Source organism: Pedobacter sp. (genome assembly GCF_031119335.1).
In the GTDB taxonomy this organism is placed as follows: Bacteria; Bacteroidota; Bacteroidia; order Sphingobacteriales; family Sphingobacteriaceae; genus Pedobacter.
Genome location: NZ_JAVHXT010000009.1, coordinates 1 through 57,671, shown reverse-complemented (window position 1 = coordinate 57,671; position 57,671 = coordinate 1). Strand labels below are relative to the sequence as shown.

Below are 57,671 nucleotides of genomic sequence, written 5' to 3'. Positions count from 1 at the left end.
CCTACAGAGGCAAAATATTTCACCATTTTGGTACCACCACTTACACTAACGTTATGTTGTGTTTGAGGGTAAAAATCGCGGGTTACGTAATCGAACCAATTGATATTTGGATAGCCCAAGGGATCGGAACCATCTTTAAATTTCTGCAAAGCATTGTCGCTCCAAGTTGGTGCCAAACCATCGTTTCTGTTAGCTTCGTTAATTAAATAGGCATTAGAATAAGCATCTAACGTTTTTGGAATACCTGTATAAGTTTGCAAACTTACATTGCCACTATAGCTTACTTTAGGCTTGCCTTCTTTACCAGATTTGGTAGTTACAATGATTACTCCGTTTGCACCTCTAATACCAAAAATAGCAGTAGAGGAAGCATCTTTTAATATGTTGATGTTCTCAATTTCGTTAGGATCTATATCTCCAAAATCTGGACGTTCGATACCATCTACAATTACAATAGCACCAGAACCATTATAAGTTGCCAAACCTCTGATATTGATTACCGCACTGTTTGAACCAGGTTGCCCGCTTCGTTGCACAGCCCCCAAACCCGGAGTACGACCAATTAAACTATTGGTTACGTTTGATGTTGGAGATTGTAAAATTTCTTTGCTGCTAATTGTTGAAATAGCTCCAGTTAATGTAGATTTCTTTTGCGTACCATAACCTACAACCACCACTTCGTTAAGATTGGTATTATCTTCTTTTAAAGAAGCATTTTGCACATTGGTTCCTGCGGGTACCGTAATTTCCTGTTGTACAAAGCCAATATAGCTGTACACTAAAACTGCAGCACCCGCTGGTACAGAAATAGTGTACTTGCCATCGCCATCGCTTATAGCGGTAGTACTTGCTGTTTTGAGCTTAATGGATGCCCCCGGAATGGGCAACCCCTGATTGTCTCTAACGATACCCGAGATTACTCTGTTTTGAGCAAATAGCATAAAGCTATAAGTAAGTGCCAGAAAGAGCAATGTTGCTTTTTTAGACTGACTACCTATCCCAGTAAGTATACGTTGCGAATAAAAACTAAATCTTTTGTAAAGTAGTATCATTCAAATTGGGCTTAATATTGTGGTTAGTTAAAATATATAGATATAGTATTTCCATCGATATGCGGCGAGGCAATCGGGTTTGACTTTTTAGCAGCTAAGCAATAGACTTGTTTGAATTTGGAATTTAGCGCTGCACACGCTGTTTGGTTGGTTAGCGGTTTCATCATACAATATTTGGTTGTAGCAAAGATGTATAGACGAGCGCAAAACAAAGGGGTAAATTCTTCCGTAATTAGGGGTAAAATTGTTTTTTCTGGTAATTAAAGGCAATTTTTTTCAATGGGCGATGATTAAAATAAATTTATTGTTTACTCGCCAGGTATTCAGACGGACTAACATCGTACTGTTTTTTAAACTCCTTACTGAAATACTTTCTGTCGTTAAAACCAACGGCAAAGGCTACTTCGGCAACAGTCATTTGGTTGCTTTCTAATAAGTATGCTGCTTGCTTTAACCTTATCGATTTTATTAAATCTGCAACAGAAAGATTGGTAATAGCTTGCACTTTTTTATACAGTACCGTTTTGCTCATTCCAATTTCTTGGGTAAGTGCAGTAACATCAAAATCAGTATTGTCTAAATTTTGCTCAATAATTTGCATCAGCTTTGCTAAAAACTTATCATCTGGTGATTCTATTTTTACCGGCTCTGGATTGAGCAAAATATCTCTAACAAACTTCTGTCTGCCAGCTTCTTTTGTAGCTAATATATTTTTAACGTTTAACGCCAAAATTTGCGTACTAAATGGCTTGGTAATATAGGCATCGGCACCTTTTTCGTAGCCGTTTATTTGGTGAATGTAAGCCGCTCTAGCTGTTAGCAACACCACAGGAATGTGGTTAATCCGTTCATCGGTTTTAATTCTTCTACACAATTCTAAACCATCCATTTCTGGCATCATCACATCGCTAATTATTAAATCTGGCAGTTCTGATAAAGCCATTTCTAAGCCTTGCACACCGTTGGCCGCCTCTACTACCCGATATTGATTTTTGAACGAATCTTTAATGAAGTTTCGTAGTTCTAGGTTATCTTCAATTACTAAAATGGTGTATTTATGATCGACCGTTTCTTGCTCATTTTCGGTAATGATATCGTTTGCGGCAGACTGCAGGTAATAATGCACAGGATTATCGCTGTTCATGTATTCAGGGATAATTGAGTTGCTATCTAAATGAGCAGCACCCAAAGGCAAGGTTACGGTAAATGTAGTTTCTTTATTCTGTTCATCCTCAATATCACTTACTACATCTATAGTACCTTTGTGTAGTTCTACAATGTTTTTAGATAATGCCAAACCTATCCCATAGCCACTATTAGAAACTTCTTCGTTATAAACCTGAAAAAATTTGGTAAACAACTGCTCAATATTTTTCTGTGAAATTCCTCTGCCGGTGTCTATTACTTTAACCGAAACGCTGTTTTCTCCTGCTTCTATTTTAAACGTAATCTTGCCTTTTTCTGGCGTAAATTTAAAAGCATTAGATAACAAGTTGAACAGCACTTTTTCTAAATGGTCTTTATCAAAATAAACTTCTAACTCCTTCACGTTACTTTCAAACTGGTAAACAATTTGCTTGTCTTGCGCCAATGTTTGAAACGAGAGATAAATTTCTTCCGCAAATTGAACCAAATTACAAGCTGAAAAAGCCAGCTTCATGTGACCGCTTTCTGCCTTTCTAAAATCCATTAACTCTGTCACCAAACGCATTAACCTATTGGCATTATGTTGTACCTGTGTAAGTTGTTTACTTGCGGCAGCATTTAATCCAGAACCCATCAACATTTTTTCTATTGGACCAAGAATTAAGGTTAATGGTGTTCTAATTTCATGCGAAATGTTGGTGAAGAAATCAATCTTCATTTGATGCAGTTCTTCCTGCCTTTCTTTTTCCAAATGCTCTAAATACAATTCGCGTTTTAGCTTTAATCTGTTCTTTTGGAACTTGTATATGGTTAAGGCGATATAGTAAATAATGGCAGCGTAAATAACAAAAGCCCACCAAGTTTGCCACCAAGGTGGTAAAACCGTAATTGATAAGGTAATTGGTTCGGTATTCCACAAACCGTCATTGTTTGCAGCCATTACCATAAACGTGTAATTACCCGGACTTAAATTGGTATAATTTGCTTCGCGTTGGGTACCAGAATAATGCCAGTCATCGCCCCTAATACCTTCCATTTTGTAGGCATATTGGTTTTTTTCAGGGTTGATGAAATTTAGCGCCGCAAACTTGATAGTAATGTATCCTTCGTCATACTTCAGCTCAATATGATCAGAAAAAGTAACTGATTTTTTTAGTGGCGAATTAGCAGAATCTACCAAAGCAGGTCTGTTTCTGATTAGAAAATCGGTAAAAGCTACTTTAGGCTTCAGTTCATTTTTAATGAGCCTATCGGGAAAAAACGAGGTTAATCCGTTGATACCTCCAAATAATAATTCGCCGCTTTTAAGTTTTAAGCCAGCGTTAGTTTGAAATTGGTTACTTGCTAAACCGTCGTTTGCGTTGTAATGTGTAATGGCTACATTTTTAGCAGAAAATGGCAGGTTAAAGTTTTTGAAGTGTAGTTTATACAAGCCATCATCGGTACTTATCCAAATATCGCCTCTATCATCTTCAACTATCGCATGTATCACATCGTCCGTTAGGCTTTCCTCCTCATTAAGTGCGTAAAATTTATCTGTTATCGGATTATAATAATTTAAGCCACCACCATCTGTACCAATCCAAAGTCTATCTTTAGAATCTTTAAACATGGTGATGATACTGTTATTACTAAGCGTGTTTGGCTTATTACGTTTAATGAAACGTTTAAATGTGTCTTTCCTTCTATCGTAATAGTTAAGACCATTTTGCGTACCTATCCATAAGTTACTTTGTGCATCTTTAATTAAAGTAACCACAAAATTATCGCTGATACTGGTTTTATCTTGTGGCGAATGCACAAATGTTCTGTATGTACCATCTGGCTTTAAGTACCTCATTCCACCTCCGTTTGTGCCCACCCAAACACCGTCGGCTTCCGGAACTATAGAATTAATTAAATTTTCGCTGAATTTACCTTGGGTTACCGCAAATTTGAAGAAACGTATTTTCTTAGTTTCTTTATTGAAATGACAAAGCCCATCTAAGGTACCCACCCACAAATTGCCGTCTGCGTCTTCTGCTAAAGATTTTACACCATTACGTGTTTGTTTTTGGTCGTTTCGGATATCAAAATAACGATAATCACCGGTATTTCTATTCAAATAATTGATACCGCCACCATAAGTTCCAACCCAAAGTCCACCGGCTTTGTCCTCAGAAATGGCATTCGCTACCAAATGCGAAAGGCCCATTCTATCACCAATGCGTTCACCAATGTTACCAAAGTTTGCGTTAGATGGATAATAAACATTTAATCCACCAGCAAAAGTACCAATCCAAATACCCGAAGCATCATCTTGCATAAAGCTCCAAATGGTATTATCACTTAAACTATTTGGATTTACAGCGCTATGCGTATGATTGGTAAACTGTTCGGTTTGCGTGTCGAATATACTTAGACCATTACGTGTACCTACCCAAATTTGCTGTGCATCGTAGATATAAACATCTCTGATCCAATTTGATAAAATACTTTTTGAATTGTTATCTTGATTTTTAAAAACCTTTAGTCTGTCATTCTTAGGCTCATATCTAAATAATCCAGCAGTTTCGGAGCCAAACCATAAATTACCGGCTTTATCTTGTCTAATAACGATAATCTTTGCCGCGTTTAACTCCTCAGAATTGGCAATTGCATTGGGTAACTGAAGAACTTTCCTAGATTTTGGATTGAATAGCTTAACGCCATTTTTAGAACCGACCCACACTCTTTTGGCGTTATCCTCAAACATGGTAAAGGCAACGGCACTGTATAAGCTATTTAAAGAAGTGTCCTTTAAACCAATTTGCTCTTTAAGCACCCATTTTTGGGTATCTACCAATTTAACGCCGGCAAATGTAGCGGTCCAAACGTTTTGGTAACTATCTAATAATACCGACGAAATGTAATTTCTTCCACCTTTGATATCTCTAATATCAACCCTTTTAAATACCTCTGTAGCGGGATTATAAATATTTAACCCGTTAGACGTGCCAATCCACAGTTTACCCTTCTTATCTTCTACAATGGCATTTACCCGGTTGTTACTGATACTTTTAGGTTGTTGGTTCTGATGCTTAAATGTACGGAAAGTATAGCCATCGTAACGGGTTAATCCCTTCCAACTCCCCAACCAAATAAAGCCTTTACTATCTTTAACAATAGTAGAAATAGGGCTTTGTGCCAAACCTTCTTTAAACGATAAATGGTTAAACTTTAAGGGCGCTTGTTGCGCATCTACCGATTTGGCAAATACAAAAAGCAGCAGTCCTGTTAAAACGGGTATGTTAAATTTAAATGCCAAAGGGGGAATTGGTTAGTAGATGTAAATATATCCAATCCTTTGGTAAACACGTAATCTATTTGTTAATTACGTAAAACTGATAACAGATCTCATAACCCAATCGTTTTAGGACTTTGCGATGGTGGGGCAATCGAAGCGAAAATCTTCAATTTTGCAAAAAAAGTTCAATCGAAGAACAACCGTTGAACTTTGCAGTTTCGCCCCACTATTGCCCTTGTTGTGCGTTCGGCATAGTTTTTTAGTATGCCAATTTACGGTTGTTTAGTTCTACGTTAAAGTTCACTTTTGCTCCCAAAGCTTCAAAAACTTTCAAAATTGTTGTAAATCTTGCGTCAGTTGTACTGTTTTCAATTTTAGAAATTTGAGCTTTTTTCACGCCTACAAGTTCGCCCAATTCTTCTTGTGTCAAGTTTCGTTCTTGTCGAGCTTGTTTGATAGCTTGTCCCAATAAGTCAAGACGCAGTTCGTTTTCAAATTCGTCACGCTTTTTTGTTCCTTTTTTACCGATATATTTGTCGGTCAAATCTTCTAAACTATATGTTTTCATTACTTTTTATTTTTCTCGTTAAAATACTTTTCTCTCAATTTTTCCGCTCGTTCAATTTCACTTTTGGGAATTTTGTCAGTTTTCTTAATCAAACCGTGAGTTGAAATAACAATAGTATCATTTTTGTCTGTCTTGTCCCAAAAAGCAAAAAGTCGATAATACGCTTTGTTATATTTTGTTCTAAACTCCCAAATTTCGTCTTGAAGTTTTTTAAAAAGTTCTTTATCATTAGTACTTCGAGCTTTCCAAATATTGTAAACAATTTTGCCGGTTGCTTTTTCGTCAAGTTCGTCCAAAAAGCCTTTCGCTTCTTCTAAGAATTCAACTCGAAATCTGTACTCATCCATTCAATAATATTTTCAAGCAAAGATAAAAGTTTCCTATTAAGGAAACAAATATTTTAGACGAAATTTTTAATTTACAAACATTTTATATCAGATTTTGTTTTTATGTACAATCGTGAAATGCTGGCGCACAACTATCTGATTGTGCTGTCTATATTTAGGCTGTCTTTCATTGTACTATCGGCATCAGCTGTGCTAATATCTAAGCTGTCTGAAACTGCTGGGCTGTCTAAAACCACTGTATTGGCTTTGCTATCTGAATTTTCTGAACCACAGGCCGACCAAATTAATGCTGCAAATGCTAATAGGAATAAGGATTTTGTTTTCATTACATGGAATTTAATTACATGCTATAACAAATATTAAAAGCAGTTGTTCTGCGCTAGCTATTTTTTTGAATACTCGCCAAATAATTTGATACCTCCAAAAGATGTAAGGGTTGATCTCCCCAAGCAGGTAAATCTATCGCTTGTTTTAAATCCAATTCGTTGATATTACTTAAAAATTGCTCCAAATTTTCTTCAACACTTTTAATATCTTCCTTTGACAGAAAATCACCACCTTGCTTCTGTAAACCTGAAAATGTTGCGGTAAGTACATTAAATTGATAGTTGAAAAGTTGCAAACGCTTGATAAGTGACCAATTAAGTTGCTTTTTCAGCGGTTCTTTTTGTGCCGCTTGTATGGCTTCGCTCAACGCAGAAAGTTGCTGATGACTTAACTTTCTCGCCAGTCTGGTTTGGTGAACCGTATCTAAATCATCAGGTTTCAAACCTACTACTGCCTTAAAATAAAGCAAATTAGCTTTCACCACGTCTGCTATTAACGTACTCAAGCGTGGCGCATTCCAAATTGGGAACACAAAGGTTGCTCCCAAGCATAATGTTACGCCAACAATGGTAAATAAGGCTCTGTCTGATACCAATCGCCACAAATTGCCATCGTAAACATTTAAGCACAAAATTACAGCAACGGTAATGCAAACCGCACTTATGCTGTAGGCTACTCTGTTGAAAGCGAAGAAACCAAACAAACCAATAACGCTCACATACAATTGCAAAGAAACATCTGCATATTGGCTTAGGCTCCATCCTATTAGCAAACCAATAGCCGTACCGCCAATACGCTCGGCATTACGTTTCATGGTTTGCCCGTAACTCGGTCTACTTACAATCACCATTGTTAGCAACAACCAATAACTGTAATGTTCTTCGGTTAACCAAGCAATTAATATCATGGCAACCAAACACAAAGCTGATAAACGCAGAGCAAACCGAAATATAGGTGAGCTTAACGAAAAATGGCTTTTTACTGTTTTAGCTTGAACAGGCGTTAACGTCAGAAAATCACGATATCGTTCCGTATTTTCATTTAATTGGTTGTTAATTTGGGGTTGATGAATTGCTTTAATTAGCGCATAAATTTCATCTATGTTAGCTAAAATCTGTCTCAACAAGATTTTTTTACCCTCTTCTAGTGTTTCTGCCTTTTGTATCAGAGCAATATGTAAATCTTCAAATTGATTTATAGATAACTGATGGTTAGGTTTGGTTAATAACTTTGCCAACAACTGGATACTTTGTTGGATGAGCGGCAATGCTCCTGTATTTTCAAATTGTCTACGCAGATATGGATAATCGTAATGCACAGCGCTTACTTGCTCATATAGATCAATCAAATGGATAGACTTTTCTAGATAAGCAGCAACTTTAGGATTTAATTTTTTTACGGCTTTACGATCACTTAATAGCAGTTGCCTTATCAATTCGTGGCTACTTGCCAACTTTAGATGCAAACGCATATTACTTTGGTTAAAGCCAGACAACGAAACTTTTGAATTGTAACCTTGGGCTCTTAATCTTAGCAAAGCTGATGTTTCTCTCTCTGCTTGCGCAATAGCCCTATTTAATGAACGATACGGAAAAACGGAGATTTGCAATAAACTGATGAGGTAATACCAAACTCCGCCCCAAAAGATATAGTTGGCATAAAGTAGCGGGTCTTTTGGCTTTAAGCCGATGGTGAATGTGGCTAAGATAATTCCCATTAAACCAATTGCGGCCATACGTTGTCCTAAAACTGCCGACATGGTTAGCAGAAATGTAATGGTAACCACAACCACAATCATCATCAGAGATATAGATGTGCTCCAAGCTGTAAGAATAGCAACAATGCTAAAAATGAGTATGCTAATCCAAGCGGCTTTGAATTTATCTGCACGGTTACCAGGCAAATCTGTCATGCAAATCATTAATGCGCCAATACCTACGCCAATACCAGTTGTTGGCCAATCTATCTTGTAAAAAAAGATAATAGGTAAAATAACCGATAGCGTATTGCGCAAGGCATCCACTGTGTGTTCGCTTTTCAATAATTGATAAGCTCTTGATAGATAATTTTCTATTTGTTTCAGCATCTATTGCAACAAAGATAAGTTTAATAGTCCATTGGATAGTGAAGATAATCACCAATAAGTAGCATACCACATGGATTAGGAATATCTTTCACAAGACAAAACACTAAGAATTAAGGTATTTCTACGTAATAATCACAATACGGATTATTACGATACTTGACTACTTTATTAGATTTTAATTTTACATATAAAGTGACTACAATATTTTAAGACACCAAAAACATGAAAAAATTCTTGTACCTATTAATAAGCTGTCTAATTCTTACTGCTTGTAAAAAGAAAGATAATCCAGTACAAATCCAAACTACTTTTCCTTTTGTTAAGGTGGGCAATCAGTGGAACTATAAAGTAACCACACCTGGTGGTGAGACAGAGATAAGCCAAAGGATTACAGCTAAAAACAATGATAATTTTTTTAATATAAAGCTAAGTTTTGTAGGTACACAGCTCCCAGAAGTTGATGCTTTTTGGTATGCTGACCATGACAGTTTCGCCAAGGAAACAGAATGGCCAGAAAGCAAATTCAAATTTGTAATGCTCAAAAAAGATGCAGATGTTGGAGATGAATGGGATTATTTTGTACCAGCGCCTTTAGACCCTTCAGAAAGCGACATCTTTGGTATAATTAAATATAAAATATTAGAAAAGAACGCTAGTCTGAGTATTCTGGGAAAAACATATAATGATGTATATAAAATTAATCATACTGCCAGCTCACACGATGGTTACTACATGAACTATTATCTAAGCCTATCAACAGGGATTCTTAAAATTGAGGGAATGGCAATTCAGAGTATCGATGGGCAAATAAGTTATCACCCAACTGAAGATGTATTGATATATAAAAACTTTTAACTAAGCAAAGTTTAGCATATGGTGTTCCCTACTGTTATTTGACCCGTTTAGGCGGCCTACAATTAGCACTTGATTAATAAAAGCAAGTACTGTGATTGCAATAAAAACACCTACGAAATGAAAAATAAGGGTGATTTTTATTTCTTAAATCACCCTTTTGATAGTATTGAAATATTTAAAAATTAAACTTCCCTTGATATCTACGCAACGCCTCTACGTAGTAATAATCTGCATAGTTAATTGGTACATCTATCTCAGAATTATTCGGAAGATGCCCCGTACTATGCTCTAAAATAAAACCGTAATTGTTGCCTATTTTACTTGTGTAAGCAGCAGATAAAGAACGTAAGATTTTATCAGCCGCGGTTTTATAATTCTTGGCATTCTTGCTATACTTTGCTAACTCGTACAATGCAGATGAAGTAATTGCTGCTGCCGAGGCATCTCTAGGTGCGTTTGGTATTTTCGGATCGTTGTAATCCCAATAAGGGATACCATCAGATGGTGTACTTTTGTTGTTAAGGATATAATTGGCAATTGCATCTGCCTGAGCTAAATATTTTGGATTTTTGGTGTAACGGAACATCAAAGTATAACCATACAATCCCCAAGCTTGACCCCTAGCCCACGATGACCCATCTGCATAACCTTGTGCCGTGGTTTTCTTGATCACACCACCTTTATTTACATCATAATCCACTACGTGATAAGAGCTAAAATCTGGTCTATAATGATTTTTTATGGTATTATCTGCGTGTGTAATTGCAATTTTGTAGAAAGACGAATCGCCGGTAAACTTAGTAGCTTCGAAAAGCAATTCTAAGTTCATCATGTTATCTATAATTACTGGATAATCCCATTTAGTACCACTATGATCCCAAGAACGAATTACACCAGCAGTAGGATTAAAACGGGTAGAAAGTGATTTTGCAGCTTGGATAATTACTGATTTGTAGGCAGTATCTTTTGTTACCCGGTAACCGTTACCAAACGGACAATAAACCATAAAACCTAAATCGTGTGTTCCTTTGTTAAACTGCTCTTTTTTAACATCCTCGGTATATTTCTTCGCCAGATCGAGCCATTTCTTATCCTTAGTTTGCTCGTAGAAATACCAAAGCTCTGCCGGGAAAAATCCACTAGTCCAATCTCTTGAAACCACCATTTTAAACTGACCGTTTTCTACTGTACGCGGCGATACCAAATTTGGTTTTATCTTTCTGGCAGAATCTACATTCTTTATTAAGATATCTGTTTGTTGCGCAGCATGGTTGAATGCTTTGGAAACTTCTATTTTCTGTGCTTGAGCACCTACTGCTAAGAACAAAAGTGCTGCTGTGGTTTTTAGTTTCATACGTTTGTTATGTTAATATTTTTAGTTCTATCAATTTAATTTGTCTAATCGCATGAGAGATTGCTTCGAAAAGCTCGCAATGACGGCTCCTATTTACGTCATTGCGAGGAGGTACGACGAAGCAATCCCCAAAGTGATACTTCTATTTTCTTCTATCTTCCAATTGTTTAATGTATAACGACGGTATCATTATTCCTTTTTTGTTAAAGCCTTCCCAAATTCCATCTGGACGATCTTTAAATCGTCCTTTGTGTTTGGTGCCAAAAACACTTATTGCATAGTTATTTCCAGACACATACGGATTTTGAACGGTTATTCTCTCTGCAGTGCAGTTCCACAATACCTGGGTTACACCAGCCCATCCGTGACCTGTACCCCAGTTGCCTCTATCTTGTATATTAATATCTCCATCGGTAATTATATTATCATAAAGAGTGCCGGTAGCCCAGCGGTGGTGCGGGCCAATATCAGCCTTTGCATTAGTAGATTTGCAGTTATAGAATACATTTGGTCCAGTAACTTTAGCGCCAGTTACGTAATCGTGCCTACCTTCATCGGCCAAACAATCTCTTACCAAATTGAGTTGTCCATCGTTATTGAAAGAGTATCTTCTACCTCCTTCAATTTTAGATTTTGGTGCTAACGAGGTGCAATTTTTAACTGTTATTTGCTTGCTATAAGTACCCAGATTTACACAAGAATATCCAAAATATTTGCTGGTCACATTACTTACCCACGCATTTTCTACCCTATTCATCCATATGGCATCCCAACCATGATTTTCATCAGTATCACCTTGGTAAGCGGATTCTAATAGCATATTCTCAATACCAACCTCACTAATTCTCCCTTCAAAAGTGTATTTATAGATTTCGCCGCCACCATATTGTGTTTCCATTGCCATCACTACAGGATTATCAATAAAAACTTGATTACCTTTTATTGCAATAATTTTCCTTTCAAAATACAAATCAAAATCCTCAGCTTTCCATTGTGTAGTGTTCTCTCTAGCCTCTATCTGATCCATTTTAAGGTCTTGTATCCACTTTGTGGTGCCCGGGCGGAAAATCATAATATTATCGCCTACTTTAAAATTAGCCGGATTAGCTACCTTAAATGATTTTGCACCTACTGCCACGTAAGTATCCAATATCTTCGTTCTAGTTTGTGCTACCTCTTTCTGCTTTCCATTACCATTTACATTAATTAGCTTACGCTGCTCTGCCCCTGTAGCTATCAATTTGGTTTCCAACCCCTCGCCCCTCAATACAATCCCGCTTACGCTGATGTTAATAGTTCCAGGAATTTCGTAGATACCTTTTTTTAGTAGAACTGCACCTCTTACACCATTTTTGTTTAATGGTATTTTGGCCAGCTCGTTAATGGCTTCTTGTATTTGTTGCTGGTCGTTAACTCCTTTTGGTGATAGTTCTTTAACCACTTTCACATTTGGGATTTCCTTATCGCCTTGGTGATAACCCACGCGGCTAAAATCAGGAATGATATCGCCTTTGGCATCTGGCGGATAGATTAAATTACCCCCCTTGCCAAGCTGTACTAAATGGGACTGCCACTGCTGAGCTTGTGCACCAACGCCTACCAGATAAAACAGTATGCAGATAAGTAAAAAGCACTTTGTTTTCATTTTTATAACCAAATTATTGGATGTCTTATAGGTAAATTTCTAATTACTTCTTCGTTTGTTGGTTTTAAATCTAAGCTTTTCCAAGTGTTAAACCATTCCTTTTCGGCAAAGTAATTAGCGCCAAAAAATAAAAACGGTTGCGCTACTGGCCAGTTATCCCAAAACATCACATCTGGTTTTAACGGCCATTTAGATTTATCGGCAATATAGGGATACAAATAATCCAAACCTTTTCTAATCGATTTTCCATCTGATGTTTGGTATGCCCAGAGGTTGTCTTTTGGCGTAGATAGAATTTGGCAGAGCATTGCCATCGCATCCAAATTAAAGATAGCATAGCCATAAGGTTTAGTGCGAGCTAGCTCAAGCGGAAAACTGCCATCCAAAGCCATTTGGTTAGGCAAAAACACACTTTTATAGCGCATACGCAACGAATCTAACATCGGCTGATCATCTACCAACTTGGCAAAAGAAGCTACCTGCATTGCCCAAGTGGTACCATGATTGTTCTTCGCATTTTTTTCGGCAATACCGTTTTTGCTGGTATTTAACCAAAGGATATAATCAGCAAACCATTTTTTAATAGCCTTCAAATTAGCTTTATCAAAAGATTTCGATTTTTCCATCACGATGATGCCTTGCGCCACTTCCATTAAGTGGATTGAATCGATGATACCCCAACTTCTCCCTGCGTATAACCCTTTAACCGCTTGGGCATAGGCTAAATTTGGGTTCATCAAAGTTTCTACATCTACAAACCAAGCTTTTAAATGTACTATGGCTTGTTTAACGTATTTTTCATCGCCAGTAATTTTGTAAGCCGATGCCAAAGCACCAATAATTTCGCTAAACCTAATCATGGCATAGCGATGTTCCACAAAGTTATCTGGATTGGTTTCGCCATCTCTGGTCATGTAAGGACCGTCTGGGTTTGCCGGATTAGGCCACCAATAATCGCCTTCGGAAAAGAAATCGTGCTTACCACCAGTGCTACGTGGCGAATTACTTGCAGTTACCGTAATAGGCTTTTGCTGCATAGCCCACTCAGCTTCTTTTAAAACTTGTGCTTTTAATATTGTTGTTGCTTGTGCTTTAAACGTGTTTTGTGCAACGGCGATATTTGTAATTGCCACAAATAGTATTATTGTCCATAGCTGTTTTTTCATTATTGTTGATTTTGAAATACACATTGGCGTCCCCGCCAACATTTATAATTTACTTCTCAATGGTTAAAAATTCTGTTGGCAAACCAGCAGCACTTACCGAAACCACATTCTTTTTATCGTTTGTTTTCAAGCTAATTACTGCCCTACCATTATAAAGTTGAACTTTAGATGAAGCACTTGAAGTTCCTTGATTTTTAATCAGTTCACCATCGCCAAGTAAATTAAACTTAACCTCGGTTGCTGCATCTAGGCAAAGTACGTTATTGGTGTCGAGCGCTTTTACTTCTACAGTAGCTACACCGTTAGCTTCCTTAATTTTTTGAAGTACCAATTTGGCTGGTTTGCCCCACTTTTCAGTTTGGTATTCTTGGGTAATTTCGTCAGTTACTGTTGCTTTACCCTTTTTTGCAACTACCTTCAAATGGTAAGTTCCTTTTTGCATTGGCACCGACCAACGTAAGCCCGCAGCAGGAAAATCTTGGCTATTACGCTTCTTCACGCCGAAACTCTTTCCATTCACAAACAGCTCTGCCTCATCGCAATTAGAATATACTTTCACCATTTTTTCTTCGCCTTCAGCGCCCCAACGCACTGGCCAAGAGTGACCGTAGATGTGTGCCATTGGCTTCTCTGTCCAATAAGATTGGAAAATATAGAACGATTCCTTTTTAGTAAAATCACGTTCTACAACCCCTTTTTGGTTTACATAGGGCACTGGATTTTCTGGACGAATTGGTGTACTAAAATCTTTAAATGGCCAATATGCCGTACCTGTTAGCCAAGGCATAGTTTCTTGTTCTTTCAAATGCCAATCAATTAAGTTAGCGATGTAACTTTCGCTCCAATCGCCATCTTTACTTACCCTTGCACCACCTCCATACAAAGAGGCATCGCCAGCTCTTTCATCGGCACCGCCACCTTGTTTAACTTTCATTAAGGCATTGTCTGGATTTTCCGAATGCCTACGGGCATGGCTATCTCCGCCCCATTCTACGTGTAGAAATCGTTCAGACTTGTCAAATTCTGCTTTTGAAACACCTTTATATTCTGTGTAGATGCCTCGATACCAGCCTGCCCAAATTGATGGCGAATACACATCTACAATATCTCTACAGAAATCACAACGCCTAATCGCAGTACTTCTCGAAGGATCTAACTTGTGTGAAAGATCGTTCAATTCTTTCATGTAAGTTCTAATTTTTTCCTTATCAAACTCACTGAAATCGCCCGGCCAATCGTTCTCATTGCCTAAACCCCAAATAATAATAGAGGGATGGTTATAATGTTGCTCAATCATATTCGTCAACATTCGCTTTCCCTGTTCTTGATAAACTGGACCACCTAAACCGCCACGGCACCAAGGAATTTCTTCCCAAACCAAAATCCCTAAACTATCGCATAAATCTAAAATGATACGTGATTGCTGATAATGCCCCAAACGGATGAAATTCACACCCATTTCTTTCATCATCTTCATTTCGGTAACCATCATTTCTTCGGTCATAGCCGCAGCTACACCAGCGTGATCTTCGTGACGGTGCGTACCACGTAACAACACTCGTTTTCCATTCAGCGTAAACGGACCTTTTTTAACGAACTCGAAATGTCTGAAACCTATCTTCTGAGTGGTGTTGTAAGTTTGTCCGTTAGCGGTTAAGCTAATTTTTACTTCGTATTGCTGTGGTGTCTCTATTGACCAAAGCTTTGGAGATTTGATATTTGTCTCCGTCAACAATTCATCGCCACTAAAACTGGTAATATTTTTATTGCTAGTGAAAACCGTTTTTCCATTCGGATCTACCAAGCTAATTTTTACCGCAGCATCTTTTAAATTGTCTTGGTTTAAGAAGCGGGTTTTCACCGTTAAGTTTCCTTGTACACCTTTTGCATCAACAGTGGCATGAGCAAAGACCTTGTCAATAGCTAGTTGCGGATTGTAAACAAGGTTGAGGTAACGATAAATGCCCCCGTAAACATTAAAATCTGATAAGCTAGACGGCATCATTTCTAAATCTCGGGTGTTATCGCAGCGGATAATCACCGGAATTTTACCTTTGAACTGTGTTTTAAACAATGGCGATTTTTTGAATGCAGCCACAGCATCTGTTATATCAGCTGTCCACTCATCGTAACCGCCTACATGTTCAGCTACTTTAGTGGTGTGGATATAAACCGAAGTTTTTTGCCCAGCGCCTTCAAAATGCAGTAGAGTTCTACCATTCGCATAAGGATTTTCGATATCCAGATTTGTTCTGTACCAACCCGCACCTTGATAGTAATGCACATCAGGATCTACAGCATCAATATCGTTAAAGCAGTGCGGAAGATTCACTTTCTGCCAAAACGGAAGCTCCTCTGGATTACCTTTACCTACCGGACGAACGGCTTCCCAAATACCGCCTAAATCTTGTTTCACAAATTCCCAACCTGTATTTAAGCGTTGAGATTGTTGCGCTTTCACGGAATGGCTTAATATAAAAAGGCACAGAAAAACTAATTTCAGTTGTTTGGACATACGATTTACAATTTGGTTAACCAATTTAAAATATGAAGCTACAAAACCTATTCTGTTTTGCAAACCCACACTTGTTGTAGCATTTACACTATGTTTGTATCTGCCAAGCAGATTATCACTATTACTTATCTCCATCAATATTCACAGTTGTCGTCCTTAAAAAGAAACGTAAAAAGCTTAAAATCAAATTAATATTAAATAAAAACAGATCACCAAATCAATATATTAATTGATGCTTACATCTGATACTTTAGAAATTCTACTCGCCAAACACTACAACAAAATATTTTCAATAAAATACGAAAACGTTTGCGCTACGTACATTATCTAAAACTCTTAGTGATTTGATTTAACAGATATTCCTTTTTATCCGAACTATATTCCCAAAACATTACACCTCCCAATTTATTCTGAAGTACATATTGGCATTTGTGATCTACCGACCATTCATCATCGTAAGAAATAAATTCTTTGGTTTGCTGATTAAATAAGTACGGAGCTTTAGCATCTTCGTCTTTGTAAGCAGTAAAGCCCTTTTTATTCGCCAGACTATCTTTTAGGAAAGTATAGCCTTTGCCATAACTGTTTGCAGATGAAAGTATAGTGTCTCCAATACCCTTGTTGGCATTAGTATTTAATTTAAGATTACGTCCATAGAAAGCAATGCCCATTACTATTTTAGATGCTGGCACACCCGAAGCGATATAGGCTTTGATAGCTTTGTCGGCAGAATTATCTGATGGATAAGCTTTAGAATCAAATAAATTGGTGTGATGTTTTGCAGTTTTTGAAGAATAGTAATCGTAGGTCATGAGGTTTACGTAATCGAGATATTTTGCTGCCTCGCCCATTTCGGTGTTATTCAAAAAAGAAACAAATCCACCTGTGGCGGTTGTTAACAGTTTTTTCTTTCCGGTTTCTTTCTCAAAGATATCCAACTCTTTCCTAATTTCTTTAAACATTAAAGTATAGTTTTGCTTGTCTTCTGGGCGATAAACATTTCCTGCTTCACCCGGCATTCCTGGATATTCCCAATCGATATCTACCCCATCTAGTTGATGTTTACGAATGATATCTACCGAACTTTTAGCAAATCCTTTACGTAGCGAATCGGTTAATACGGCATCAGAGAAATTCTCACTCCAAGACCATCCGCCAATAGAAATTAAAATTTGTAACGATGGATTTTTGAGTTTCAATGAGTTTAACCTTACAAAGTTGGTTGAATCTCGCTTTGCATTGTCTAAATACGCTTGGTTATTCTTTACGTTCACAAATGCGTAGTTAATATGCGTCAACTTTTCTGCATTAATTTGCTCTGGATTGATTAAGCCACTGTAGCCAGTTACATAACCAATAACTACTGGCTTTTTAACGGGCTTATCTGTTCTTTTTGCAGCTATAAAAACCGTAGCTATAGTGAATAATGCCAATAACTGATTTATCTTGTTCATAATTTAAACCTTTAAACGAATACTGTATTTCTCCATTAATGCAACTATTCTTATCACAATAAAGGCAAATAGTAGAGAACGTAAAATTCCACCTGCACCATAATTTAAGAATGACGGATAGTTGAAATGAACCAATCTTAATATAGCATAGACCACATAAGGCATGAGATAACAGGTCAATGTGCTTGTTCCGGCTGGTTTTATCCATTTAAACCAGTCCTTTCTGCCTTTCACATCAACTAAATAAATCGTTAGCTGAAATGCTAAAATGGTAATTCCCATACAAATGAATACCCAAGCTGGTGTTGCGTAAATCTTTGAAATTCCACCAGCAAAGGATCTAATCAAAAAACCAAAAACAATACAAGACAGACCTGCTAAGCTTAACAACAGCCATAATTGTGTATCTTTTCGTTTCGCAGCCAAAATTTGGTAACTGGTAGCAATTACGGCTCCTCCCATCATTAAAGTAATAGATGAAGCATCTCCTATTCGCCATAGATTTACATGCAATAGGCCCATGTGCGTGGTGACGTTAATGATTGCATAAATCAGAAATGCAATGAGCAACCACAACATTTTACCTCGGGTGATGAGATAAGTGAATGCAGTGAACAAGTAAGCCCATCCAATTAAACCTAAAATACCCCACCAATGCGGCGCTAAACCTTTCGGATTTTCGGCATTACCTCCTTTGTACAGATAAGCCATTGCTAAAATCAATATTATTCCAAGTGCAGTTAAACTGTATTTTTTAGTGTTCGATAATTGCTTTGGATAATCTAGCCAGACCAAAAAGAAACCAGTGGTTAAAAGCAAGGTATAAACTGGCTTTGCCAATCCTGTTAATTCGCTGTTATAACTTTCTAGATTTACATGAAAAAAGCCCATTACAATTAATGCCAACGAGCGTAGCAAAATATACCATACAATAGCTAAAAACGAATTTCCTTTGTTAATTCTCGCTTGAATTGCAAATGGCAACGATAAGCCTACAATGAACAAAAACGCAGGAAAAATAACGTCCGAAAAACCCATTCCATCAACATCTGCAGCAGTATGCCCAATCCATTCTGGAATACGAGCAACACCCGCAACATCGTTTACGAAAATCATTAAGAACATGGTGATTGCCCTTAACACATCTATGGATTGTATTCTTGATGGTAAAGCCATTGTGTTTAATTCAATTTTTTAACCTGTAATGCGTTTAACACTGGCTTTCCAGCGATGCTCTTAAATGCTAATTTAATTCCTTTATCATCGCTTACGATGCATTCAAATTTTCTTTCTACACTTCTAGCAATGCCATATTTTGCAGCAATATTTAGTGCTTTAACTACTAATTTATTGTTGAGATAAACATCGAAAACACGCTGTGGTGGCACTTCTTTGCCTTCTGCAACTAGACTATCTAAATTATAAGGTAAAACCGATTGGATACCATTGCCCATCAGCTCTGCAAAATGTAAAGTAACTTCATATTTACCTTTTGGTACCGCCAGTTCATAAACATCTATACCAACCAACTGCGTTTGGTAAATTGGGTCGTTTTGCGTACCGATGATATTTTTATCTGAACCATACAATTGTCTGCTGCTGTTCTTGATTTTGAAAGGTTCGCCGCCTATATGTCCCCAACTGTTTTGCTCATGAGCTTTACTTGGCAGCCAGATTTGATTTTTATCATCTATAAATTGCCTTTGTGAGCCTAACAAAATATTCAACGAAGCTGATGAATTTAATAATGCTTGCGGCTGCAATACGAAATCTATGGTCGACTGATCTTTAAACGTTTTGCCATTTTTATACGCGATGGCTTCAACTTCATTTTTCCCAGATTTAAAATCTACAGACCAGCTTGCAACGCCGTCTACCACAGCTCTTTTACCTTGTGCTTTACCATTTACTGTTACTGAAACGCTGTCTAAATTACTGATAACCGTTAGTTCTTGTTTTGGTGTAATCCCTCCTCTTACTTTCCAAGAGCCATCGCCAATTTTGATGTATGGATTTTTACTAAATTGTGCTTTGTAAAGGAAATAGGTGTTTTTCGGCTGTCTTTCTAGCGTTAATAATCCTTTGTTGTTGATACTCGGCATGGTTTCGCTTCTAGTTTCTGAGCTAAAATCTGATAAGTTCCAAGCTGCTGCACCGGCAATAAATGGGCGTGTTAAAATATCCTTAATATAGATTTGATGGTATTTCATTCCATAAGCCAAACTCTTATCAAAACGAATTGGATTGTCTGCATGTATTCGAGGATCAACATCTGCCCCATATTCAGTTACTATCAAAGGTTTGTCGGGCATTGCCGCATGAATGCGATCTAAAGCCGGTCCAAAATCTTCAGATTTACCACCATACCAACCTTGATAAAGGTTCCAGCCAACAATCATGGGTATTTTAACCAAACCAGCGTTGGTATAACCAGTTACATCGCCATGATTGCTCATCATTGTATAACGTGTTGGGTCGGTTTTACGGGTTAAATCCTCTAAGTTTTGCGCTAGGTTTTCGATACTTTTCAGGTAGATTTTCTTTCTTTCAGGCTCTTTGCCATAACGCATTTTTAACAAAACCTCGTTCATATAAGCCCAAATAATCACGCTAGTATGATTATAATTTTGCTTGATCATTTCTAACTGCATCGCTTTGCAATTGTTGTAAAAGGCTTCTGTTTCTGTAATTTCATTTACTATCGGAATTTCTACCGAAGTTAAAATCCCTAACCTATCACAAGCATCTAGCACTGCTTGGTCTTGCGGATAATGGGCTACACGTAAAAAATTGCCTCCCATTTCTTTCAACAGTTCTACATCCTTTACTTGCAAAGCCGATGGTACCGCATTACCCATTTTGGCAAAATCTTGGTGGCGGCTAGCCCCTATCAGTTTTACTGATTTTCCATTTAAAAAGAAACCTTTTTCTGCATCGAAACTGAAGTGACGGAAACCTATATTGGTTTTTACCTCGTCTAATATTTTCCCAGTTTTCTGATCTGTTAATCTAGTAATTACCCTGTATAGATACGGGTTTTCTGGCGACCATAGTATCGGATTTTTAACTTCGATTTTTGGCAGCGAGAAATTGGTATTTATAGATGGATTTTTTGAAGACAACCATTTGCTCTCGCCCACTTTATTCGATTTTGCATCAATTAGTGTGGTAGTTACCAAGATCTCATTTATGAAAGAATAAGGGTTAACCCAATTAGTATTCACGTTTAACGTTGCCCTCTCACTGCTAACTTCATCGGCGTGTACATAAATACCAGTTGTACCGTAAGTTTCATCAGCAAAATGCGCCTGATTTACCACTACCAACGAAACATTTCGATACATACCGCCAAAGAATGTAAAATCTCCTGTTAAAGGCGGAATACTCTCATTATGACTGTTATCAACTTTTACTACAACCTCATCCTTACCATCAAACTTTAATTGGTCTAAAGCAACTGTAAAGCCAGTATATCCACCTATGTGGCTGCCAACTTTTTTACCATTTAGATAAACGGATGTTTCTTGGTTGGCTGCACCAAAATCAAGATAAATCTTTTTTCCTTTCCATTCTGGCTTTAGATTTAGCTTCTTTTTATAGTAGCCTACACCTCTGTAATATCCAGGTTCGTCGTCTAAAACATCAAAAGCATTCCACGTATGTGGTATATTTACATTTGTGTATTTGAGTTGGTCATAACCTTTGGCTTTTTCATCTTTTGAGAACTGCCAGTTTTGATTGATATTAACAACCAATCTGGCACTTGTTGACTTAGACTGCTGGCTGAAAACAATACTATAAATAAAAACGAAGGACAGTGCTAAGCAAGTTTTTAACGACATAAAGTGTTGTATCTGAACATAAAATTTAAGAATCGCTCCAACCGTTTAGGTCAGAGCGCTCAATCAACTATTAATAACCAGGATTTTGTATAAGTGTTGGTACCCTACTAATTTCTGCCTGTGCAATGGGGAAAAAATAATTTGCCTCTTTGAACACCCGGTTAGCATTATTTGTAATTGGCACCTTGTTATAAGTATAGGTATTTCCTGTGCGGGTAATCTGCATTCCCATCATGGTAAAATTGAACTTTTCCATTGCTAATTTCCAACGACGAACATCAAAAAAACGATGACCTTCATAAGCCAGTTCTACCATCCGCTCGTTTTGTATTACCAAACGCATTTCGTCTTTGTTCATGGCTGCTTTTAAGCCATAATTCCCATCTGTTCCAGCCAAAATACCTGCTCGTTTTCTAATCAGTTTCAACTGGTCATAAGCGGCCGAGATGTTGTTGTCTTCATTAGCGGCTTCGGCGTAATTTAACATAATTTCTGCCAAACGAATTAATCCCCAAGTGCGTTGTAAGGTTGGCCCACCATTATTAGCAGTTCCATCATCCATCATTTTTCTCCAAAAATACCCGGTTGCGTAAGTTAATCCAGCCGAACCCTGTACCGACCAACCATCTTGAACGCCAATATAGGTATTTACCGGCTGTCTGTTTCCGGTTGCGTTGTTAAACCACAACATTTGATTGTAAATTACGGTATAGTTTAAACGTGGGTCGCGGTTTACATAAGGCGTTGCTGGGTCATATCCTGTTGGGTTTGTTGGCGATTTTAAATCTGTTTCTGTTGGCTTACCGTTAATAGTGCCAAAAGCATCTACCAAATTTTGTGAAGGCATAGCTTGCGGTGTGGTTACGCCCCTAGATACCGGCAACAACGCTCCCTCTAAAGTTTTCGATCCCGCAGCCATGCCGTTTAGAAGAAACTCTGTGTTTACACGCATGGTAAATACTTTGCCAAAGCCTAAACCCGGTATAGAATTGTCTTCGTAAAGCGCATAACCGTTTGCAGTGGCAAAGTCTAAAGCTTCTTTAGCAGCAGTAGCCGCTTTTGTCCAACGTGTTGCATCAAAACCATCGTACCCAACCACTTTCTTTTGGGCATCTGTTTTACCAATGTTACCTCCATTAAACAATGGGCTGGCTGCAAACAATAAAATTCTAGATTTTAATGCCTTACAGGCTACACTTGTAATACGACCATAGTTTTGCGCATTGTAGTTTGCAGGCAAATCTGGTGTAATTGCATCTAACTCACTAACAATATAATTAACACATTCCTCGTAAGAACTACGGCTAACATCTATGATATCGTTCGGACCATAATTTTTATCTCCCAAAAGTGGAACACCCCCAAAATGTTTAATTAAGATAGAGTAATACCATGCTCTTAAAAATCTGGCTTCTGCTTTAGTCTGTTTCTTTAGCGCAGCTGATATTGGAGAACGATCTACATTTGCCAGAAAGATGTTCGCTCTACGGATGTTAGCGAAAGACTTATCATAAGCTACCACATAAGGGTTTTGGTTAGTACCGCTTGATACTACTGGAGCCAAACTACCTGTATAAATTACCACGAAAGGTTGGGTTGCCCCAAAAAGCCGATGGTTACCCTCATCAGAAGCTTCGGCAGTACCCGCAGTAATACCACTCCCGTTTCCAGAGTTGTAGTACCTAGAGCTAAATTCGAAAAATATATCGGAGTAAACACCAAACAAAAAGTTACTTGTCCTTGCACTGTCGGCGAAGGTGGTTTCTTCGTTAAGCTCTGTATTAAGCTTGCCATCCAAAATATCTGTTTTTTTGCATGAATAAATCAGGGCTACGGCCAAGATTATAAATAAGCTGCTGTATATCTTCTTGTTCATGTCCTTAAAATGAAATTTGTAATCCTAAATTGTAAACTTTGGTTTGCGGGTAAAAACCAGCACCATCATTACCAGATGTATTTTCTGGATCAGTGTTATAAATGTTCTTGGCTTTCAAATCCCACGTTAACAGATTGTAGCCATTTACGTAAATCCTAGCCACTTGCAAGCCTATCTTATTTACAAAGGTTTTTGGCAAAGAATAAGAGAACTCTGCGGTTTTAATTCTCAGATAATCACTATTCCTAAACCAATAATTAGATGGATGCGCCGCTGGGTCATTTAAATTGGAACCAGCCAAACTTAAACGAGGAAATGCTGGGTTAACGCTATTTTCTGGTGTCCACGCTTGTTCGTGTATTTCTCTAAAATTATTTAAGCCAGGTCTAATTGCTTCTGCTGCCGATCTTCTTGCAAAGTTTAGCGCACTTTGTGCAGTAATAGTAAACGCAAAGCTTTTATAGTTTAAACCTACAGTTAAACCCATAATTGTGTTGGGCAAATTCGGTAAAGCGAGTACCATTCTGTCGTCTACATTTACTACGCCATCACCATTTAAATCTTGATATTTTAAATCTCCAGCTCTGGTAGTACCCGTAGTTGGTTTAGGTACGGCCGGATTATCGATTTCTTCTTGTGTATAAAAACCTAGGAAGTTATAACCAAGAATACTTCCCAATGGTCTACCCGTTAAGCGTTGATAATCATAAGGCGGCGTGGCTTCGTCCATAAACTCGATTTTGTTTTTTGATACCGAGATATTGCCACTGATATCAAATTTCAACTTATTAATATTACCTAAATAAGTTACCTGAGTTTCGAAACCTCTATTGCTTACCCTATTGATGTTCGATGGAGGTAACTGACTTGGTGTTATACCAGCAATATTTGACAACGCTCTGGTGGTTAAGATATCGCCACGTTTGCGGCTAAAAACATCGGCAACAATCTTTAAGCTACCTTTAAACATATTGATATCAACACCGATATTTGCCTGTTCTTCAGTTTCCCAAGTTGTATTTTGACCTAGTAAACCTTCCCTTATACCAGTTATTGCAGTATGTTGCTCTCCTATAGAGTAAGTGCCACCATTTACATAAGTTGAAAGGTAAGTGTACGCAAAGTTTCCAATATCCTCACTACCAACTTTACCGTAAGAACCCCTAACCTTAAATAAATCAACAAATTTCACATTGTCTTTGAAGAATTTCTCTTCGGCTATGTTCCATCCAAGAGATAATGCTGGGAACCAAGAATATCTTTCTCCAGATTTGAAAGCACTTGAGCCATTGTAGCCTATATTTAATTCTATCAGATACTTTTGTTTATAATCATATCCCGTTCTAAAGGTGAATCCTCTAAATCCGCTAGGCTCGTTTGCATTAGTTTCGTTGTTTTGCAAGTTGTACAAAGCTAAACCATACACATGGTGATTAGAAAAAGTACGGTCATAGTTAACAGATCCTTGCCAATTTAAACGTCTAAAACTATCGGTTGACGAATAGCTCAAATTTGGTAAGGCAATACGATAAAAGTTAACATTAGAGATGGTATACGTGTCGTTAGTAGGGTTATAATAGTACGATGGGAAATCATTATTTGCACCCCTAGTCATATTTCTATTGAAACCATACTGTCCATTAAAACCAACTACTCCCTTTGCTGATAATCCTTTGGTAAGAAAATCTAAATTTTGATTAGCTCTAAAATTAGCGGTAATGTCGTTCGAAAATTGGCGATTGTAACCATAGTAAGTTAAACGACCAACTGCATTATTATTTAAGATATTACTGTTAACACCAAATGAACCATCAGGATTGTAGATAGAATAGGCGTATGGAGGCAATTGGTTAGCGTCACTCAACTCAAAAAAGATGTTATTTCTATTGTTTCTACCACCATTTGTGGGGCTATTTCTTTCTGAAAATGTTCCCGAAAGATCTAAGCTTAAATTTAGTGTTTTGGTTGGCTGTAAATCTAAATTAGATCTAAAATTATATCGCTTGTAGTAATAGTTGCTATTCATCCCAGATAGTTCTGAGAAATCTTTAATCAAACCATTTTGAAATAAATATCCGGCAGAAAGATAGTATTTAGCTTTATCTACACCACCCTGAATGTTGATGTTATTACGTGACTGAACACTATATTTTCTTAGTAATTCTTCGGTCCAGTTTACATTTGGATGCCCATAGGGATCTGTACCGTTTTTAAAATGATCTAAAGAAGTTTCTGAAAAACGAGGTGCCTGCCCGTCATTAACCAGCGCTTGGTTTACCAGTAAAGCAGCTCTGTAAGAGTCTAGGTACTCGGGCATATAAGTAGGTGTTTGGATACTATTTTCTGTACGAAAAGTAATTTGGGCTTTCCCGCTTTTACCACGCTTTGTAGTAATTACCACAACTCCATTTGCTCCTTTAATACCGTAAACAGCGGTGGTGGCGGCATCTTTCAAGACCGTAAATGATTCGATTTGATCAGGATCTATCTCGGCAATATTTCCGAAATACTCTAAGTCATCAACAATGATAAGTGGCGCACCATTACCATTTGTTGTACTTAAACCACGTACCAATAAAACAGCACCATCTGCGCCTGGCTGACCAGAACGCTGTTGTGTAGTAATACCGGGCACACGGCCAATTAGGGTATTTTGTAAACTGGCGGCAGGTGTCTGTCTAATCATATCACCAGAAATAGCACTTGTAGCACCCGTGTTGGTAATCTTCTTCTGCGTACCGTAGGCCACCACAATTACCTCTTCCAAACCTTTTGCATCAACCTCTAACAAAACATTAAGATTTGTTTGGTTACCAACAGCAACTTCCTTAGATAAATAGCCTACATACTTAAAAATAAGAACTTTGCTAGTCCCTTTAAGACTTATCCTAAATCTGCCGTTTTGGTCTGTTTGTGTACCATTACCCGGCTGGTCTTTTTCTATTACAGATACACCAATTAGTGTTTCGTTATTATCACTAACTGTACCTGTAACGGTTTGCTGCTGTGCCCAAGAGATAGCACACAGCAACAATAAATATATCGTTAATAAATATCTTTTCATTTTAAAATGGATTAATTACCAACCAGTATTTTGTACAAGGTTTGTGTTTTTGTTGATTTCGTTGAATGGTATTGGATAGAAATACATTCTAGGATTTGCAAAGCTGATTTTACCCACCACAGACTTTTGATAGGTTAAAGCGCCGTTGGCAGGGTTCCTAGTGATAATCATCCCATTTAAATTCTTATTTAGTTCCGTTTCGGCGGTCTTCCATCTTCTCAAATCCCAAAAACGTTGCTCTTCAAATGCCATTTCAATTCTGCGTTCATTACGAATGGCTATGCGCATTTCATCTTTGGTCATACCAGATGATTTTAAACCATAAGAATAGCCAGCGGTTGTTCCAACAGCAATACCAGCTCTTTTTCTAATATCTTGTAGTACTTTGTAAACACTTGCATCTGGCGTGGTAAGATATTCGTTTCTGGCTTCTGCGTAGTTCAACAGCACCTCGGCATAACGAAAAATTGGGAAGTTATGTGGCTGTGCATTATACAGCGTGGCAGTAGAAAAATTACCTAGATGCTTGCGCATATAATAGCCAGTTTTAGTTTGCGTGGTATTATTATTCGGTTTATCTAGGCCGCCTTCATAAGTTTGCAATGGTCTGCTCAACCAATTTAAACCGTTGTAAAGTACTGTACTTGCCAAACGTGGATCACGGTTAGCATAAGGATTTGTAGATACGTAACCAGAAACAGGATCCGTAATTTCTCTACCATTTACAGCTGGGAAAGCATCTACCAGATCTTGAGTTGGGCTGGTTCTTCCCTGCGCACTTGCCAAGGCATAACCTACCGGACCATTATTGGTTTCTAAATCGGTACTATTGTTGCGCAAGTAGCCTAAAATAACTTCATCATTTTTTCTGACAATAAATACGTTGTTATATGCTACACCATCAATCTTAAACCTACCAGTAGCAATTAGGTCATTTGCTGCCTGCGCTGCCGCATTCCATCTTTCTGCATCAAAGCTGGCATAACCCTGATAAAGTTTTTGTTGCGCACTGCCGCCTATGTTACCTCCGTTATAAAGCGGACTGGCCGCGTACAATAACGTACGTGCTTTCAGTGCGAGCACAACACCATTGGAAATCCTTCCATAATCGGTTGTCGCTAATGGGTCTGGCCTAACAGCTCCTTTAATGGCATCGCATTCGGTTACGATGTAATTGATACATTCTTCAAAAGAATTCCTTGTGAAATTTTTAGGCTTTTCAGCATCTAAAACTTCATCGGCAACCAAGGGGACGCCTCCGTATCTTTTTACTAGCTCAAAATAAAACATAGCTCTTAGAAACCTTGCTTCTGCTTTCCAAAAAGGAATTTTTGCAGGCACAGGAACAATATCTATGTTCTTCAAAAAGATATTTACCTTGCGGATACCTTCATAGTTTTTGCCCCAAGCATCGTCTGGATTACTTAATGCACTTAATGAAGAAGTGGTAAAGCGTTCTATACTTACGCCATCCCTAGAAGGCATAGCATCGTCTGTAGCGGCGTCTAACAAATCGCCACCTACCCTATTATATCCATTAGGTAAAATAGAATAGATATTATTTAAAAATTGTTCAGCATAAAATCCATTTCTATCAGTTGGGTCAAATACATAATTTTCAGTTAGTCTTTCAAGCGGACCGTCTTCGATTTTTGCACAGCCTATGAAAGAGAGTGCAGTACACGCTGCTATAAATAATTTTTTCATGTCTTTCATTCTTAAAATTTAACACTGATACCCGCAATAAGCATTTTTTGAATTGGATAGGCGTTGAAATAATTTTCTGGGTCTTGGTTTTCCAATCCTGTGATAGTGAAAAGATTAGTACCGTTAACAAAAAATCTTGCACCAGAGGCTTTTACCTTTTTTACCCAGTTTATAGGCAAAGAGTAACCTAGCTCTACACTCTTCAAGCGTAAAAAATCACCATTTCTTAACCAATAATTAGATGCGTATTGGTTATTTACATTTGTACCAACGCTCAGTCTCGGGTAGCTGGCGGTAGTCGCCGTTGCAGGTGTCCATCTGTTTAAATGATGCTCATAAGCTTGCCCTCTAACGCCCTGAAAATCCCAGTAAGAATTTCCTGTTAAGAAAATATCATTATTGGCTACACCTTGTAACAAGGCAGAGAAATCGAAACCTTTATAGCTCCATCCCAAATTTAGGCCAAAGTTTAAAGCCGGAGCAGTTCTACCAATAGCTATTTGATCATTTTCGTCGATAATGTTATCACCATTTTGGTCAACATATTTGATATCACCAGGCACTACCACTAAACCAACCGGTTTTGGACTGGCATTGATTTCTGCTTGTGTTTGAAATAAGCCCGCAGCTTGATAACCGAAAGACTGCCCTACTGGCAAACCTGTGCGTGTTTGATAGGCAAACTGACGGGTAGGCTCGTCGGCAAAAACCACTCTGGTTCTCACGGTAGAAAAATTTGGAGCAATGAAATAGTTAAAGTCTCCTATATTATTATTGTAGTTTAATTGAAATTCGAAACCAGAATAACTACGTTCGCCTAAATTACGATTAGTGTAAACGGCACCTGTAATTTGTGTATTATAGCCTATTTGCTGTAATAAATCGAAATAGTTGTTGTTAAAATATTCGGCAGTAAGCGAAATTTTATTGTTAAACATCGAAGCGTCGAAACCTACGTTAAACTTATTAGCCTTTTCGAAAGTTAACATAGGATTTGCAAGTGCTCCTTGCTCTATACCCGTTACATTACCTCCTGTGTTAACACCAAAATTATAACCCGGTACACCAGAAGTGTTATAATACTGATTGTATGTGTAGTAATTGTTAGGATTAAAATTCCCTGTTCTGCCAAACGTTGTTCTCAACTTTAAATCATTGATCCATTTAGCTTTGTCCTGCAGAAAAGCTTCTTTTTTTATGTTCCATCCTAATCCTACAGCTGGAAATAGTCCGTAACCATATCCTTTAGCGTACCTTTCTGATGTACCATTGTAAGCAAAAGAAACCTGCGCCATATATTTCTCTTGGTAGTCGTAAGCTAGTCGCCCGCTAATTCCTTTAATACTATAAGGCAAATCTGCATTGGCCATACGGTAATCGTTATTGGCAAGTACTAAAGCGTTTAGCTGATGAGACCCAAATTTTCTATCGTAGCCAAACTCACCTTGAACATAGAAAACCCTATTTTGGTTACTGGTTGTTAGAGAGTTACTTTGATCTGCAGGTGTACCATATTGCGTATAAACTGTATTACCAGATCCATCTACGCCTTGAAGGAAAGCTACTAAAGGCTTACTTCTATTGGTTGTTTGTACCAGATAAGTATTGATAGCACTTAAAGCTCGGAACCAAAGACCTGGAGTTAGTTTTTGCAAATCGGCTTTTACAGCTAGGTCTACCCTAAAATCTCTAGTATAATCTACCAGATATCCAGACATAAAATTTTGTCCGTAAACGTTATTCTGCTGAAAATCTTGACTGGCACCCAAACTTCCGTTGGCATTAAAAATAGGATAAGCGTTAGCCGGAGTATTAATGATGCTATTATACAGCGTACCAGTAGTTACTCCGGGTTCATTTCCGTTCTGCAACCTTCCAAATAAATTTAAGCTGGTAGTAATGTATTTGCTAAGATCTAGCGACACATTAGAACGGAAAACATATCGTTTGTAATTAGAGTTGGTGCTATTTATACTAAGATCATTTTCCTTAAATAAGCCTTGCTGATCTAAATAATCTAAGCTTACGTAATACTTTGCAGTTTGCTTACCACCAGATATGTCAACATTATAGCGGCTGTAAGGCGTTTCATTTCTTAAAATTTCATTTTGCCAGTTTACATTTGGGCGATAAAATGGATTACTGCCATCTCTGTACGCCTCTAAATCTGCCTGTGAATAAACTGCTGGCCTGCCATCATTAACCAGAGCCTCATTATAAAGCTGTGCGTAGTTGTAGGCATCTAAAGTTCTTGGCAACTGTGTAGGTCTAGAAAAACCATACATTGCCTTAAAGCCGATACGCTGTGGCCCTTCCATTCCTTTTTTGGTAGTAATTAAAACCAATCCATTCGATGCCCTTATACCCATCATAGCAGTAGCAAGTGCATCTTTCAATATAGTTACCGATTCTATTTGTTCTGGATTGATTGATGTGAAGGTTTGAGGAATACCATCAAGTAGTACCAATGGTGACATACCTCTAAGATTTAAGGTTACACCATCGTTACCTGGTTCTCCACTACCTTGATAAGTAGCAAGTCCAGCCAATCTGCCGGTTAAAGTTCCGTAAATGGGCGAAGAGATGGTTTTTGTTAAATCTTCTGTTCTAATTTCCGATACAGCTTCTAAATTAGTTGACTTCTTTTGTGAAGCATATAAAACATTAAACGAATCTGGAGGGCTAGTGTCTTCTAACAAGGTTACATTAATTTGTTTTTGTCCAGTAAACGCAATTTCTTGTGTTTTAAACCCCCTGATCTTGAAGACTAGCATATCACCTTTATCTGCCTTCAACAAAAATTTACCGTCAACGTCAGTTAATACCATACTGATCGCGCTTCCTTTAATTTGGACGGTTACATCTAATAATGGCTTGCCAGAAGCTTCAGTTACCCTACCCGTTACTTCATCGGCAATGCGCAACATTGATGGTAATTTTACGATTTCGTTTCTAGCGGAAGCATGTAATTGCAGAATGACACACCAGAACAGTGTAAACATCATTTTCTGCAAAATCCTTTTTAATAGAATTTTACTCATACAGTTTAATTTGGCTTTTATTGGTTAGTGCCGAACAAATTCGACATTGTAAATATAGGATAGTCAATAGATAAATAACGAAATAAAAAACACATAAAATACTGTAAATTAAGTAATTACAATAATTTTAATACGCTTTAATCGCAAGTTTAAAATTGCATAAGTAGCTGATAGAATGCAAGATGGTTGATGATGTATTTTCAGAGCTGATACGTTTAAAACACATCAAAAAAAATTGACTAAAAAACACGAAAACGTTTGCGTAGAATAAAAATTTGAAGCTTTTTTAAGCTTTTTTATCAAGAACTAACTTGCTCCAGCCAGATTTGCCAGTTCCTTTTAAGTCCTTTTTACGTTCTTCCATTACTTTTTTCACCTTTGAGGCGTAGGTCCAACAAGTACTTTGCCTAATTCCAAGCTTTTCAGAAAGCTTGTGTGAGGAGATTGCACCTTTAGAATTGTACATTAAGTACACTAAATAAAACGCCTTATTGATAGGAATTCGGTTGTTTTCAAAAATAGTTTGGTGCAGGACAGATTCTTCGTAGGCACATTTAGTACAGCGTCTATTATAAGGCGCTTTACCATTGCAATAATTGGGGTGGTCGCATTTAACGCAAGCGTAGCCACTCTCCCATTTTAATTCTGCTAAGAACTTATAACAAGACTCTTTATCAGGATATTTTAAGCTAAACTCATCAAAATCTAATTCTGTAGCATTAACCCTAGCTTCGGTTACCTTTTCTATATTGGTTTTAAGGTTGATGTTATCTTTTTCCAACAGCACGTTCATTCTCGAAATTTCTTCTGCTTGCTCTTGTAACAAATTGTTTTTCGAAAGGAGTTCGTCGTTTTGCTTTTCTATGGTGTCGTTCTGTTTTTGTAATGCTACAGCTTGTTTTTTAACCTCTTGCGTTCTTTCTTCTACCTTAGCTTCTAACTGTCGGTTCAAATTATCTTTCATTTCGGCGTTAAGCTGCATCTGTTTGATAATTTGCTTCTGAGCGTTTTCCTTTTTACGTTTCAAGATGCGTACCTGATCGCCAATAGCGAATGAAAGGAAAATCATTTCTAATAAGAAACCAAAGCTTAAGCTATAATATCCCAAAGCGCCAGGAATATGCCTAGCATAGCCCAAAATGTGAATAATTTTAATAATGAAGCCTAAAAACAAGAATGTATAACCTACCACAAAAAATCTGGCAGGACGATAACGTTTTTTCCAAAAAATGTAAATACCAGTAATAAACCCAATAGAGAGTGGTATAAACTCAACAAACTTATATTTAAACCAATCTGGGTTATAAAACAAGCAAACCAAGAAAAATACAAGCCGTAAAATAAGTACCGCATTAATGATCTTGAAAAATACTGGTGCTTTCTGTTTAACATGCAAAAGCTCTTTGGTAAAAATTAGTGCAAACGAGCTGATACAAAATAAAGCAATGCCGTAAGCATATTCATTCCATACCGGCTGTTTTGGCCACAAATATTGATATGCTATGCCATCTACAGAAACCTCATAAAGCCCAACACTAATGATGTACAGAATATAATAGAGATACTGTCTTCGGCGTACTGCAAGGTACATTAGCAAATTATGGAAGCTAAAAATGAAAATCATTCCATAAAACAGACCGTAAGTAAGGTATTCTGTTAAACCGTACTGAATAAACCTCTCTATAGTTCTAAATACGATAATTACATTTACCCTATCTTTACTTTTAACTTTGAAATAATAGTAGTACTCACCTTTTTCAAGGTTCTGAATCAGAAACTCAAAGTTTTTATGCTGGTACATCCGCTGCTTAAACTCTAAATCTGCTCCAGATTTAGATTGCGAATAAGTCCCATCGCTTTTTGGAAAATAAGCTTCAATGTGGTCTGTAATTTGATCGAAAAACTCAATTACACTAGCTTTTTCTAGATCTTCTTCAAATTTTACTTTTATCCTATACCAGTATGCAGAACTGCGATTATAATTTTTCGGATAATAGTCAATATTGTTAACGAACTTGTCGTGATACGCAGGGCTTGATATCACATCAAATGTCAGCTTATCGGTAGGGTCCTCAAATGTTACTACCTCTTTCGACTTAAAAATATGCTCGTAACTTTTAGCAGTAAAAACTACGGTTTTTTGTGCCGCTACATTAACAGCGTTACACAGCGCAAATAATAAGAATAAGGTTTTACGCAATATTTTTAACATCACAAGGGTTGCTCGAAAAAGAAATGCTATTTGGTAATGCTAAATATATGCACAAAAAACAAAAATAGCCGATGTTTTATCGGCTATTCAAATATTTTTTTTGAAATTTTAATTTATAAAGTGATATAGAAAAACTACATCGCCAGTAAATGCTGGCTTAGATTGGTCCTTAATTTCTAAAGTAGCATCTAAGACTACTTTTGTTATCCCTCTAAGATTAATGATAGATTTTAATTTCGCTACCAGACGCACTTCGCTGTCTACCGTTACCGCTTGTCCAAATTTCAAATTTTCAATTCCGTAGTTAATCTCCATTTTAAGATTTTCTATCTTAATAATTTGTTGCCATAAAAAAGGCAGTAGTGATAGGGTTAAATAACCGTGTGCTATCGTTTTTTTAAAAGGACTATCTGTTGCAGCTTTTTCGGGGTCTGTGTGTATCCACTGATGATCCAAAGTGGCATCGGCAAACTTATTAATTTGTTCTTGGCTAATTTGATACCAAGACGAAATACCTAATTCCTTACCTAAATAGGCAGCAAACTCATCGTGGTTATTAATCTTAATCATAAATATGCTGTGTTATTGTGTTATAATATTTCTTTAAGGTTAGCAGGAGAATAGTTTACAGACTTTAAGGTTTTGTCATCACCTTTGCGGTAAACCAAAAACATTCCCTCCACCTCTTTAAAGTAAGCATCAACATTGTCTTTTTGTTTGTAATGCGCTATAGTTTCTTCAGCTTCGGCTATTGTTTTACAAGCTTTGCTCATGTTAGAACGGTGTACTTCGTCAAACAAGGTTTTAAACTTTGCACCTAATCCGAACTCTAGTACTGCACCTGCCAAAACATATTGCAAATCGCAAAGTGCATCTGCCACTTCTATCAAATCGTCATTATCAACTGCCTCTTGCAGTTCTTTTAATTCTTCGGCAATTAAATCTATCCTTAACTTACTTCTTACTTTTGAAGGTATAGCTGCTTGGGATACAATTGGATGTTTAAAAGTTTGGTGAAACTCTGCAACTTGGCTTAAAGCACTTAAATCTTCCATAATTTTATTAGAAAGTGCTAAGGTTTAATATTTCGAGGGGAATAACAAATTTTATTATCAACACCAAACAAGAGAATTAACATAAATTAATAACAAACAATAAATCAGTTTTTTACAAACCCAAAACAGAATATTCCTAAAAGTTTTAATAAATTTGAACACCCCTTGTAAAATAACCTCTTAATTATTGAAAAAGTTCAGACCTAATAATTATAGCTCATATAGTAATCAAATTGTAGATATAAAACTTCTATATACCCTAACTATCATATTAGTCATAGGCTTATTAGGTAGTTGTAATATCGATGACCATTCAGTTGATAAACAAAGTAAATTTCTTAATGATTTCAGGAAAGTAGACAACCTATACAAAGATCGAGAAATAGCAAAGGTTGTAAAATCGTTAGATTCATTAAAGCCACTAATTGCTTCGTCAGATATAGAAAGTTTAACTCATTATTATATTTTTAGGTCGCAAGCAGTTTTTCCTAGCAAAAGATTAATGAATATTTACGCAGATAGCTTACTAAGTTTATTTGCGGATGAGAAAGCAAAAACTAGAAACAAAACAGAATACATCAGGGCGCTAATACTAAAAAGTGATGTACTGCTCTACTTTAAACAATATGATAAAGTAGTAACATACTACTTTAAGGTTAGTAATCTTATAGATAGAGAAAAAGACCCTACTAATTACGCAGATTTTATATCAAAGATTGCGCAGATCTACTATCTACAAGGAAAATTTTCGACTGCTGCCAAATATCAATTAGATTCATATAATGCTATCCAAGCCGCTAAAGATGTAAACCCAGCTAACTTATTCTACTATACACAGGCCGCACTTAACAATGCCGGTTTTTCTTATGAAAGAGCCGAAAAATTAGACAGTGCCTTGTATTTATATGAAAAGAATTTGGCATATATTTTAAATCAGGAGAAAAAGACTGATGTAAGTTTAGGGCAGGTTATGTCTGCTAAAATTGTCGCATTAGACAACATTGGTGGTCTCTACGCCAAAAAAGGCAATCTTCCCCTAGCTAAAAATTACTTAGAAGAATGTATTGCCATTAATAATCATTCGGCAGAACTGAGTAAAATAACCGCTTACATTAAGCTTGCCAAGGTTTATAGCAATACAGCAAATACCGAAAAAGCCGATTCGATTTTAAATGTTACCGAGAAGCTTGTAAAATCTGAACCTGAGCTTTCACTAGAAAACAATTTAAAGCTATATAAAGCTAAAAGCGAACTTGCATATAGTTTAGGCAATTACAAAAATGCTGTCGAGAACCTGAAATTATATAATGAGACCTTAGATAACTTAAATAAGGTAAACAGCGACCTTAGCAAGGTTAACATAGACCAAGCATTTAAAAACTTGGAAGATCAGCAAGCTCTTGAGTATTTGGAAAAAATAAACCAAAGTAAGACTGTTTATTTAATTGGCGCAGTTTTGTTTGGGATGATGCTTTTGGTAATTGTGTGGTTAGTACTTAAAAATGCGAAACAAGCTAAAAAAGCCGAACGAGAAACTATAGTTAATAATAAGGAGCTGGAGAAAGCTTTATTAAGCCTCGAAAACAGAAATAAAGATTATGCTAAAATGATGAAGGTAATGGCGCATGATCTAAAAAACCCCATTGGCGGTATGGTAGGCATTGCCAGCTTATTGCTAGAAGAAAACGAACGTTTTACCGAAGAAGACAAGGAAATGCTGCAACTAATTGAAAGCTCTGGTGCTAATTCGATCGAAATGATTAACCAATTGCTAAATTCTGGGTTAGCCATAGAAAATGAGGTGCTTAAGAAAGAAAGTATCGATTTACAGCAATTATTAAGGCAGTGTACCGAACTGTTACAATATAAAGCGGATGAAAAGAAACAAAAGATCGTTTTTATAAGCAGTGGGCCAACCGTAGTTTCTATTGCGAGAGAGAAAATTTGGCGTGTATTTAACAACCTCATTGTTAATGCCATTAAATTCAGCTTACCTAAAACAGAAATTGTGGTGGTTTTAGAACGGCTAGAAAAATCTGTTAGAGTAAAAATAGTAGATCAAGGTATAGGCATACCTGATACTGATAAATCTAAGATTTTCGAAATGTTTACCAGTGCAAAAAGACCTGGAACTGCCGGCGAACAGCCATTTGGTATTGGCTTGTCTATCAGTAAGCAAATTATAGAAAACCACAATGGCAAAATATGGCTAGAAGATAATACCGATGGCGGAACGATCTTCTATGTGGAGTTGCCAATAAAATAGTTTAATCGGTTTGGCGACTTAACATCGATCTATATTTATTAAAGATATTTGTTTTAGATACCAAGCCTATGTAAGTTCCGGCGTAATCTACTATTGGCATTACCCAAAGGTTTTCTTGCTCCATTTTCTTTAAAACTTCCTTTACATCGTTGGTTAACGAAGCAACCTCAGCTGGCATGTGGGTTATATCACTTATAAAAATACTGTCGGTAGATTTTTCCGCAAGATGCGATAAGATGGTTTCAATATAAACCACACCTTGAAAAATTTGTTCATTATTCACCACAGGAATTACGTTTCTCTTCGATTTCAAAATATCGGTAATTCTATCACTTAAAACGTCAGTATCCATTAAAATGAGCTGGTCTTTTTCAATCAAAGATCTCAGGCTCATCATGTTTAAAACTGTCGTATCTTTATCCTCATGATGCGAAAGATGGCCAGCATCTACCAGCGGTTGAGTGTAGATCGAATACTTGCTTCCACTCCTACTGATGAAATAAGCAATAGCAGTGGTAATCATTAAAGGAACCATCAACACATATCCGCCAGTAATTTCTGCTATTAAAAAAATTCCTGTTAAGGGCGCATGCATTACAGCACCTAAGGCTGCTGCCATGCCAGCCACGATAAAATTAGCCACGTTTAGCTCGGCAATTCCTAAAATATTAACAGTGTAAGCAATAATAAAACCCAACAAACCACCAATTATTAAGCTTGGTGCAAAAGTACCACCGTTTCCGCCAGCAGCTAAGGTTACCAAGGTCGCTACAGATTTAAGCATTACCGTAACTACCGTAAACACAACAACCACCCAAGGTAAGTCGCTAAATTGCGAGAAAATACTGTTGTTAATAACCGCGGTATGGTCGCCTTTAAGCAAACTATTAATGGTGATATAACCTTCGCCGTACAAGCTCGGAAACAAAAACACCAATAAGCCTAACATTAAGCCGCCAACGGCAATTTTATAGTACGGATTTTTGATTTTATAAAATGAACCTTTAATTAACTTGTTGACCTTGGTAAAGTAAAATGAGTACAGGCCAACAATTACGGCAAGTACTACGTAAAACAATAACGCTTTCATTTCCCATCCCTCAGTTACTAAGAAAAAAAGCTGTTCTTTGTAAAACAAACGAGCTACAACCGAAGCTGTTGCCGCCGAAAGCAACAAGGGAATAAATGCTGGAATTGAAAATTCTGGCAGTAAAATCTCAATAGCAAATACAATACCTGCAATTGGACTATTAAAAGCACCTGCAATACCTGCAGCAGCACCACAAGCCAACAGCAAAGTAATTTCTCGATAGCTTAAACCTAAAAACCTGCCAACGTTAGAGCCAATGGCGGCGCCAGAAGTGGCAATTGGAGCCTCTAAACCCGTAGAACCACCAAAGCCAACCGTAATAGCAGCAGTAATAATCTGCGAGTAAGTATTGTGCGCTTCTACCCTGCTCGATTTCTTCGAAATAGTGTACAATAGTGGCGTTAAACCCATCTCGAATTTACCTTTTCTAATAAACCGCTTCACGTAAATTACCGAAAGCAAAATACCAATAGCAGGAAACAAAAGGTACAGGTAATATTTGTATTGCCAATGCAATTCCGACTGTAAAAAATGTTGAATGTAATGTGTAATCCCCTTCAATAACGAAGCCGCCAGTCCAGCAAAAATACCAACAAAAACTGCGGCAAACACCAGAAAGTTGCGGTTAGAAATTTTGCTTTGCCTATATTTATTTAGCTGATCTACAAAACTTACAAACCTGATATACATCTTCCTATTCTTTAATTAGGCATCAAACTTATCTAACAATTTGAGCAGCGTTGCAAAGTCTTTCGGATAGGGTGCTTCCACAAAAATATCTTCTCCATCTACACCTTTAAACGTTATTTGCTTAGCATGAAGCGCAAAACGTTTCATAATTGGCTGTTCTTCCTCATCAGTTAAACGATAACCACGCTTAATTTTCGACAGAAAAACCGGTTTGCCACGATACATCACATCGCCACAAATTGCAGCACGTTGGGTAGCCAAGTGAATACGAATTTGGTGCATCCTGCCCGTCACCGGCTTACATTCTACCAAAGTATAATGCTTATAGTATTTTAACGAAGTAAAGTAAGTTTCCGCTCGCTTGCCCTCTTGCCTATCAATAGTTACGTTTTTATTACCGTCGTTTAAAATAGGCAAATCCACAAAAAGGTTATCAAATTGAAACTGACCATCAACCACGGCATGATAAATCTTGCTTACTTTACGTTTCTCAAACTGTATAGATAAATTACGGTAAGCTTCCGGATTTTTAGCAATCACGATAGCACCCGATGTTTCTTTATCCAACCTGTGGCAAATCTGCGCATCGTATGTATATTGCCTAGCCAAACGCAAAATATTAATTTCGCCAGCACCAGCCGCACCACGCTCATCTAACGAGGCCACAAACGGAGGTTTATTTACAACGATATAGTCATCGTTTTCAAAAAGTATAAGGTCTTTAAAATTAGGATACTTCAAAAGGATAATCGATTAAGCCACAAAAGTACGAATACATTTAGGAATATAGGCCGCTTAATTGACATTAGCTATTTTTTGAAGAGCAGAATTAGGAGCTTTTCGGTCACTGCAGTCCTGCTATCCGCCTTTACTCCCTCGCTTTCTCCAAGCTCAATCCCCACTCTCGCTCAAGCGGTATCGGCTGCTATAAGGTCTATTTTACAAAACCTATGCACAAATAAAAACCACCGAAGAAAACTGACAAACCTTAGCAAACCAATTATAAGCATCTAGTAAAAAACTAAAATGCTCTTAGGTGTCTAAGGTGGTGAAAAATGTATCACCTTTCAGAGTGCAACAACTCTTTGTACCCCGCTAACTTATCCGTTTCGGCCTTCGCCAACACAGAAGGAATTCAATTTTGTTATTTCGTAAATCACTCCTTCTTGTCCTTCAAAATCGAAACTATTTTTAAATGTCATACCAATTTTTTCAAGCACCTTGATTGAACCGATATTTTGCTTCATTGCTCGGCCAACTATAGTTTCAATTTTAAGCTTACCAAACCCATATCTGGTTTAAGTGTTCCGAAGGGTCACTTAAATCCCTCTTTAAACCAAGGTCTCCAGACCGAAACTAACTTTCTATATTATTTTTTAAAGAATAACCACTTTTGTGATATTCAATTTTTCATGGCTTTACTTGTGTTTTATTTCCAAACGTCTTCCCGCTGGTTTAAGTGTTCCGAAGGGCCACTTAAATCTCTCTTTAAAACCAAGGTCTCCAGACCGTAATGTAGCACTACAAAAATTTTATTGGCACAAGCCCATTCCTTTCTTCATAATAATCTATGGCACTGCTGTACTTATAGTACTGTGCATCGGTTACAAAACCAGCCTGTACCGGATTTTCATGCAAATAATTTAACCGCTGTTGTATCATTTCATTTGTGCTTAATTCTATGGGGTGGTTATCCTGTTGCCAAAACTGGTAAACTTTATTGTTACTGTTTTTTGCACCTGTCCTTTTAAACATCCATATCATCCAATTTTTCCTACTCTCTTGTACATTAGCTTCCATGTTTGCTATTATCATCTTGCTTGTGTATTTCTTTAAATCCCTCATAATGTTAACCAGTTCAAACCCCTCTTTTGCTGTAGCAATTAAATGGACATGGTTACTCATAATTATCCATGCATGTAGGTTTAAACCTTTCTCTTTAATACAAAACCTTAAACTTTCTACCACTATCTCCTTGTAACATTCTCTATTAAAAACATCAATCCAATTCACAACCGCAAAAGTTATAAAATGCGGTAAACTATTATCTCCAAATCTATATCTTGTTGCCATTACGATTGTGTTTAATGAATTTTTCGTGTTTAATTTGTTTGGTCAGTGCTATATTTCCAGACAAAGTCTTTGTTTCCCATTTTAGATTTAAGTGGTCGCTGAAATAGCGAACACTTAAACCAGAGGGGGAAAAAACTAAAATGCTCTTAGGTGTCTAAGGTGGTGAAAAATGTATCACCTTTCAGAGTGCAACAACTCTTTGTACCCCGCTAACTTATCCGTTTCGGCCTTCGCCAACACAGAAGGAATTCAATTTTGTTATTTCGTAAATCACTCCTTCTTGTCCTTCAAAATCGAAACTATTTTTAAATGTCATACCAATTTTTTCAAGCACCTTGATTGAACCGATATTTTGCTTCATTGCTCGGCCAACTATAGTTTCAATTTTAAGCTTACCAAACCCAAAATCTAGACATGCTTTTGCAGTTTCTGTAGCAAACCCTTTATTCCAATAACTTCTGTAAAATCTGAACCCTATATCGTACACATTTTTTTCTTTGTCGTATTTAAGTCCGCACCAACCAATAAATTTTAGGGTAGCTTTGTCAATAACGGCAAGTCGGCCAACTCCGTACTTTTCATATTGGTCATACCCTGCTAAAAAGTCTATTGCTGATTTTAAATTTTCAAAGGGTTTATCTCCAGTAAATTTTAATACTTCTTTATCAAGATTTAAAGTATAGAAACTTCCAGCATCCTCTGTTGTCAGTTTACGCATTATTGTTCTTTCCGTTTCTATATATTCATTTTTTTTCATGCTTTAAGCCAACTTAACATTATTGTGCCATCTTAATTTTTTTGTCACAAACTAAAGTAGTAAATCGCACTAAACATCACTTTTCAGAAAGCAACAACTCTTTGTACCCCTCTAACTTATCCGCTTCGGCCTTCGCCAACACAGGGAACTCCAATTTTAAGCTTTCCAATTTCTCTGCAATAATCTGGCTTACCGCCAACCTAGTATACCATTTTTTATCTGCAGGAATTACGTACCAAGGCGCATCATCGGTAGAAGTTTCGCTCAACGCATCTTCGTAAGCATCCATATAATCATCCCACAAAGCCCGCTCGCTGATATCACTCGAAGAAAATTTCCAATTCTTTACAGGGTCTTCTATCCTATCCAAAAATCGCTGCTTCTGTTCATCTTTAGAAACATGTAGAAAGAATTTCAATATCGTAGTTCCATTTTCCGTTAAGTGCCTCTCAAAACTGCGGATACTCTCGTAACGCTGCTTCCAAAAATCTTTATCTATTTTATCTACAGTAGTGTAATTGGGTAAATTTTCACTCAACACATATTCTGGATGCACTTTACAAACCAACACATTTTCGTAGTGAGAACGATTATGGATCCCAATCCTTCCACGTTCGGGCAGCGCTTTGTAATGTCGCCATAAAAAATCGTGGTCATATTCTTCTGCATTTGGTGTTTTAAAACTATAAACCTGGCAACCTTGTGGATTAAGACCAGACATGACATGCTCTATTGCTCCATCCTTGCCAGCGGCATCCATTGCCTGAAAAATAATTAAAACTGCATGCTTGTTCCCTGCATACAATACTTCTTGGTACTTAGACAAGTCTTTTTTCACACGTTCTAGCTCATCTTTTCCTGCTTCTTTATCTAAATGTCCATTATAATCAGTATCAAAATCTTTAAGCTTTACCTTTCTATCAGGTTTAACTAGGTACTTATCAGTGTTCGTTTTCATCGGTTATTTATTTGTTTTCAGTTGATGATGATAGCTCGATATAAAATAATTTCACCTCAATGGTCATATTTTATATCTCGATTTCATAATTAGATTTTTACTTTTAATATCCATTATAAATACGGATTAGCATATTTTTAAAGATAGAACTAAAATTAAGTAAATTAAATACGTTAATTTGTATTGTTTGTTTTAACACTATTTAACAGATAATTTTTCACGGTTTTTACATCTTTATAGCATGTTTAAAGAAATTAAAAATAGATATCTTAGGTACCCTGTCATCTTTATATATTTCATTATTTTATTCTTTTGTGCACTGCAAATCAACTTCTTATGGTTGTTTGGCTACTCTCCTTCTTATACCGATATTAAAAGTCCTTCGCAACGTGTTGGTTCTGAATTATACACTGCAGACGGCAAATTAATTGGTCGGTACTTTAAAGAAAACCGTACACCAGTAGAATTTAAAGATATTTCTAAAAATGTGGTAGATGCGCTAATAGCTACCGAAGACGTTCGTTTCTACAACCATTCGGGTATCGATATCCAAGCTTTAGGCAGAGCAGTTGTTGGTATGGGAAAAGAAGGTGGCGCAAGTACCATTACGCAACAACTAGCTAAAAACCTATACAGAACACGCTATGCCAAATCATCTGGCTTAACTAGTAAAATCCCTTTGGTAAGAACTATCATTCCCAAACTAAAGGAGTGGATGACAGCCATCAAACTAGAATCTAACTACAGTAAAGATGATATCTTAACCATGTACCTTAATACTGTATCGTTTGGTAACAACACTTATGGGATTAAAACTGCTTCACGCATCTATTTCAATAAACAAGCAAACCAGTTAAGCGTACCACAGGCTGCCTTATTAGTGGGAATGCTAAAAGCCACCACCTCTTACAATCCAATCAAAAATCCGGAGCGATCTGTAGAAAGAAGAAATGTGGTGATATCTCAAATGAGCAAGTACGATTATCTTTCTAACGAAGATGCCACCAAACATAAAAAAGCACCAATTGGCTTAGAAGCAGGTAATGAAGACGAGAATACGGATGGCGACTCGTACCTAAGAGCTGCAGTTGATAAGTATTTAGAAAAATGGTGCGAAGAGAACAACTATGATCTTTACGAAGACGGTTTAAAAATCTACACTACCATAGATTCTAAGCTGCAAGGTTATGCAGAAGATGCCGTAAAAGACCAAATGCGTATTTTACAACGCAGGTTTTATAGCGTTTGGGGTAACGAAGATCCTTGGGAAGACAGCGAACGTAAAAAGGTAGATTATCCAGATAGAGCCAAGAAATCATTGCCTATTTATGCGTTACTGCAAAAGAAATTCCCTAATCAGCCCGATTCAGTCGATGCTTATTTCGAAAAGAAAAAGAAAATGAAAATCTTCTCTTACAGAGGAGATCGTGATACACTTTTTTCTACTATGGATTCTATCCGTTATTACGGTAAGATTTTAAACACCGGTATGATGACTTTAGAACCTAAAACTGGAAAAATTAAAGTTTGGGTTGGTGGCATCGACCATAAATTCTTTAAATACGATCACGTAAACCAGGCGAAACGCCAAGCTGGTTCTACTTTTAAACCATTTGCTTATTTAGCTGCTTTAGAAAGCGGTATGAGTCCATGTGATAAATTCACCGATAAACCTGTACGAATTGCTTATCAGGATAAGGGTGAAACCAAATATTGGGAACCGAAAAATGCAGATTGGAGCTACAGCTACCAAGATATGTCGTTACGTTGGGCAATGGGAAGATCTGTAAATACCGTTACGGCGCAGGTCACAGAAAAAGTTGGATGGGACAATGTGGTGAAGTGGGCACACGAATGTGGTATCGATAGTAAATTGGAATCTGTTCCTTCTGTAAGTTTGGGTTCTAACGATGTTACCGTTTACGAAATGGTTAAAGCCTATGGTACTTTCTTAAACGAAGGAAATAAAGTAGACCCAATATTGGTTGAAAAAATTGCCGACAGAAACGATAACATCATCGAAGAATTTGCACCAAAATTTAAACGTGCTTTAAGCGAAGAGATTGCTTGGTTAATGCTATATATGTTTAGAGGCAGTATGGAAGAGCCTAGAGGTACTTCGCAAGCGTTATGGGAATGGGATTTATTTAAAAAAGGTAACCAAATTGGTGGTAAAACCGGAACCTCTTCAGATTACGTAGATGCTTGGTATATGGGTATCACAAAAGATTTAGTTACAGGGGTTTGGATAGGTTGTGATGAACGTACAGCTCACTTTAAAAACGGCGAACAAGGTGAAGGTTCTAGAACTGCCCTACCTCTTTTTGCCAAGTTTATGGAAAAGGTTTACAAAGATCCTTTAAGTGGTTATACCTATGGGCCTTTCCCTAAAGCAAAGGTTGAAATTACACGCACCTACAACTGTCCTACGCCGCGACCTCCGGTAGATACGGTAAGCACAGATTCTGTATTAGTAGATTCGTTGGATATCGATATGTCTATTGCCGAACCTCACGAACCAATTAAAATTGAACCTGCAAACAACACCAAGGTAGAAGAGAAAAAGCCCGCTACTGAAAATCAGCCTAAACCAGAGGCTAATACACCAACAGTGCCGCTAACTAGAAAGGAAGAAAGGGAATTGAAAAGAAAGCAGAAAAAAGAGCAGAAGGAAAAAGAGAAAGAGAATAAGCAAAACAACGGTTAATCTAATCATACGCTCCTAACATGATATTGCCTTAATTATTCGTTTATGAACAATTTTGTAAAAAAAGTCACTTTAGTTTTAGCACTAGTTTTGTGCTACTATGCTTCGCAAGCGCAATATTTCGGACAAAACAAGGTTCGATATAAAAATGAAAAATTTAAAGTACTAGAAACTCCACATTTCGACATTTACTACTATCTTAAAAACGATAAAGTATTGAAGAGATTTGCCCGAGATGCCGAAACTTGGTATAAAATGCACCAGGAAGTTTTTAGAGATACTTTCTTTAAAAAGAATCCAATTATTCTTTATAGCACCCATCCCGATTTTCAGCAAACTACTGCTTTGCAAGGTGAAATTGGCGTAGGAACTGGTGGTGTTACTGAGGCTTTTAAAAACAGGGTAATTATGCCGGTAATGGAGTTGGGTAGCCAAACTCGACACGTTTTGGGGCACGAGTTGGTGCACGCCTTTCAATATCATATCCTATTAGAAAGAGATTCTATCCCTCTGGAAAATATTGGTCAAACACCTTTGTGGATGATTGAAGGTATGGCCGAATATTTATCTGTAGGTAAAAAAGACGCTTTCACCTCAATGTGGATGCGTGATGCCTTGCTGAACAGGGATATTCCTTCTTTAAAGGATTTGACTAACTCGAACAAATACTTCCCATACCGTTACGGACAGGCTTTTTGGACCTTCGTGGGCTCGCTATATGGAGATACCACCATTGTCCCCCTATTTAAAGCAACGGCTAAATTTGGTTATGAAAATGGTATCAGGTATACGTTTGGCTACGATGATAAAACTTTATCTGGTTTATGGAAAAATGCCATAGAGCAGCATTATCGACCAATGTTAAGGGCGGATAGCTCGCAAATTAAAATATCAGGTGCTAAAATTATAGATAATAAGAACGCTGGAAATATGAACGTTGCTCCTGCAATTAGTCCAGATGGAAAATATTTAGCTTTTTTGTCGGAAAAAGATCTATTTGGTATTGATCTATTCTTAGCCGATGCCAAAACTGGAAAGATCATTAGGAAGTTGAGTAGTCAAATATCCAATACACACATTGATGATTTTAACTTCTTAGAATCTGCTGGTGCTTGGTCGCCAGATAGTAAGCAATTTGCTTTCAGTATTTTTAGTAGAGGAAAAAACCAACTATTGGTTATTAATATCAACAACGGAAGTACGGTATTAAAAACCGATATGGGCAAGGTGGAACAGTTTGGAAACTTAACTTGGTCGCCTAATGGAAAAGACATTGCTTTTTCAGGAATGGTAGAAGGTCAAAGCGATATATTTTCTTATAACCTAGATACTAAACAAGTTACCCAAATTACCGATGACGAGCATTCTGATTATGCTCCTAGTTATTCGCCAGATGGCAAAAAAATTGTCTTTTCTTCAGATAGAGCAGCAATTGAAAGTGGGAATTTCGCCGCCGTAAACCCTATCAATCTAACTATTTACGATATCGCTACTAAAGTCTTAAGCAACGTTCCAGTATTTCCTGGCGCTAACAATCTTAACGCACAGTTTTCTGGGGATAGTAAGCGTATCTTCTTCCTATCAAACCGTGATGGTTTTAGAAATCTTTATGAATATAATTTAGAAACAAGTAATGTAAAGCAATTAACAGATTACTTTACGGGAATTAGTGGCATCACGGAGTTTTCACCAGCTATTACAGTTTCGAGAAACGATGATATCATTTACAGCTACTATCGTTACCAACGTTATACACTTTACAATTCTGCCTACAGTAATTTTCGGGCAAAAGACGTAAATGCTAATGAGGTAAACTTTGACGCTGCGATTTTGCCGCCGAAAGAAACCGTAGGTGTAAACATTGTCAACTCAAATCTTGGCAACTTCGAAAGATTTGAGCGCACACCAGAAAGTTCAATGCGTGAGATCCCTTATCGTCCTAAATTTAAGTTAGATTATTTGGCCAACAGCGGTGGCGTGGGCGTTAGCACCAGTCGATTTGGTACAGGTATGCAAGGCGGTGTAATGGGTATGTTTAGCGATATTGTTGGACAAAACCAGATTGTTGCCAACTTGGCTATTAACGGCGAAATCCAAGATTTTGGTGGCATGGCAGCTTATATTAACCAAGCTAGTAGAATTAATTGGGGTGGTGCCATTTCTCACATCCCTTACATTACCGGTTTTTTAACACAAGACCGAGAAACCCGAGACGGCCAGGATTATTACGTAGAACAAACTAATATCATGAGAACTTTTGAAGATCAGGTTCAATTGTTCGCAGCCTACCCATTTAATAAAGCTCATAGATTTGAAGTAGGCGGTGCAGTATCTAGGTACAGCTATAGAGTTGATCGATTCAGCAATTATTATTTACTTAACGGAAATACGATTTTAGGTTACGTTGGTTCTGAACGTGAAAAACTTAATAAAGACGAGATTACAAGCTCTCTAGGGCAACCGCTAAGAAGTTTTTCTATATTTCAAACCAATGCCTATTTCGTTGGCGACAACTCAATTTTTGGCGTAACTGCACCATTAGATGGCTTTAGATATAGAGTTGGTGCTGAAAAGTATTACGGTGATTTTAATTTCGTTGCGGTAGCAGCTGACTTAAGGAAATACTTTAGAATTAAGCCAGTTACCATCGCTCTGCGTTCATATAATTATATGCGTTTGGGCAGAGATGGTGAAAACCTCTTCCCTCTTTTTGCAGGTTACAATTATTTAATAAGAGGATACGAACCTAATTCATTTTATAACAATCAAAGTTTAAACACAAGTACAATAGACATTAACCAATTATCTGGTAGTAAACTGGCAGTATTCAATTTTGAAGTAAGGTTACCTTTTACCGGCCCTAAAAAGTTGGCACAAATACCTTCTAACTTCTTGTTTACAGATTTAAACTTATTTTTTGATGCTGCTGTAGCTTGGACAGAAGATACAGAAGTAGTATTTAAAGGTCAGCCATCGGCTACTAGAATTGGTACCTATCCAAATGGACAACAATACTTGATTGAACGTGTTCCAGTTTTTAGTGCTGGTGTATCTGTACGGGTAAACTTATTCGGCGCAATGATTTTAGAACCTTACTATGCCTTCCCTTTCACACGTAAAGATGTTAGTGGAGGCGTATTTGGATTAACTTTTGCGCCGGGCTGGTAATCGGCAAAATAAAACTAAAATGAAAAAACGAGCACTAACCAAAATTAGTGCTCGTTTTATTTTGAAGCTGTTTAAATTTCAGTAAAACTTTTTACTTGTCAGTCTGAGCTTGTCGAAGACTACTTGATGAAGAATGTTTCGACAAGCTCAACATGACACCAGCATTTTTTACAAAGGAAATTTAAACAAATTCTTTATATAAAAAGTTATATTCAATCTATCATCTTAAAAGAATTCGATCAAACAATAGCAACTTTTAAACTAAGCGACAATATAGAGAATACTCTTATACCGCAAAAGGTAATATAGATTGGTTGTTGATCTTCTGGTGGATATGCATACTTTCGAAATCCAAACCTATAGTCAAGTCAATCCAATCTGGATTACACGCACGAACCAATCTTTCCTTTTGGGCCCTGGTAAATCTACTCACCGTTTTAAAGCGACTTAAAGCTTGCGCTTCAGTTCTAAACTCTTCAAAGTAAACCAAACGAGTTAATTGCTGCGCACTATCAAAAAATAGGTTTGGCATTTTCTTGTAAAAATCCAAAGTCTTCATCAAATCAGCACTCATACCAACGTGTAATGTAGTACGGTTTCTGTCGGTAACGATATAAACTATCTTTTTCATAATGCTACAGCTTTAAGTTAAAAACTAATTTAATTAGATATTATTTGGCAGTTCAAATTATAATTACTAATTTTATTGGCACAATAATACTAACAATTTTAGTAAAAACAAATTTATTTTAAATTATTTTGTATGTCCAACATCTCAGCCAATCTAAAATACCTTAGAAAGAAAAAAGGTTTAACACAGCAACAATTTGCTGATAACATGGAAATTAAGCGATCTTTAATAGGTGCTTACGAAGAAGACAGAGCAGAGCCAAAATACGATTTACTAAAAAAAATAGCAGAATATTTCGAGTTGACCATCGATGAATTTATCAATGAACAAATAAATGACAATTGGAAACCAAAGCCGAAAAGCCAAGGTTCAAATTTGCGTGTATTAAGTATTTCTGTAGATAAAGATGATAACGAGAATATTGAACTGGTTCCCGTTAAAGCTAGCGCTGGTTACTTGAATGGTTTCTCAGACCCACAATATATTCAAGACTTACCTAAGTTTCAGCTTCCTATACCCTCTTTAAAACAAGGCACTTACAGAGCTTTCGAAATCAAAGGAGATTCGATGTTACCTATTCAATCGGGCAGTATTATTATAGGTGAATATCTAGATAACTGGAACGACGTAAAAGTTGGTGACACTTACGTAATTATCAGTAAAAATGAAGGTGTGGTTTACAAGCGTGCAGGCAACAAGTTTAAAGAAGATAGAGAATTGAAATTGATATCGGACAATAAAGTTTACGATCCGTATTCGGTGCCAGCAGAAGATATCTTGGAAATCTGGAAAGCAAAGGCTTATCTATCTACAGCCTTACCAGAACCAACACCAGAACCAACCATCGAAACACTTTCTACTATGATGGCGCAAATGCAGAAATCAATTTCTCAGTTGAATAAGAATTGATTTTTTTAATATTTAGCCACGGATAGATTAAACATTTCTAAGCTTTTTTAGTAGCAACCAGACTTACGAAGTTTTAAAAACTTCGTAAGTCTGCCGTTCGCACATCAATAAGTACCGCCATTATTGCCAACAGCAAGCACGAAGCAATTTCTAGATGCGCTAAATTTGCCTCGTAACTCGCAATGACGCGAAGCCTTACCTTAATCTTAATCTCAACCTTAATCCTAACCTCAACCTCAACCCAATTAACATTTTTTAACAAAGTTGATTTTAAACCACTCGTTAAACTTTCCATCTCACCAATAAATACAATGAAACTTGAACATTAATTGAGATGAGCAAATCCATGGTTTAAAAGCGTAAAAGCAAACCATTGACTAATTCATCACCTTTAAAAACAAATTTAACGAGATGAGAAAATTATTTTTAACTGTAGCTTTTGCTGTACTAGGTTTTACAGCTAGCTATGCACAACAGACAGAAAGAATAGAGAAAGGGAAAAGAACAGAGAGAGTAGAAAGAGTAAAACTTTCTGCTGAAGAGAGAGCTGAAAAAGCTGCAACAGCACTACAGACAAAGCTAAACTTGAGTGCAGACCAAAAAGCAAAAATTAAGCAGATTGAGCTGGACAGATTTAAAGAACATGATGGCTTACGCAAAAAAGACGAAGCTACCATGAAAGCTAAGTTTGAAGAAAGAAAAGCGGCAATGAAAGCACATCAAGATAAAATTGATGCAGTTTTAACAGCAGACCAAAAAACAAAACTTGCTGCCGAGAGAGAAGAAATGAAAGTTAAGATGAAAGAGAGAGTGAAAGATCGCAAGGGCAGATTTCATAAATCTCCGAAAGCTGAGCAAACTCCAACTAAAAGTTAATTAAAAGCACTTTTTTAATTTCGACTTTTGGAGAAATAGATTCTTCGCTGCGCTCAGAATGACAGGATACAAGGGTTATTTCAAATAAAAGAAAGACTTACGAAGTTTTGAAAACTTCGTAAGTCTAATTACAGATTACTTCAAGTAGCCACCTTTTTCTAACACTTCTTTCCAAACCTGATATCCGGCAGGGATTAAATGCAGACCATCTTTTGTCAGCTCAGCTCTTAATTTTCTCTCACCATCTAAAAAGTGAGGATACAAGTCGATGACTTCTACATTCTTCGCGGTAAACTTTCTAATCTCATCATTTAAATAAAGGATATGGTCATCTTTTCCGTAATGATTTTTAAATTTCTCGAAAGAAGCATTTACTGGTAACAAAGTGTAGAAATAGATTTTGGTCTTTTTCGAACCTTTTCTAATACGCTCTACAATAGCTTTGTAATTCCTTAAAATTAAACTGTCAGGAATATTTCTAGAAATATCATTGATACCAATTAACACAAATACTTTCGCTGGTTTTCTATCTATCACTTCTTGCAAACGTTCTAAAACACCAAAAGTAATATCACCCGAAATACCTCTATTTTTAGCCTGAGGCAAATTCAATAATTTACTCCAATCGGTACCTGCGGTAATACTATTCCCTAAAAAGATAAACTCTTTCTTGGTAACCGGGTCAGCGTTAAACTTCTGCACAAGCTCCTTGTATTTCCCTGGACGGTAAGTGCTATCGTAAGGCTTGGTTTGCGCATTAGCATTGCCAAACCACAGCAACGAAGCTAAAGCGGCAACGAAAAATCTATTTTTAGTAATCATAATTAATGAGATAAAGGTGTAAGGTTGCTTAAGTTTTTCTTTTCTCTGTTCCAAGTAAAAGCTGTTAAGATGACAGCCAAAACGCAAGAAATAGCGATTGTAAGGAAACAAGCATCCCAACCATAATCATCTACTAAGCCACCTAATGCTGCATTAGCCAGTAAATCGCCAATGAAGTAACCAAATAAGCCAGTTAATCCGGCGGCGGTACCAGCTGCTTTTTTAGGCACTAAATCTATTGCCTGGACGCCAATTAACATTACAGGTCCGTAAATAAAGAAACCAATAGCCCAAAGTGAAAAATTCTGCAACAAATGGTTATCGTTGGTTTTCCAGTATAGTAAAACTGCCACCAAAGTGAACAGCATATAAATAATGGTTACCGGTGCTCTTCTGCCTTTAAATAATTTATCGCTCATAATGCCACAAAGCAAAGTACCAGGAATAGCAGCTAACTCATATCCTCCAGAGGCCCATGCCGCCTCCGATTGCGAATAATTTTTAGCTTCCTGCAAGAAAGTTGGTGCCCAATTTATAATTCCATTTCTTACCAAATACACAAAAGCATTGGCAATAGCGATAAACCAAAGTAACCGGTTATTAAAAACGTATTTAAAAAAAATCTCCTTTGCGCTAAACTCTTTTTCTTGAGTTTTTGCATCGTAGCTTTTAGGATAATCATTATTGTACTGCTCTATTGGCGGCAACCCTACAGATTGCGGCGTATCTCTAACCAACCAAAAAGCTACAATTGCGAATAAAATAGCTGCTAAACCAGGGAAGTAAAGTTTTGCATGCCAATCTGCAAAGAACTCGAGACCTAAAACAGTTAATGGTCCTACCAAGAAGCCACCGACATTGTGTGCCAAGTTCCAAACAGACATTGCTGTACCTCTTTCACGCACCGAATACCAATGCGCCACAACCCTACCACAAGGAGGCCATCCCATCCCCTGCACCCAACCATTAATGAAAAGCAGCACGAACATTAATGCTATGGACGATGTGGCAAAAGGTATTAACCCCATGAAAATCATCGTAAAGGCAGAGAGAACCAATCCAATAGTCAAAAAATAGCGGGCGTTACTTCTATCGGATATATTTCCCATTAGGAATTTACTAAAACCGTAGGCAATAGAAAGCGCTGAAAAGGCAAAACCAAGTTCCTTCTTGCTGAAGCCTCCGTTTTCTTCCAATTGAAGGTCGGGAATGGCAAATGAGAAATTTTTGCGGACAAAATAATAAGCCGCATAGCCCACAAAAATACCGATGAACACTTTTATTCTCTCTCTGCTGTAAATTGATTTTACGGTACTTTCTGGCAGTAACGGTTTATGAGGTGCTGGTGGCGGAAATATGTTAAATCCCATTTTGGTTGGTTAAAGCCCCCTCTCTCCCTTCGGGTATCTCTCCCCAAAAGGGAGAGAAAACTCTTTTCAAAGCAAGTACTGGCTGGCTGTTGGTTAGTATTTATTTTTTGGTTAACTGTGTAATTGTCGAATCGGTTAAATGCATAAAAGCAGTCACTAAACTTATAAAAGGTTTGTGTAATCGGTAATGATGCCATCTATGCCCAATGCTTTCAATTTAGCAATTTCTTCGGCGGTGTTTACGGTCCAAGGAATTACTTTTACACCGTCGGCATGGGCCTTTTTGATAAAAGTAGCATCTACCATTTTATAAGCAGGGCTGATGATAAACGGCTTATAGCCTAAATCGGCGATGTTTTCTTCGTAGCTTTTCTTGTTACTTACTAAAAAGGAAGTTTTAACATTCGGATATTCTTTGTTGATGATTTGGATAGTTCGCTTATCAAAAGATTGAACTACCACATAAGGCTCAATCTTCTTAGATTTGATGACATCCATTAGCAACTTTACAAAAACAGCTGGAGTTGGATTGCTTACCCCATCGCCCTTGGCGCTACATTTAGTTTCGATGTTATAGAAATACTGTTTCTTGTTCTTCGTCTTGATTTCTGTTTGAACACTGTCAATCAAATCGGCCAGTAAAGGAATATAAGTCTTGATTTTCTTTTGCTGAGGAAAGTCTTTATGGAATTTTGTACCTATATCAAATGTTTTCAATTCATTATAATTCATCTGAAAAACATTGTATTTTTTAGCATCAGCGGATGGAATTTCCTTGCCATCTGGGGTAAGCATAAAACCAGGGCTTAGGTAATCGTCATGAGTAACCACTACTTTTCCATCTTTGGTGATATGCGTATCCATTTCGAGCGTAGTTACAGCAGGGTAAGTCATAGCATCTCTCATAGCCAGAACTGTGTTTTCTGGAACCAAACCCCTGCCTCCACGGTGCGCTTCGGCACTAAAGCTTGGAAAAGCCACCTGACTAGTTGATACTTCTTTTTTCACCGAACATGCGTTTAATCCTAAAAGGAAAATCCCCAATGGGAAAATGAGTTTTTTCATCTGTATATAATTTGTTTTTCAATTGTGATGAAGCTACCAGATTTGTTCATCCCACTGTGTGGTTTGAAAAACCATGATGGTTTCATAAAGCTAAATTAGAAAATTGGCCACAGATACACAGATTTACATTATACATATCTGAAAATTTAATCTGTGCATCTGTGGCTAAGTTATATCTGAATTATATTTTTTTCTCTGCCGTAAATTTCTCTCCGAAACGATCTGTAGCTACAATTTTCACTACTTTTACAGCTGAACTACAATGTGTCATGAACAAATGTTCTGTTCTGCTTGGTTCTGCAAATGCTCTTCCTGCAGGTAACTTATCGCCTTTGTAAAGACGTACAGCTTCTGGATCGAAACCTTTCATTTCTTCCATTTTAACTGAACTGCCATCTAAAAAACATTCTATTTTCCACTCTGGGTCGTAGTTCCAAACGTTAGCGATTACACGGTTATTGCCTGTTAATTTTTCAATATCAATGCTGATTTGGTGTTTCCTATCTAAGCCAGTTCCTTTGTAGTACCATTTCAGTTGCTTACCAGAAACTTCGTAAACACCATAACCACGAGGCGAGCCGTCTGAACAGATTGGGCCAGTCCACCAAGCACCACAAACTGCACCATGGTTATGCTCAAAAACACCATCTCTAATCACGTTACGGTTGTAATGTGTGTGACCAGACATGACGTGTACATTGGTAAAACTTCTCAAGATATTATAGAAAGCTTCGTTATTTTTCACACTGTTGTGGATAGGAATATGCACATTGATAATCACCAACTGATCTTTCGGAACATGCTGTAGGTCTTTTTCCATCCAAGCTAGTTGCTCTTCGGAGATGTAACCATCATACTTTCTATCTTCACCCAAATAACGTACGTCATCTAAAACAATATAATGCGCTTGGCCTCTGTTAAAAGAGTAATAAGTTGGGCCGTAGTATTTTTTAAAAGTTCTGTCCGAAGTTTCATCACCACCTTGGCGGTAATCCATATCATGATTTCCTAAACACTGAAAGAAAGGAATGCCCATCAGTTCTACTGCTTTATTGTAATCGTCGAAAAGTGGCAGGGCATCCCAAACTAAATCGCCCACACCAATACCGTGTACCAATGCCTTCGAACCTAAATCCCTAACCAAACGTTTCACATCTGGCACCGAAGTTTCCATCATTTGCGCCACATCTTTTTTATTTTTCACCTGCGGGTCTGCCCAGATGATAAAATGGTGCTTATCGTCGTTTTGCTTTAGTTTTTTTAAGGTGAAGTTGATTTCATTACGTGCGCCTAAGTTTTCGTACTGACGGTTAATGCTGCCTACATCGGTCTTGAAATCATATCCAGAAGGTGTACTTAGAAAAAGAAATTCTGATTTGGCGTTAAGTGTAATCGAATATTTGCCGTCAGCATCGGTTTTCACCACCGCAAAACCATCTGAAAGTACGGCATCGGCAATGGCATTCTTACCATCGGTAACTTTTCCGGTGATAACGCCACTATTAGTTAATTGGCTAAAAGCGTTAGATTTTAAGCTTACTACCATTCCAGTGGCAAGCAATCCAAATCTCTCAAGGAAAATTCTACGGTTCATTGTGTGTTTAGTTTTATTGTTGTGGATGTTTTTAATTAAAAAGGAGCAGAAGGCACATCCTTACCTTCTACTCCATATATGTTTTAGCTGTTAAAACTTTGTAGAAGCACTTGCTCCAGCTTGTGTAACGTTTAATACGTGTATTACATTACCTAAATTAACAGGAATATTAATCTGATTTGCACCAACATTAACTGTTTGTTCTACTGTAGCGATTTTTGCTCCGGAAACATTATAGATGTTAAACAACGCCTTTCCATTAGTTGCTGCAGTATAGCTCACAGAAACTGATGATCTGTTAGCCGAAACCGATACCGTTAACTTATCTCCGGCTAAACCAACTTTTGCAGTAGCTACGTTAGAAAATGCGAAATCACCATCGAAATCTACTTGCTTTAAACGGTAGTAGTTTACACCAACTACAGGTTTTGTGTCTGTAAAACTGTAATTTCTAACTACATTAGAATTTCCGTTTCCTTTCACATCATCTAACCTTTCGAAATCGATACCATTTGCAGAGCGAGCAACCTCGAAATGAGAGTTATCTTTTTCTGAAGCGGTTGACCAAGCTAAGTTTACGGCACCTTGTTTATTGGCTTTGGCAGTGAAAGTGATTAGAGAAACTGGGAGAACTGTAGTGCCTCCACCTGTTTCAATAGCTGCTAGAGAAGTAAGATTTGCTGCAGCTACAACAGTCGCTGAACGTGGAGTAATCCATGTCTTAGAATCAAGATCGTACACTCCTCCAAATTTAAGAAAAGCAGTTGCATAAGCCGCCGCAGTAACAACAACTGTGGCGTTATTTGTGCCTGCTTTATTAAAAAAATCACCATTGGTTTTGTTATACAAATCGTTGTTGGTTATTAGAAATCCCTTCTCAGTTGGAGTAGCAGAATAGTGGTTAGCACCTGTTTCTCCATAAAAAACCACATCTTTTGGCTCGGTTAACGATCCTACAGCAGTGCCTTCAAAAACAGCTACGGCATTTGCTCTATTTGAATTTCCTAGTAACGTAGTTTTTCCTACAGCAGTTCCTGTATTATTATCAGTTACATTATTTCCGTCTTCATTTTCTTTGGCATAATCAAAACTCCTTATCCATTTTGCACGGTTAGCTACAATAACCGCCGTTTCACTGATATCTAATGTGCCTCCTCCATTAATCAATTTTCCTTCACCACCAACATAAAAAAAGTCACCCTTATTTACAATTCCCGATGTTAAATTGAACTTATAGGTTAGACCTTGACTTCCTGAAGCCCAACTGTTGTCTGGCAAAGCAGTAGTGGTGGTTTCATATAAAAAAACAATCGAATAAGGCGTAAGACTGAAATCGATATATTCAGTAGCTCTAAACTGAGCATATTCATAACCTTTATTCGTGGAAGAAGTAAGATGAGCATCGGTGCCTGTTGGATCCGCCATCACACCTGTAATAATTATTTTTGTGTTATGATATTGCGCCTTCGCAGACAACAACATTGTCACCACAGCAAGAGTAAGTAAAATTTTTTTCATATTTTTTTTAATTAAAGGTTTAACTAGTTTTTGTTGCGTCAATTAATTGGTTAGTAAATCATAATGCATCTGCTAGTTATAAGATAATTACCCTATTTTATTTGCGTGCCCCCCTCTTCAATGTCTGACAACTTACTATCTTCCTTTAACGTAACCCAAGTATTCTTTCTAGCCGTAAGCCATTTTTTGGCAGCTGCATCGTAAAGTCCGCCTAGTTTGGTAAAGTATGGAGCGGTGTCGCTTTCATCCGCATTATCAAAAGCAGCTTTATTCTTTCCATTACCTCTGAAATAAGGGTTTAATTTAGAGTTATATAAATCATTGTCTGCGATTAGATAACCTTGGTTTCCTTCCCACAAGTTACCGCCGCCAGTGCCTTGAAAAAAAACAACATCAAGCGGAACCGTAGTAACTACCACATCTTTGGTTGCAAAAACTGCAATACCTACTGCTCTCCCAGAATTAGGGAATAAACCAGTTGTTGCATTACCGAAACCATCTCCCGCTTCATCTGAGTAGTTTTTACTCACTATCCATTTTGCCGAAGAAATATCTGTTGACTTAGCACCGTTGATTTTTTTCCTTCCGCCAACGTAGAAG

39 protein-coding genes and 1 pseudogene (1 of these 40 running past the window's edge) are annotated in these 57,671 nt (G+C 37.2%); 6 read left to right on the top strand and 34 right to left on the bottom strand.

The genetic code is table 11. The features are described 5' to 3' along the window. From REI64_RS11050 to REI64_RS11025, 6 genes are all read right to left on the bottom strand, one after another. Nucleotides 1-1,052, bottom strand: partial view of a TonB-dependent receptor gene (locus REI64_RS11050; protein WP_308850182.1) — the start only. The gene continues 2,128 nt to the left of window position 1, outside the view; only the first 1,052 of its 3,180 coding nucleotides appear in the window; the start codon lies at nucleotides 1,050-1,052; the stop codon falls past the left edge of the window. A gap of 301 nt (nucleotides 1,053-1,353) precedes the next feature. Further along, entirely contained in the window at nucleotides 1,354-5,484 is a 4,131-nt protein-coding gene (locus tag REI64_RS11045; RefSeq protein ID WP_308850181.1) for a two-component regulator propeller domain-containing protein, read from the bottom strand. 238 nt (nucleotides 5,485-5,722) lie between these two features. Further along, nucleotides 5,723-6,031 carry a helix-turn-helix transcriptional regulator gene (locus REI64_RS11040; protein WP_308850180.1) on the bottom strand — a complete coding sequence of 103 codons (309 nt, stop codon included), beginning with the start codon at nucleotides 6,029-6,031 and terminating at the stop codon, nucleotides 5,723-5,725. Continuing rightward, complete coding sequence (locus tag REI64_RS11035) at nucleotides 6,031-6,378, bottom strand: type II toxin-antitoxin system RelE/ParE family toxin (protein WP_308850179.1); 348 nt, start codon at nucleotides 6,376-6,378, stop codon at nucleotides 6,031-6,033. Before REI64_RS11035 ends, REI64_RS11040 begins: the two co-directional genes overlap by 1 nt. A gap of 131 nt (nucleotides 6,379-6,509) precedes the next feature. Beyond that, nucleotides 6,510-6,704, bottom strand: a complete 195-nt coding sequence (locus REI64_RS11030; protein WP_308850178.1) for a hypothetical protein — start codon at nucleotides 6,702-6,704, stop codon at nucleotides 6,510-6,512. A gap of 53 nt (nucleotides 6,705-6,757) precedes the next feature. Continuing rightward, nucleotides 6,758-8,791 carry an FUSC family membrane protein gene (locus tag REI64_RS11025; RefSeq protein ID WP_308850177.1) on the bottom strand — a complete coding sequence of 678 codons (2,034 nt, stop codon included), beginning with the start codon at nucleotides 8,789-8,791 and terminating at the stop codon, nucleotides 6,758-6,760. Nucleotides 8,792-9,013: 222 nt separating this feature from the next. Between REI64_RS11025 and REI64_RS11020 the strand changes: the two genes are divergently transcribed. Beyond that, nucleotides 9,014-9,646 (top strand): hypothetical protein, encoded by a 633-nt coding sequence (locus REI64_RS11020; protein ID WP_308850176.1) that lies wholly within the window; start codon nucleotides 9,014-9,016, stop codon nucleotides 9,644-9,646. A gap of 175 nt (nucleotides 9,647-9,821) precedes the next feature. Here the strand turns inward: REI64_RS11020 and REI64_RS11015 are convergent, their stop codons facing one another. The 14 genes from REI64_RS11015 to REI64_RS10950 form a co-directional block, all read right to left on the bottom strand. Next, on the bottom strand, nucleotides 9,822-11,000 hold the full coding sequence (locus REI64_RS11015; RefSeq protein ID WP_308850175.1) for a glycoside hydrolase family 88 protein: 1,179 nt from the start codon (nucleotides 10,998-11,000) through the stop codon (nucleotides 9,822-9,824). 142 nt (nucleotides 11,001-11,142) lie between these two features. Then, nucleotides 11,143-12,645, bottom strand: a complete 1,503-nt coding sequence (locus REI64_RS11010; RefSeq protein WP_308850174.1) for a hypothetical protein — start codon at nucleotides 12,643-12,645, stop codon at nucleotides 11,143-11,145. Between the two features lie 2 nt (nucleotides 12,646-12,647). Continuing rightward, nucleotides 12,648-13,811 (bottom strand): alginate lyase family protein, encoded by a 1,164-nt coding sequence (locus tag REI64_RS11005; protein ID WP_308850173.1) that lies wholly within the window; start codon nucleotides 13,809-13,811, stop codon nucleotides 12,648-12,650. A gap of 49 nt (nucleotides 13,812-13,860) precedes the next feature. Continuing rightward, on the bottom strand, nucleotides 13,861-16,326 hold the full coding sequence (locus tag REI64_RS11000) for a glycoside hydrolase family 2 TIM barrel-domain containing protein (protein ID WP_308850292.1): 2,466 nt from the start codon (nucleotides 16,324-16,326) through the stop codon (nucleotides 13,861-13,863). Nucleotides 16,327-16,649: 323 nt separating this feature from the next. Continuing rightward, nucleotides 16,650-17,780, bottom strand: coding sequence for a glycoside hydrolase family 18 protein (locus tag REI64_RS10995; RefSeq protein WP_308850172.1), 1,131 nt, complete (start codon nucleotides 17,778-17,780; stop codon nucleotides 16,650-16,652). Nucleotides 17,781-17,783: 3 nt separating this feature from the next. Further along, on the bottom strand, nucleotides 17,784-18,956 hold the full coding sequence (locus REI64_RS10990) for a DUF5009 domain-containing protein (RefSeq protein WP_308850171.1): 1,173 nt from the start codon (nucleotides 18,954-18,956) through the stop codon (nucleotides 17,784-17,786). A 5-nt stretch (nucleotides 18,957-18,961) separates the two neighbouring features. Further along, entirely contained in the window at nucleotides 18,962-21,622 is a 2,661-nt protein-coding gene (locus REI64_RS10985) for a glycoside hydrolase family 2 TIM barrel-domain containing protein (protein ID WP_308850170.1), read from the bottom strand. Between the two features lie 70 nt (nucleotides 21,623-21,692). Beyond that, nucleotides 21,693-23,498 (bottom strand): RagB/SusD family nutrient uptake outer membrane protein, encoded by a 1,806-nt coding sequence (locus REI64_RS10980; protein ID WP_308850169.1) that lies wholly within the window; start codon nucleotides 23,496-23,498, stop codon nucleotides 21,693-21,695. 4 nt (nucleotides 23,499-23,502) lie between these two features. Beyond that, entirely contained in the window at nucleotides 23,503-26,562 is a 3,060-nt protein-coding gene (locus tag REI64_RS10975; protein WP_308850168.1) for a TonB-dependent receptor, read from the bottom strand. Between the two features lie 15 nt (nucleotides 26,563-26,577). Then, nucleotides 26,578-28,269, bottom strand: a complete 1,692-nt coding sequence (locus tag REI64_RS10970) for a RagB/SusD family nutrient uptake outer membrane protein (protein WP_308850167.1) — start codon at nucleotides 28,267-28,269, stop codon at nucleotides 26,578-26,580. 11 nt (nucleotides 28,270-28,280) lie between these two features. After that, nucleotides 28,281-31,310: a TonB-dependent receptor gene (locus REI64_RS10965; RefSeq protein WP_308850166.1), complete on the bottom strand. Its 3,030-nt coding sequence runs from the start codon at nucleotides 31,308-31,310 to the stop codon at nucleotides 28,281-28,283. 286 nt (nucleotides 31,311-31,596) lie between these two features. Further along, nucleotides 31,597-33,510, bottom strand: a complete 1,914-nt coding sequence (locus REI64_RS10960) for a 7TM diverse intracellular signaling domain-containing protein (RefSeq protein ID WP_308850165.1) — start codon at nucleotides 33,508-33,510, stop codon at nucleotides 31,597-31,599. Nucleotides 33,511-33,630: 120 nt separating this feature from the next. Beyond that, nucleotides 33,631-34,092 (bottom strand): MaoC family dehydratase, encoded by a 462-nt coding sequence (locus tag REI64_RS10955; RefSeq protein ID WP_308850164.1) that lies wholly within the window; start codon nucleotides 34,090-34,092, stop codon nucleotides 33,631-33,633. 20 nt (nucleotides 34,093-34,112) lie between these two features. Further along, nucleotides 34,113-34,577, bottom strand: coding sequence for a nucleoside triphosphate pyrophosphohydrolase family protein (locus tag REI64_RS10950; RefSeq protein ID WP_308850163.1), 465 nt, complete (start codon nucleotides 34,575-34,577; stop codon nucleotides 34,113-34,115). A gap of 187 nt (nucleotides 34,578-34,764) precedes the next feature. Between REI64_RS10950 and REI64_RS10945 the strand changes: the two genes are divergently transcribed. Further along, complete coding sequence (locus tag REI64_RS10945) at nucleotides 34,765-36,843, top strand: tetratricopeptide repeat-containing sensor histidine kinase (protein ID WP_308850162.1); 2,079 nt, start codon at nucleotides 34,765-34,767, stop codon at nucleotides 36,841-36,843. Between the two features lies 1 nt (nucleotide 36,844). On the opposite strand, the gene REI64_RS10940 is transcribed toward REI64_RS10945, so the two are convergent. The 6 genes from REI64_RS10940 to REI64_RS10915 all read right to left on the bottom strand — a co-directional run bounded on the left by REI64_RS10940 (nucleotide 36,845) and on the right by REI64_RS10915 (nucleotide 42,411). Beyond that, nucleotides 36,845-38,623: a chloride channel protein gene (locus tag REI64_RS10940; protein ID WP_308850161.1), complete on the bottom strand. Its 1,779-nt coding sequence runs from the start codon at nucleotides 38,621-38,623 to the stop codon at nucleotides 36,845-36,847. 15 nt (nucleotides 38,624-38,638) lie between these two features. Continuing rightward, entirely contained in the window at nucleotides 38,639-39,364 is a 726-nt protein-coding gene (locus tag REI64_RS10935) for an RluA family pseudouridine synthase (RefSeq protein ID WP_308850160.1), read from the bottom strand. A gap of 359 nt (nucleotides 39,365-39,723) precedes the next feature. Continuing rightward, nucleotides 39,724-39,870, bottom strand: coding sequence for a hypothetical protein (locus tag REI64_RS10930; RefSeq protein WP_308850159.1), 147 nt, complete (start codon nucleotides 39,868-39,870; stop codon nucleotides 39,724-39,726). Between the two features lie 274 nt (nucleotides 39,871-40,144). Further along, a complete protein-coding gene (locus REI64_RS10925; RefSeq protein WP_308850158.1) occupies nucleotides 40,145-40,696 on the bottom strand; it encodes a transposase in 552 nt (183 codons plus the stop codon). Between the two features lie 214 nt (nucleotides 40,697-40,910). After that, nucleotides 40,911-41,453: a GNAT family N-acetyltransferase gene (locus REI64_RS10920; protein ID WP_308850157.1), complete on the bottom strand. Its 543-nt coding sequence runs from the start codon at nucleotides 41,451-41,453 to the stop codon at nucleotides 40,911-40,913. Nucleotides 41,454-41,529: 76 nt separating this feature from the next. Further along, a complete protein-coding gene (locus REI64_RS10915) occupies nucleotides 41,530-42,411 on the bottom strand; it encodes a polyphosphate kinase 2 family protein (RefSeq protein ID WP_308850156.1) in 882 nt (293 codons plus the stop codon). Nucleotides 42,412-42,652: 241 nt separating this feature from the next. Here REI64_RS10915 and REI64_RS10910 point away from each other — a divergent pair, with 241 nt between their 5' ends. Together REI64_RS10910 and REI64_RS10905 are read left to right on the top strand one after the other, a co-directional pair. Continuing rightward, complete coding sequence (locus REI64_RS10910) at nucleotides 42,653-45,118, top strand: transglycosylase domain-containing protein (RefSeq protein ID WP_308850155.1); 2,466 nt, start codon at nucleotides 42,653-42,655, stop codon at nucleotides 45,116-45,118. 45 nt (nucleotides 45,119-45,163) lie between these two features. Then, nucleotides 45,164-48,286 carry a basic secretory protein-like protein gene (locus REI64_RS10905; RefSeq protein ID WP_308850154.1) on the top strand — a complete coding sequence of 1,041 codons (3,123 nt, stop codon included), beginning with the start codon at nucleotides 45,164-45,166 and terminating at the stop codon, nucleotides 48,284-48,286. 286 nt (nucleotides 48,287-48,572) lie between these two features. On the opposite strand, the gene REI64_RS10900 is transcribed toward REI64_RS10905, so the two are convergent. After that, nucleotides 48,573-48,917, bottom strand: a complete 345-nt coding sequence (locus tag REI64_RS10900; protein WP_308850153.1) for a GIY-YIG nuclease family protein — start codon at nucleotides 48,915-48,917, stop codon at nucleotides 48,573-48,575. Between the two features lie 132 nt (nucleotides 48,918-49,049). On the opposite strand from REI64_RS10900, the gene REI64_RS10895 reads away from it, so the two are divergent. Beyond that, nucleotides 49,050-49,826, top strand: a complete 777-nt coding sequence (locus REI64_RS10895; protein WP_308850152.1) for a LexA family transcriptional regulator — start codon at nucleotides 49,050-49,052, stop codon at nucleotides 49,824-49,826. A 73-nt stretch (nucleotides 49,827-49,899) separates the two neighbouring features. Here the strand turns inward: REI64_RS10895 and REI64_RS10890 are convergent, their stop codons facing one another. Continuing rightward, nucleotides 49,900-50,121 carry a hypothetical protein gene (locus REI64_RS10890; protein WP_308850151.1) on the bottom strand — a complete coding sequence of 74 codons (222 nt, stop codon included), beginning with the start codon at nucleotides 50,119-50,121 and terminating at the stop codon, nucleotides 49,900-49,902. 116 nt (nucleotides 50,122-50,237) lie between these two features. Here REI64_RS10890 and REI64_RS10885 point away from each other — a divergent pair, with 116 nt between their 5' ends. Next, nucleotides 50,238-50,702, top strand: coding sequence for a hypothetical protein (locus REI64_RS10885; RefSeq protein ID WP_308850150.1), 465 nt, complete (start codon nucleotides 50,238-50,240; stop codon nucleotides 50,700-50,702). A gap of 135 nt (nucleotides 50,703-50,837) precedes the next feature. Here the strand turns inward: REI64_RS10885 and REI64_RS10880 are convergent, their stop codons facing one another. The 6 genes and pseudogenes from REI64_RS10880 to REI64_RS10855 all read right to left on the bottom strand — a co-directional run. Next, nucleotides 50,838-51,524, bottom strand: a complete 687-nt coding sequence (locus tag REI64_RS10880) for a GDSL-type esterase/lipase family protein (RefSeq protein ID WP_308850149.1) — start codon at nucleotides 51,522-51,524, stop codon at nucleotides 50,838-50,840. Nucleotides 51,525-51,526: 2 nt separating this feature from the next. Further along, complete coding sequence (glpT, locus tag REI64_RS10875; protein WP_308850148.1) at nucleotides 51,527-52,894, bottom strand: glycerol-3-phosphate transporter; 1,368 nt, start codon at nucleotides 52,892-52,894, stop codon at nucleotides 51,527-51,529. Nucleotides 52,895-53,056: 162 nt separating this feature from the next. After that, nucleotides 53,057-53,959, bottom strand: coding sequence for a glycerophosphodiester phosphodiesterase family protein (locus REI64_RS10870; RefSeq protein WP_308850147.1), 903 nt, complete (start codon nucleotides 53,957-53,959; stop codon nucleotides 53,057-53,059). 181 nt (nucleotides 53,960-54,140) lie between these two features. Then, complete coding sequence (locus REI64_RS10865; RefSeq protein WP_308850146.1) at nucleotides 54,141-55,553, bottom strand: calcineurin-like phosphoesterase family protein; 1,413 nt, start codon at nucleotides 55,551-55,553, stop codon at nucleotides 54,141-54,143. A 90-nt stretch (nucleotides 55,554-55,643) separates the two neighbouring features. Beyond that, on the bottom strand, nucleotides 55,644-57,071 hold the full coding sequence (locus REI64_RS10860; RefSeq protein ID WP_308850145.1) for a hypothetical protein: 1,428 nt from the start codon (nucleotides 57,069-57,071) through the stop codon (nucleotides 55,644-55,646). Between the two features lie 92 nt (nucleotides 57,072-57,163). After that, nucleotides 57,164-57,671: pseudogene (locus tag REI64_RS10855) on the bottom strand (hypothetical protein); the annotation flags it as partial.

Coding starts and splice junctions, on each gene's coding strand:
- REI64_RS10860 (WP_308850145.1), bottom strand. CDS start 57,071: ATGAAAAAAATTTTACTTACTCTTGCTGTGGTGACAATGTTGTTGTCT.
- glpT (WP_308850148.1), bottom strand. CDS start 52,894: ATGGGATTTAACATATTTCCGCCACCAGCACCTCATAAACCGTTACTG.
- REI64_RS11035 (WP_308850179.1), bottom strand. CDS start 6,378: ATGGATGAGTACAGATTTCGAGTTGAATTCTTAGAAGAAGCGAAAGGC.
- REI64_RS10975 (WP_308850168.1), bottom strand. CDS start 26,562: ATGAAAAGATATTTATTAACGATATATTTATTGTTGCTGTGTGCTATC.
- REI64_RS11020 (WP_308850176.1), top strand. CDS start 9,014: ATGAAAAAATTCTTGTACCTATTAATAAGCTGTCTAATTCTTACTGCT.
- REI64_RS10950 (WP_308850163.1), bottom strand. CDS start 34,577: ATGGAAGATTTAAGTGCTTTAAGCCAAGTTGCAGAGTTTCACCAAACT.
- REI64_RS10870 (WP_308850147.1), bottom strand. CDS start 53,959: ATGAAAAAACTCATTTTCCCATTGGGGATTTTCCTTTTAGGATTAAAC.
- REI64_RS10965 (WP_308850166.1), bottom strand. CDS start 31,310: ATGAGTAAAATTCTATTAAAAAGGATTTTGCAGAAAATGATGTTTACA.
- REI64_RS11030 (WP_308850178.1), bottom strand. CDS start 6,704: ATGAAAACAAAATCCTTATTCCTATTAGCATTTGCAGCATTAATTTGG.
- REI64_RS10915 (WP_308850156.1), bottom strand. CDS start 42,411: ATGAAAACGAACACTGATAAGTACCTAGTTAAACCTGATAGAAAGGTA.
- REI64_RS10930 (WP_308850159.1), bottom strand. CDS start 39,870: ATGAAGCAAAATATCGGTTCAATCAAGGTGCTTGAAAAAATTGGTATG.
- REI64_RS10900 (WP_308850153.1), bottom strand. CDS start 48,917: ATGAAAAAGATAGTTTATATCGTTACCGACAGAAACCGTACTACATTA.
- REI64_RS10890 (WP_308850151.1), bottom strand. CDS start 50,121: ATGGAAAGTTTAACGAGTGGTTTAAAATCAACTTTGTTAAAAAATGTT.
- REI64_RS10925 (WP_308850158.1), bottom strand. CDS start 40,696: ATGGCAACAAGATATAGATTTGGAGATAATAGTTTACCGCATTTTATA.
- REI64_RS10990 (WP_308850171.1), bottom strand. CDS start 18,956: ATGGCTTTACCATCAAGAATACAATCCATAGATGTGTTAAGGGCAATC.
- REI64_RS10885 (WP_308850150.1), top strand. CDS start 50,238: ATGAGAAAATTATTTTTAACTGTAGCTTTTGCTGTACTAGGTTTTACA.
- REI64_RS10940 (WP_308850161.1), bottom strand. CDS start 38,623: ATGTATATCAGGTTTGTAAGTTTTGTAGATCAGCTAAATAAATATAGG.
- REI64_RS11040 (WP_308850180.1), bottom strand. CDS start 6,031: ATGAAAACATATAGTTTAGAAGATTTGACCGACAAATATATCGGTAAA.
- REI64_RS10865 (WP_308850146.1), bottom strand. CDS start 55,553: ATGAACCGTAGAATTTTCCTTGAGAGATTTGGATTGCTTGCCACTGGA.
- REI64_RS10880 (WP_308850149.1), bottom strand. CDS start 51,524: ATGATTACTAAAAATAGATTTTTCGTTGCCGCTTTAGCTTCGTTGCTG.
- REI64_RS10895 (WP_308850152.1), top strand. CDS start 49,050: ATGTCCAACATCTCAGCCAATCTAAAATACCTTAGAAAGAAAAAAGGT.
- REI64_RS10905 (WP_308850154.1), top strand. CDS start 45,164: ATGAACAATTTTGTAAAAAAAGTCACTTTAGTTTTAGCACTAGTTTTG.
- REI64_RS11005 (WP_308850173.1), bottom strand. CDS start 13,811: ATGAAAAAACAGCTATGGACAATAATACTATTTGTGGCAATTACAAAT.
- REI64_RS11025 (WP_308850177.1), bottom strand. CDS start 8,791: ATGCTGAAACAAATAGAAAATTATCTATCAAGAGCTTATCAATTATTG.
- REI64_RS10920 (WP_308850157.1), bottom strand. CDS start 41,453: ATGAAAAAAAATGAATATATAGAAACGGAAAGAACAATAATGCGTAAA.
- REI64_RS10970 (WP_308850167.1), bottom strand. CDS start 28,269: ATGAAAAAATTATTTATAGCAGCGTGTACTGCACTCTCTTTCATAGGC.
- REI64_RS10980 (WP_308850169.1), bottom strand. CDS start 23,498: ATGAACAAGAAGATATACAGCAGCTTATTTATAATCTTGGCCGTAGCC.
- REI64_RS10910 (WP_308850155.1), top strand. CDS start 42,653: ATGTTTAAAGAAATTAAAAATAGATATCTTAGGTACCCTGTCATCTTT.
- REI64_RS11000 (WP_308850292.1), bottom strand. CDS start 16,326: ATGTCCAAACAACTGAAATTAGTTTTTCTGTGCCTTTTTATATTAAGC.
- REI64_RS11015 (WP_308850175.1), bottom strand. CDS start 11,000: ATGAAACTAAAAACCACAGCAGCACTTTTGTTCTTAGCAGTAGGTGCT.
- REI64_RS10985 (WP_308850170.1), bottom strand. CDS start 21,622: ATGTCGTTAAAAACTTGCTTAGCACTGTCCTTCGTTTTTATTTATAGT.
- REI64_RS11010 (WP_308850174.1), bottom strand. CDS start 12,645: ATGAAAACAAAGTGCTTTTTACTTATCTGCATACTGTTTTATCTGGTA.
- REI64_RS10955 (WP_308850164.1), bottom strand. CDS start 34,092: ATGATTAAGATTAATAACCACGATGAGTTTGCTGCCTATTTAGGTAAG.
- REI64_RS10995 (WP_308850172.1), bottom strand. CDS start 17,780: ATGAACAAGATAAATCAGTTATTGGCATTATTCACTATAGCTACGGTT.